At 67.0% G+C, this 45614-nt stretch carries 43 protein-coding genes and 1 pseudogene (1 of these 44 cut by a window edge); 27 read left to right on the top strand and 17 right to left on the bottom strand.

The window, feature by feature from the left end; genetic code table 11:
- Positions 1 to 125: 125 nt before the first annotated feature.
- The 6 genes from ACWF82_RS19695 to ACWF82_RS19670 all read right to left on the bottom strand — a co-directional run bounded on the left by ACWF82_RS19695 (position 126) and on the right by ACWF82_RS19670 (position 6498).
- The gene (locus ACWF82_RS19695; protein ID WP_452503040.1) at positions 126 to 1148 is read right to left on the bottom strand and encodes a prenyltransferase; all 1023 of its coding nucleotides are present in this window, start codon (positions 1146 to 1148) and stop codon (positions 126 to 128) included.
- Positions 1135 to 1866: a class I SAM-dependent methyltransferase gene (locus ACWF82_RS19690; RefSeq protein WP_452503038.1), complete on the bottom strand. Its 732-nt coding sequence runs from the start codon at positions 1864 to 1866 to the stop codon at positions 1135 to 1137. Before ACWF82_RS19690 ends, ACWF82_RS19695 begins: the two co-directional genes overlap by 14 nt.
- The gene (locus tag ACWF82_RS19685) at positions 1860 to 3137 is read right to left on the bottom strand and encodes a glycosyltransferase family 4 protein (RefSeq protein WP_452503036.1); all 1278 of its coding nucleotides are present in this window, start codon (positions 3135 to 3137) and stop codon (positions 1860 to 1862) included. The genes ACWF82_RS19690 and ACWF82_RS19685 overlap by 7 nt, the downstream gene beginning before the upstream one ends.
- A 22-nt stretch (positions 3138 to 3159) precedes the next feature.
- Positions 3160 to 4404 carry a cytochrome P450 gene (locus ACWF82_RS19680; protein WP_452503034.1) on the bottom strand — a complete coding sequence of 415 codons (1245 nt, stop codon included), beginning with the start codon at positions 4402 to 4404 and terminating at the stop codon, positions 3160 to 3162.
- 47 nt (positions 4405 to 4451) lie between these two features.
- Complete coding sequence (locus ACWF82_RS19675) at positions 4452 to 5804, bottom strand: cytochrome P450 (protein WP_452503033.1); 1353 nt, start codon at positions 5802 to 5804, stop codon at positions 4452 to 4454.
- Between the two features lie 64 nt (positions 5805 to 5868).
- Complete coding sequence (locus ACWF82_RS19670; RefSeq protein ID WP_452503031.1) at positions 5869 to 6498, bottom strand: TetR/AcrR family transcriptional regulator; 630 nt, start codon at positions 6496 to 6498, stop codon at positions 5869 to 5871.
- Positions 6499 to 6632: 134 nt separating this feature from the next.
- On the opposite strand from ACWF82_RS19670, the gene ACWF82_RS19665 reads away from it, so the two are divergent.
- The 19 genes from ACWF82_RS19665 to ACWF82_RS19575 all read left to right on the top strand — a co-directional run bounded on the left by ACWF82_RS19665 (position 6633) and on the right by ACWF82_RS19575 (position 26510).
- Complete coding sequence (locus ACWF82_RS19665) at positions 6633 to 8102, top strand: aldehyde dehydrogenase (RefSeq protein ID WP_452503029.1); 1470 nt, start codon at positions 6633 to 6635, stop codon at positions 8100 to 8102.
- 50 nt (positions 8103 to 8152) lie between these two features.
- Positions 8153 to 8902: an SDR family oxidoreductase gene (locus ACWF82_RS19660; protein ID WP_355280394.1), complete on the top strand. Its 750-nt coding sequence runs from the start codon at positions 8153 to 8155 to the stop codon at positions 8900 to 8902.
- Positions 8899 to 9786 carry an NAD(P)-dependent oxidoreductase gene (locus tag ACWF82_RS19655; protein ID WP_452503027.1) on the top strand — a complete coding sequence of 296 codons (888 nt, stop codon included), beginning with the start codon at positions 8899 to 8901 and terminating at the stop codon, positions 9784 to 9786. The genes ACWF82_RS19660 and ACWF82_RS19655 overlap by 4 nt, the downstream gene beginning before the upstream one ends.
- Entirely contained in the window at positions 9783 to 10169 is a 387-nt protein-coding gene (locus ACWF82_RS19650) for a carboxymuconolactone decarboxylase family protein (protein WP_452503025.1), read from the top strand. The genes ACWF82_RS19655 and ACWF82_RS19650 overlap by 4 nt, the downstream gene beginning before the upstream one ends.
- Positions 10166 to 11665, top strand: a complete 1500-nt coding sequence (locus ACWF82_RS19645; protein WP_452503023.1) for an FAD-dependent oxidoreductase — start codon at positions 10166 to 10168, stop codon at positions 11663 to 11665. The genes ACWF82_RS19650 and ACWF82_RS19645 overlap by 4 nt, the downstream gene beginning before the upstream one ends.
- The gene (locus ACWF82_RS19640) at positions 11650 to 12504 is read left to right on the top strand and encodes an LLM class F420-dependent oxidoreductase (protein ID WP_452503021.1); all 855 of its coding nucleotides are present in this window, start codon (positions 11650 to 11652) and stop codon (positions 12502 to 12504) included. Before ACWF82_RS19645 ends, ACWF82_RS19640 begins: the two co-directional genes overlap by 16 nt.
- 348 nt (positions 12505 to 12852) lie before the next feature.
- Positions 12853 to 13698, top strand: a complete 846-nt coding sequence (locus ACWF82_RS19635; RefSeq protein ID WP_452503053.1) for an MlaE family ABC transporter permease — start codon at positions 12853 to 12855, stop codon at positions 13696 to 13698.
- A complete protein-coding gene (locus ACWF82_RS19630; protein ID WP_452503019.1) occupies positions 13698 to 14561 on the top strand; it encodes an ABC transporter permease in 864 nt (287 codons plus the stop codon). The genes ACWF82_RS19635 and ACWF82_RS19630 overlap by 1 nt, the downstream gene beginning before the upstream one ends.
- A 4-nt stretch (positions 14562 to 14565) precedes the next feature.
- Positions 14566 to 15627: an MlaD family protein gene (locus ACWF82_RS19625; protein WP_452503017.1), complete on the top strand. Its 1062-nt coding sequence runs from the start codon at positions 14566 to 14568 to the stop codon at positions 15625 to 15627.
- Complete coding sequence (locus tag ACWF82_RS19620) at positions 15624 to 16622, top strand: MlaD family protein (RefSeq protein ID WP_452503016.1); 999 nt, start codon at positions 15624 to 15626, stop codon at positions 16620 to 16622. Before ACWF82_RS19625 ends, ACWF82_RS19620 begins: the two co-directional genes overlap by 4 nt.
- The gene (locus ACWF82_RS19615) at positions 16619 to 17626 is read left to right on the top strand and encodes an MlaD family protein (RefSeq protein ID WP_452503051.1); all 1008 of its coding nucleotides are present in this window, start codon (positions 16619 to 16621) and stop codon (positions 17624 to 17626) included. Before ACWF82_RS19620 ends, ACWF82_RS19615 begins: the two co-directional genes overlap by 4 nt.
- Complete coding sequence (locus ACWF82_RS19610) at positions 17626 to 18729, top strand: MlaD family protein (protein WP_452503014.1); 1104 nt, start codon at positions 17626 to 17628, stop codon at positions 18727 to 18729. The genes ACWF82_RS19615 and ACWF82_RS19610 overlap by 1 nt, the downstream gene beginning before the upstream one ends.
- Positions 18726 to 19814, top strand: a complete 1089-nt coding sequence (locus ACWF82_RS19605) for an MlaD family protein (RefSeq protein ID WP_452503012.1) — start codon at positions 18726 to 18728, stop codon at positions 19812 to 19814. Before ACWF82_RS19610 ends, ACWF82_RS19605 begins: the two co-directional genes overlap by 4 nt.
- On the top strand, positions 19811 to 20767 hold the full coding sequence (locus tag ACWF82_RS19600) for an MlaD family protein (protein ID WP_452503011.1): 957 nt from the start codon (positions 19811 to 19813) through the stop codon (positions 20765 to 20767). Before ACWF82_RS19605 ends, ACWF82_RS19600 begins: the two co-directional genes overlap by 4 nt.
- A gap of 43 nt (positions 20768 to 20810) precedes the next feature.
- Positions 20811 to 21446 carry a hypothetical protein gene (locus ACWF82_RS19595; RefSeq protein ID WP_452503009.1) on the top strand — a complete coding sequence of 212 codons (636 nt, stop codon included), beginning with the start codon at positions 20811 to 20813 and terminating at the stop codon, positions 21444 to 21446.
- Between the two features lie 253 nt (positions 21447 to 21699).
- On the top strand, positions 21700 to 23241 hold the full coding sequence (locus tag ACWF82_RS19590) for an aldehyde dehydrogenase family protein (protein WP_452503007.1): 1542 nt from the start codon (positions 21700 to 21702) through the stop codon (positions 23239 to 23241).
- Positions 23242 to 23285: 44 nt separating this feature from the next.
- The gene (locus ACWF82_RS19585) at positions 23286 to 23447 is read left to right on the top strand and encodes a hypothetical protein (protein WP_452503005.1); all 162 of its coding nucleotides are present in this window, start codon (positions 23286 to 23288) and stop codon (positions 23445 to 23447) included.
- Between the two features lie 1134 nt (positions 23448 to 24581).
- Positions 24582 to 25112 carry a hypothetical protein gene (locus ACWF82_RS19580; protein ID WP_452503003.1) on the top strand — a complete coding sequence of 177 codons (531 nt, stop codon included), beginning with the start codon at positions 24582 to 24584 and terminating at the stop codon, positions 25110 to 25112.
- Positions 25113 to 25406: 294 nt separating this feature from the next.
- Positions 25407 to 26510: a hypothetical protein gene (locus ACWF82_RS19575; protein ID WP_452503002.1), complete on the top strand. Its 1104-nt coding sequence runs from the start codon at positions 25407 to 25409 to the stop codon at positions 26508 to 26510.
- Between the two features lie 302 nt (positions 26511 to 26812).
- Here the strand turns inward: ACWF82_RS19575 and ACWF82_RS19570 are convergent, their stop codons facing one another.
- Both ACWF82_RS19570 and kdgD read right to left on the bottom strand, forming a co-directional pair.
- The gene (locus tag ACWF82_RS19570) at positions 26813 to 28414 is read right to left on the bottom strand and encodes an aldehyde dehydrogenase (NADP(+)) (protein WP_452503000.1); all 1602 of its coding nucleotides are present in this window, start codon (positions 28412 to 28414) and stop codon (positions 26813 to 26815) included.
- Positions 28414 to 29328, bottom strand: a complete 915-nt coding sequence (gene kdgD / locus ACWF82_RS19565) for a 5-dehydro-4-deoxyglucarate dehydratase (RefSeq protein WP_452502998.1) — start codon at positions 29326 to 29328, stop codon at positions 28414 to 28416. The genes ACWF82_RS19570 and kdgD overlap by 1 nt, the downstream gene beginning before the upstream one ends.
- 74 nt (positions 29329 to 29402) lie before the next feature.
- Between kdgD and ACWF82_RS19560 the strand changes: the two genes are divergently transcribed.
- From ACWF82_RS19560 to gudD, 3 genes are all read left to right on the top strand, one after another.
- Positions 29403 to 30287: a LysR substrate-binding domain-containing protein gene (locus tag ACWF82_RS19560; RefSeq protein WP_452502996.1), complete on the top strand. Its 885-nt coding sequence runs from the start codon at positions 29403 to 29405 to the stop codon at positions 30285 to 30287.
- A 176-nt stretch (positions 30288 to 30463) separates the two neighbouring features.
- Positions 30464 to 31894 carry an MFS transporter gene (locus ACWF82_RS19555; RefSeq protein ID WP_452502994.1) on the top strand — a complete coding sequence of 477 codons (1431 nt, stop codon included), beginning with the start codon at positions 30464 to 30466 and terminating at the stop codon, positions 31892 to 31894.
- On the top strand, positions 31891 to 33237 hold the full coding sequence (gudD, locus tag ACWF82_RS19550) for a glucarate dehydratase (protein WP_452502992.1): 1347 nt from the start codon (positions 31891 to 31893) through the stop codon (positions 33235 to 33237). Before ACWF82_RS19555 ends, gudD begins: the two co-directional genes overlap by 4 nt.
- Positions 33238 to 33322: 85 nt before the next feature.
- Here gudD and ACWF82_RS19545 read toward each other — a convergent pair whose 3' ends face one another.
- Both ACWF82_RS19545 and ACWF82_RS19540 read right to left on the bottom strand, forming a co-directional pair.
- Positions 33323 to 34204: an AraC family transcriptional regulator gene (locus tag ACWF82_RS19545; protein ID WP_452502990.1), complete on the bottom strand. Its 882-nt coding sequence runs from the start codon at positions 34202 to 34204 to the stop codon at positions 33323 to 33325.
- Between the two features lie 4 nt (positions 34205 to 34208).
- Entirely contained in the window at positions 34209 to 34580 is a 372-nt protein-coding gene (locus tag ACWF82_RS19540; protein ID WP_452502988.1) for a nuclear transport factor 2 family protein, read from the bottom strand.
- A 342-nt stretch (positions 34581 to 34922) separates the two neighbouring features.
- Here ACWF82_RS19540 and ACWF82_RS19535 point away from each other — a divergent pair, with 342 nt between their 5' ends.
- Positions 34923 to 35288 (top strand): VOC family protein, encoded by a 366-nt coding sequence (locus ACWF82_RS19535; protein ID WP_452502986.1) that lies wholly within the window; start codon positions 34923 to 34925, stop codon positions 35286 to 35288.
- Positions 35289 to 35826: 538 nt separating this feature from the next.
- Positions 35827 to 36855 (top strand): alpha/beta fold hydrolase, encoded by a 1029-nt coding sequence (locus tag ACWF82_RS19530; RefSeq protein ID WP_452502984.1) that lies wholly within the window; start codon positions 35827 to 35829, stop codon positions 36853 to 36855.
- 12 nt (positions 36856 to 36867) lie between these two features.
- On the opposite strand, the gene ACWF82_RS19525 is transcribed toward ACWF82_RS19530, so the two are convergent.
- From ACWF82_RS19525 to ACWF82_RS19515, 3 genes are all read right to left on the bottom strand, one after another.
- Positions 36868 to 38151, bottom strand: a complete 1284-nt coding sequence (locus ACWF82_RS19525) for a class I SAM-dependent methyltransferase (protein ID WP_452502983.1) — start codon at positions 38149 to 38151, stop codon at positions 36868 to 36870.
- 77 nt (positions 38152 to 38228) lie between these two features.
- Positions 38229 to 38780, bottom strand: a complete 552-nt coding sequence (locus tag ACWF82_RS19520) for a DUF2637 domain-containing protein (protein ID WP_452502981.1) — start codon at positions 38778 to 38780, stop codon at positions 38229 to 38231.
- A 196-nt stretch (positions 38781 to 38976) separates the two neighbouring features.
- A complete protein-coding gene (locus ACWF82_RS19515) occupies positions 38977 to 40446 on the bottom strand; it encodes a flavin-containing monooxygenase (protein ID WP_452502979.1) in 1470 nt (489 codons plus the stop codon).
- A gap of 171 nt (positions 40447 to 40617) precedes the next feature.
- Here ACWF82_RS19515 and ACWF82_RS19510 point away from each other — a divergent pair, with 171 nt between their 5' ends.
- A complete protein-coding gene (locus ACWF82_RS19510) occupies positions 40618 to 41856 on the top strand; it encodes a PucR family transcriptional regulator (RefSeq protein ID WP_452502977.1) in 1239 nt (412 codons plus the stop codon).
- A 79-nt stretch (positions 41857 to 41935) separates the two neighbouring features.
- Here ACWF82_RS19510 and ACWF82_RS19505 read toward each other — a convergent pair whose 3' ends face one another.
- The gene (locus tag ACWF82_RS19505; protein ID WP_452502975.1) at positions 41936 to 42649 is read right to left on the bottom strand and encodes a cutinase family protein; all 714 of its coding nucleotides are present in this window, start codon (positions 42647 to 42649) and stop codon (positions 41936 to 41938) included.
- 147 nt (positions 42650 to 42796) lie between these two features.
- On the opposite strand from ACWF82_RS19505, the gene ACWF82_RS19500 reads away from it, so the two are divergent.
- Together ACWF82_RS19500 and ACWF82_RS19495 are read left to right on the top strand one after the other, a co-directional pair.
- Entirely contained in the window at positions 42797 to 43072 is a 276-nt protein-coding gene (locus tag ACWF82_RS19500) for a hypothetical protein (RefSeq protein ID WP_452502973.1), read from the top strand.
- A 137-nt stretch (positions 43073 to 43209) separates the two neighbouring features.
- The gene (locus ACWF82_RS19495) at positions 43210 to 43776 is read left to right on the top strand and encodes a type 1 glutamine amidotransferase domain-containing protein (RefSeq protein ID WP_452502972.1); all 567 of its coding nucleotides are present in this window, start codon (positions 43210 to 43212) and stop codon (positions 43774 to 43776) included.
- Here ACWF82_RS19495 and ACWF82_RS19490 read toward each other — a convergent pair.
- The 3 genes and pseudogenes from ACWF82_RS19490 to ACWF82_RS19480 all read right to left on the bottom strand — a co-directional run.
- Complete coding sequence (locus ACWF82_RS19490; RefSeq protein WP_452502970.1) at positions 43773 to 44795, bottom strand: LLM class flavin-dependent oxidoreductase; 1023 nt, start codon at positions 44793 to 44795, stop codon at positions 43773 to 43775. The genes ACWF82_RS19495 and ACWF82_RS19490 overlap by 4 nt on opposite strands.
- A pseudogene (locus ACWF82_RS19485) lies at positions 44792 to 44935 on the bottom strand (DUF1684 domain-containing protein); the annotation flags it as partial. The gene ACWF82_RS19490 and the pseudogene ACWF82_RS19485, both read right to left, overlap by 4 nt.
- Positions 44936 to 45294: 359 nt before the next feature.
- Positions 45295 to 45614, bottom strand: the end of a protein-coding gene (locus ACWF82_RS19480; protein ID WP_452502968.1) for a DJ-1/PfpI family protein. It continues 424 nt past the right edge of the window; 320 of the gene's 744 nt are visible here — the last part of the coding sequence; its start codon lies beyond the right edge, outside the window — the gene reads right to left on this strand; its stop codon occupies positions 45295 to 45297.

Here is a 45614-nt window from a genome sequence, read left to right as displayed (position 1 = left end):
TTGTTCGGGTGGACACGGGCCCCGGCGGGTTGGGGGGGGCGGGGGGCGGGGTCGGCCGCCCCCGCGGGGCGGCGCGCGCCGGGGGGGCCGCGCTCGCCGCCCGGCGGTGGTGTGCCGACCCGGGTTCAGCAGGGGTGCGCGTCGCGGAAGATGCCGTTGCCCGGAGTGGTACGCGACAGGGCGTCCGCGGCCAGGATGACGGCCGCCGCGGTCCAGGTCGTGCGTTCTTCGGGCCAGCGCTTCCCGTCGGTGAAGACCAGGCCGGTCCAATAGGATCCGTCCGATTCCCGCAGGTGCTGGACAGCGGTGAACAGCGCGGCGGCGGCGTCGTTGCCGTTGGCGTCCAGTGCCAGGACCAGCTCACAGGTCTCGGCGCCGGTGACCCACGGGGCATCGGAGACGCAGCGGATGCCGAGATCGGGCACGACGAATTCGCCCCAGTGCCGCTCGATGCGCGCGTGTGCCGCCCGGCCGCGCAGCGCCCCAGCCAGGATCGGGTAGTACCAGTCCATGGAGTAGCGGCTCTTGTCCAGGAAGGCTTCCGGGTGATCGCGCAGCGCGCCGCCGAGCCCGCGGCGCGCGCTCGCCCAGTCGGGGCGGGGATCGCCGATGCGGTCGGCGAGCTCGAGCGCGCAGCCGAGGCTGTGGTAGATGCTGGAGCAGCCGGTGAGCAGGGCTTCGCCCGAGCTGCCGGATTCACCGGCCGACCAGTGGATTTCGCCGTGCGCACCCCGTGGCAGGTCGAGGATGAAATCGATGCCCGCGCGCACGGTCGGCCACAGGTCGGCGACGAAGCCGCGATCACCGGTGACGGTGAGGAAATGCAGCATCCCGGTGGCCAGGTAGGCGCAGAAGTTCGTATCGGCATCGGCGTTCTCGATCACGCCCTGGCGGATCTGCATGGGCCAGGAGCCGTCGTCGCGCTGGGTCTTGGCCGACCAGATGTAGGCATCGCGCGCTCGGTCCCACAGGCCGGCGACCGTGAGGCCCATGGCGGATTCGATGTGGTCCCATGGATCGGTGTGGCCGCCGGTGAACCACGGCAGCGCACCGTCGGGTTCCTGTGTGGCGGCGATGGATTCGCCGGTCCGGCGGATGTCCCGGGTGGTCAGGACTCCGGGGACCGCGGGAAGCTCAGGAAAGGCCATGGGCCACAGCCGGTTTCGTGAAGTACAGGGCCACGCTCTTGCCGATCAGTGGATTGAGCAGACTCTCGGCGGTCCGGGTCAGTGTGGGCGCGGACATCATGTCCCACACCAGGAGCCGGTGATAGGCGGCCACCACCGGGTGCTTGTCGTTGGCGACCCCGAACGTGCACTTGAGCCACCAGAAAGGGGAGTGCAGGGCGTGGGCGAAGTCCTGGCGCACGAACCGCACGCCGCGTGCGGTGATCTTGTCGCGCAACTCGTCGGCTTGGTAGATGCGCACGTGGCCGCCCTCGTTGGCGTGGTACTCATCCGACAGTGCCCAGCAGATCCGTTCGGGCAACCAGCGTGGCACGGTCACCGCCAGGGTGCCACCGGGTTTGACCACCCGGACCAGCTCGGCGATGGCCTGGCTGTCGTGCGGGATGTGTTCGAGGATCTCCGAGGCGATGACGACGTCGAATTCCCCGTCGCCGTAGGGCAGATCGAGGGCGTCGCCGCGCACCGTCTCGGCCTTCGCGTATTCCGGCGCCTCGCAGGCATCGGCCATCGCCTCGAACATGAGCTGCACGCCGGCCAGATCCTCGGAATTCTGGTCGAAGGCCACCACATCCGCGCCGCGGCGGTAGGCCTCGAAGGAATGCCTGCCTGCCCCGCAGCCGACGTCGATGACGCGTTTTCCCGGGCCGACGCCCAGCCGATCGAAGTCGACGGTCAGCATGTGCGCTCCTGGCTGTTCGAAGGGGAGGGATGAATCGATCGGGCCCGGGCCCGGTGACGTCGTTCGATCGCCTGTTCGTAGACCGCGACGGTCTGTGCGCCGACCGCGGCCCAGCTGTAGACGTCGAGGGCGCGGCGGCGGCCCGCGCGTTCCAGATGCTGTAGCCGACCCGGATCGCCGAGCAGCGCCCCGAGCCGGCTGGTCAGCGCGTCGACATCGCCGGGATCGACGAGTTCGGCGCAGTCGCCGACCACTTCGGGTAGTGCCCCGGCCCGGCTGGCGACGAGCGGGGTTCCGCTGGCCATGGCCTCGACGGCCGGCAGCGAGAACCCTTCGTAGAGGGAAGGGATACAGGCGATCTGCGCCGAGGCGAGCAGTTCGGCCAGCTGCTCGTCGCTCAGGCCGCTCACCGTGGTGACCACGTCGGCCAGGCCGAGCTCGGCGATGAGCTTCTCGGTCGGTCCGTTCGGCTCCAGTTTCGCCACGAGGCGCAGTTCCACGTCCCGTGTATGGCGCAGTCGCGCCAGCGCTTTCAGCAGATGGGCGATACCTTTGAGCGGCTTGTCGGCGCTGGCCACCGCGACGATCCGCCCGGGTATCCGGCCGGTGGCGCGAGGCCGGAACAGCTCGGTGTCCACCCCGAGGGGAACCGTGTGCAGCTGCCGCGGCGACACGCCGAAGTCCGCGGCGATGTCGTCCGCCGAGGACCTGGAGACCGTGATCAGATCGGGAATCGCACGGGCGACGCGTTGCTGCATCCCGAGGAATCCGTACCAGCGCCGCACCAGCGGCTTGCGTCGCCACGGTGCCGCGGCCAGGTCCACCGCCCGGTCCCTGGTGATGGGATGGTGGATCGTCGCCACCAGCGGCACCAGTTCGGCGATGTCGAGCAGGCCGTCACCGAGGCACTGGTTGTCGTGCACGATGTCGAACTCGTGGGCGCGCGAGCGCAGCAGCCGCGCGGCGCGCCTGCTGAACGTGCGCGGCTCGGGGAACCCGGCCGTCCACATGGTGGCGAGTTCGAGCAGGTCGATCCGGTCGCGGATCTCGCGCGGGTGCGGAGTGCGGAACGGATCGTCGTCACGGTACAGATCCAGGCTGGGCACCTCGGTGAGCCGCACGCGCGGATCGAGGTGTTCCGGATAGGGCTGGCCGGAGAAGACTTCGACCTGATGGCCGAGCTCGGCCAGGCCCTGGCTCAGGTACCGGACGTAGACCCCTTGGCCGCCGCAGTGGGTTTTGCTGCGGTAGGACAGCAGGGCTATGCGCATGTTCTCGCCTGTCGTTCGGGTGCTACTCGTAGCGCACGTGCCAATGCTTGATGCCGTTGATCCAGCCGTTGCGCAGCCGCTCCGGTGCCGATACCTGTGCCAGGTTCGGCATCGCGTCGGCGATGGCATTGAACATCAGATCGATCTCGAGCCGGGCCAGATTCGCACCGACACAGTAGTGCGCGCCCGTGCCGCCGAAGGCCAGATGGGGGTTGGGATCGCGCAGGATGTCGAATCGGAACGGATCATCGAAGGCCTCCTCGTCGAAATTGGCCGAGCTGTAGAACAAGCCGACGCGCTGGCCCCCGCGGATGAGCTGCCCGCCGAGTTCGGTGTCGGCGGTGGCGGTGCGCTGGAAGACGGTCACCGGGGTCGCCCACCGGATGATCTCGTCGGCCGCTGTGCGCGGGCGCTGTTGCTTGAAAAGCTCCCACTGGTCGGGGTTGTCGACGAAGGCCTTCATGCCGTGCGTGATGGCGTTGCGGGTGGTTTCGTTGCCTGCCACGGCGAGCAGGATCACGAAGAAGCCGAACTCGTCGGAGCCGAGGGCTTCACCGTCGAGATCGGCGTGCACGAGCCGGCTGACGATATCGTCGAGCGGATCGGCGCGACGCTGCTCGGCCATGTTCCAGGCGTAGCCGAGCAGCTCGACCGAGGCGTTGTCACTGACGGTGGTCGTGGCGGTGTCGCCGTATTCCGGATCGTCGTAGTTGAGCATCTGGTTGGACCAGTCGAACAGCTTGCGGCGGTCTTCCTGGGGGACGCCGATCAATTCGGCGATGGCCTGCAGTGGTAGCTCGCACGCGACTTGTTCGACGAAGTCGCCGGTGCCCGCCACCTTGGCCGAGGCCACGATGGCCTGCGCTCGCGCGGCAAGGGCGGCGCGCAACCCTTCCACCGCGCGCGGACTGAAGCCCTTGGAAATGATGCGGCGGATCTTCGTGTGCTTCGGCGGATCCATGTTGAGCAGCAGCGCGCTGGTGAGTTCGATCTGGTCGACCGTGATCTGGCCGGGCAGGCGGATGACCGAGCCCTTGGCCTGGGAGGAGAACAGCTCCGGTTTCCGGGAGATCTCTTTGATGTGTTCGTGTTTGGAGACCACCCAGTAGCCGCCGTCTTTGAAGCCGCCGGACTTGTCGTCGGGCTGGTGGTTCCACCACACCGGAGCGTTGCGGCGCAGCTCGGCGAATTCCCGGACAGGGTTTCGGGTTTCCCACAGTGCCGGATCGGTGAAGTCGAATCCGGTGGGGATGGACGGCGCTGGCACAGCTTCCTCCTGAAAGGCCGACGGCGTGGTGGACCGGGGTGCGCGGGTCACCGCTGCCTGCGGCGGTAGCGGACGCGGCAGGGCTGTTGCAGCTGGACCACCATCTTGGAATGGTCGTTGCGGTAGGTGTCCGACGGCTGGGCCAGCTCGAACTCCCAGTCCCGCAGCAGGATCGAGAAGATCGCCTTGAGCTGCATGAGCGCGAACGGTGCGCCGACACAGCGATGACGTCCGGCGCCGAAGGGGATCCACGTCCAGCGATTGACGATGTCCTCCTGCCGCGGATCGAGGTAGCGGCCCGGATCGAAGGTGTCGGGGTTCGGGAAGTCCTCGGGGATCCGGTTGGAGATCGCCGGCGTGGCGGCCACCATGTCGCCCGGCGCGATCCGCTGACCACACACCTCGAACTCGTCGCGGGCGATGCGCATCAGCACGATCAGTGGGGGATGCAGGCGTAGTGCCTCTTTGAGGGCCGATTCCAGATTCGGGATCTGGCGCAGCGCATGATGGCTGACCTCCGAGCCGTCGGCGTACAGCTCGTCGAGCTCGGTGACGACGGTCGTCAGTGTCTGCGGGTTGCGCAGCAGTTCGATGATCGTCCAGGCCGCGGTGCCCGAGGTGGTGTGATGGCCGGCGAACATCATGGAGATGAAGATGCCGGTGATCTCGCTGGCGGAGAACCTCGCGATGCCGTTCTCGTCCTTCACCGAGATGAGGACGTCGAGCATGTCCCGGTCGTCCTTGCCGGTGGGCGGGTTCGCCTCGCGCTGGTCCATGATCGCCTGCACGAGCTCGACGAGCTTGACCCTGGCCTCGTCGCGGCGGCGGAAGCTGTCGATCGGCGCGTAGGGATCGACGTAGGCCAGGGCGTCGGTGCCCTGTTCCAGTTCGTGGTACAGGTGCGCGAAGCGGCCGTCGAGCTGGTTGCGGAACTTCACCCCGATCAGGCAGGACGAGGAGGTGTAGATGGTCAGCTCGGCGAAGAACTCGAGCAGGTCGATCTCGCCCTCGTCGTCCCACTGGGCGAGCATGGCGTCCACTTCGCGGGCGATGGTGACGGCGTGCCCGCGCATGTGATCCGCGCGCAGCGCCTGATTGTGCAGCATCTCCTTGCGGCGCTCGGGCGGCGCGTCGAAGACGACGCCTTCGCCGAAGATCGGCTTCATGAAGGGGTAGGCCGCACCCTGATCGAGGTCCTCGTCGCTGGCGCGGAAGAAGAACTCGTTGGCCTCGGCGCCGGAGAGCAGGATGACGTCTCGCCCGGCGAGCTCGAATGTTCCGACATCGCCGCATTCGGCGCGCACCCGCTGCATCAGTGCGATGGGATCGGTGCGGAACTCCTCGAGGTGCCCGTGCTCGTCCTCGCCTCCGGACACTCGCTGCGGCTTGATCAGCGTCATTGACAATCCTTCCCGAGAGACGTGTCCATACAGGTGATGGACATGTGTCTGGACGGTACTATGATTACGCTGGTTCGACAAGGCCCGCCGGTGACGTTCGGTGCGTGCCCGGCTCGGCGAGCAGGCGCCGCGCGGAGGCCTCCAGCAGTTCGGCGACCTCGAGGTAGGACAGCAGTCCCATGCCTGCTTGCAGCAGGGCGCCCGAGTAGAGCAGTTCGAGCATCGAGACGCGCTCGGTGTCCTTGGCGTCGACGCCGAGCGCGGCGGCGAGCCTGCCGCGGATCTCCCAGCCGATGCGAACCCGCAGGTGTCCCACGTCGGGGTCGTCGCCGAGCAGGGCGTTCCCGACGGCGCTGGCCAGGGATGGTTCGTCGGCCACCAGCATCGACACCTGGCGAAGGACGGTGACGACACGGGCGGTCGGATCCGGATCGCTGGACTCCACGGCGGGGCTGGCGATCAGGCGCCGCCAGAATACCTCCGAGATGAGGTGCTCCTTGGAGGAGAAATAGGTGTAGGCGGTGGCGGTGCCGACGCCGGCGGCGGCGGCGATCAGCCGGACCGTCGTCCCGGAATAGCCCTCGCGGGCCAGGACCTCGACCGTCGCGGTGGTCAGGCGGTCGACGGTGTCGGCCTGCTTTTCGGTGAGCCGCCGCCGAGTTGCTTCAATACCGGTAGATACGAGTTCGGACATGTGTCTGGACGGTATCATCAATGATAGTTCAGTGCAATTACCGGCCGGGTGTCGCCATCTCATCGCGGCCTTGCGCCCGGCAGTCGATGTGAACTATGGTCCGAACACCTGTCCAGACATGTATCGGAGATTTTATGAACGGCCTCGTTCCTCCCGACGGCACGCCGCTGCTGATCGGCGGAAAGCTCGTCCCCGGCGGGGCTGGGGTGTTCGCGACGATCAATCCCGCGACCGAAGAAGTCCTCGGGCACGCCGCCAATGCCTCCGCCGAGGACATGGACGCCGCCATCGGTGCCGCGCGGACCGCCTTCGACGAGACCGAGTGGTCCCGCGATCCCGCGCTGCGCGCGCACTGCCTGCGTCAGCTGCGCGATGTCCTGCGCGACAACATCGAGGAACTGCGCGCGATCACCGTCGCCGAGGTGGGCGCGCCGGTCATGCTCACCAGCGGCCCGCAGCTGGAAGGTCCCATCGCGGACCTGTCGTTCGCCGCCGACCTCGCCGAGAACTACGAGTGGCAGACCGATCTCGGAGTCGCCGAGCAGATGGGGATTTCGAGCAGGCGGGTGATCCGGCGGGAAGCGGTCGGCGTGGTCGGGGCCATCACGCCGTGGAACTTCCCGCATCAGATCAACCTGGCGAAGATCGGGCCGGCGCTGGCCGCCGGAAACACGGTGGTGCTCAAGCCGGCTCCCGACACTCCGTGGTGCGCGGCGGTCCTTGGTCCGCTCATCGCCGAGCACACCGACTTCCCCGCCGGCGTGCTCAACATCGTCACCTCCGACGATCACACCCTGGGTGCCCGGCTGGTCGAGGATCCGCGGGTGGACATGATCACCTTCACCGGATCGACCCAGACCGGCCGATCGGTGATGGCTGGCGCATCGGCCACCCTCAAACGGACCTTCCTCGAACTGGGTGGAAAATCGGCCGCCATCGTGCTCGACGACGCCGATATCGCCACGGCGGCGAGCTACACCGCGTTCTCGGTCGCCGTGCACGCAGGCCAGGGCTGCGCGCTGACCACCCGTTTGCTGGTGCCCCGCGCCGCCTACGACGCGGCCGTGGACGCCGCGGCCAAGGCGCTGTCGGGCCTGCGGGCCGGTGATCCGACGAGTCAGGGAACCGTGTGCGGGCCGGTGATCTCGGCGCGGCAGCGCGACCGGGTGGAGCACTATCTCGACATCGCGCGCGCCGAAGGGGGGCGCGTCGTGGTGGGCGGCGGCAGGCCTGCGGACAAAGACCACGGCTTCTTCATCGAGCCGACGCTCGTCGCCGGTCTCGACAACACCGCCACCGTCGCCAGGGAGGAAATCTTCGGCCCGGTGCTCGTCGTCATCGCGCACGACGGTGACGCCGACGCGATCCGGCTGGCCAACGATTCACCCTATGGCCTGTCCGGTGCGGTGTGGGGTACCGATCCCGAGCGCATCGAGCGGGTGGTCGCGGGTGTGCGCACCGGGACGCTGAGCGTGAACGGCGGGCTCTGGTACCACCCCGACGCGCCCTTCGGTGGCTACAAGCAATCCGGCATCGGACGGGAGATGGGCGTCGCGGGTTTCGAGGAATACCTCGAAACCAAAGTGGTCGCCACCCCCGCCTGACTTCCACCCCCGAATTCACTGTCACCCCAGCATGAGGAGCTGAACACACCATGGCACGTTTCACTGGCCGGACCGCGATCGTCACCGGCGCGGCCCAGGGCATCGGCGCGGAATACGCCGCAGCGCTCGGCGCGGAGGGCGCCAACGTTGTCGTCGCCGATCTCAATGTCGAGCGCGGCGAGGAGGTCGCCAAGCAGATCAGCGCCGACGGCGGCACCGCGGTCTTCCACCGGGTCGATGTGTCCGACCCCGAATCCGCCACCGCGCTCGCGGAATTCACCGTCGGTGAGTTCGGGGCCATCAACCACCTGGTCAACAACGCCGCCATCTACGGCGAGATGAAGCTGGACCTGCTGCTCACCGTCCCGTGGGACTACTACAAGAAGTTCATGGGCGTGAACCTCGACGGCGCGCTCAATGTGACCCGCGCGGTCTGGCAGCCGATGACCGCGGCCGGTGGCGGGTCCATCGTCAACCAGTCCTCGACGGCCGCCTGGCTGTACTCGGGGTTCTACGGCCTGGCCAAGGTCGGGATCAACGGTCTCACCCAGCAGTTGGCGACCGAACTCGGCGGTTCCAAGATCCGGGTCAACGCCATCGCGCCCGGCCCGATCGACACCGAGGCCACCCAGACCGTCACACCAGGAAACATGGTCAAGGACATGGTCTCGCGCATCCCGATCAAGCGGATGGGCACCCCGCAGGATCTCGTCGGCGCGTGCCTGTATCTGCTGTCCGACGACGCGAGCTGGGTCACCGGCCAGATCCTCAATGTCGACGGCGGGCAGATCATCCGATGACGACCGAATCCGGCCATCTCCCGGTGGGATTCATCGGGCTGGGCAATATGGGCGCCCCGATGGCGAAGCGGCTGCTGGACTGGCCGGGCGGGCTCACGGCCTGCGATGTGCGTCCCGAGGCGACGCTGCCGTTCACCGAGCAGGGCGCGGGCTCGGCCGCCGACCCCGCCGCGCTGGCGGCGGTGGCGCGGGTGATCTGTGTGACCGTCCTCGACGACGCGCAGGTCATCGATGTCGTCACGGGTCCGGCCGGCCTGCTGAGCACCGCCGTGGCGGGCACCGTCATCGCCGTGCATTCGACGATCAGCGACCAGACCGCGGAGCGGCTCGCCGCGGTCTGCGCCGAGCGCGGGGTGGAATTCGTCGACGCGCCGGTCAGCGGCGGTGCGGGTGCGGCCAAGCGCGGCAGCCTGGCCGTCATGGTCGGGGGCAGCACTGCCGCGGTGGACAGCATCCGGGCACCGTTCGGCTGCTTCTCGGACCTGATCGTGCATGCCGGACCGGTCGGCTCGGGCACGCGTATGAAACTGGCCCGCAACCTGCTGCACTTCGTCGCGTTCACCGCCGCCACCGAGGCCCAGCGGCTGGCCGAGGGTGCCGGATTGAACATCGCCGACCTGGGCAAGGTGGTGCGCCATTCGGACGCGATCACCGGCGGGCCCGGCTCGATCATGCTGCGCGAGACCACCCGCGCGGTCGACCCCGACGACTTCTGGTTCCCCATCCTCGGCCACGTCCGCGACCTCGGCGAGAAGGATCTCGCGCTGGCGGTGGAACTGGGCGAGCGACTCGACGTGCCACTACCGCTGGCCCAGCTGGCCGCCACGCGGTTGGCCGACGGGCTCGGCGTCGGAAAACAGCTGCTAGGCAAGGAGACCGCATGACCACCGATGGACAGCCGGACAGCGACAGCCGCAGGCAACGGGGGCTGGCGAAGATGAGCGAGGTGTACGGCTGGGATTTCGCCGACGGCCCCGGTGACCTCTTCGCCATCACCGCCGACCACCTGTTCGCCGAGATCTGGTCGCGGCCGGGACTGACGATCCGTGACCGGCGGCTGCTGCTGCTCGGGGCGCTCAGTGCCCAAGGGCTTTTCGATGTCGCCGAGATCCAGCTGGGCGCGGCACTGCGCAACGACGAACTCGACGAAGCGCAGTTGCGCGAGATCGCGGTGTTCCTGAGCCATTACATCGGCTGGGCGCCGGGCATGAAGCTCGACAACGCCGTCGGCACCGTGGTGTCCCAGCACCGCCGCAAGCAGTCATGAGCGGCGCACAGCCCCATCGGGCAGCCGAGATCTCCGAGTGGGACGTCCAGGCCGACGTCGTCATCGCCGGCTACGGGATCGCCGGTGTCTGCGCGGCGATCGAAGCGGCGCGCGCCGGTGCCGATGTCCTGATCCTGGAACGCACCGGCGGCTGGGGTGGGGCCGCGGCCTTGGCAGGCGGCTTCGTCTACCTCGGCGGCGGCACCCCGTTGCAGCAGGCGCTCGGCTTCGACGACGACGCGGCGAACATGGAGAAATTCCTGCTGGCCGCCGTCGGGCCGAGTGCCGATCCGGTCAAGATCGCCGACTACTGCGCGGGCAGCGTCGACCACTATCACTGGCTCGTCGACTGCGGAGTCCGGTTCAAGGAGGAGTTCTGGGGCGAGCCGGGCTGGGAACCGCCGCACGACGAGGGCCTGATGTACTCAGGCGGCGAGAACGCCGCACCGTTCAATACGATCGCCACGCCCGCGCCGCGTGGTCATGTTCCGCAGATGCAGAACAAGCGAACGGGGGAGAAGGGCGGCGGCTACATGCTGATGAAGCCGCTGGTCGAGACCGCCGAAAAGCTCGGCGTTCGAGTGGAATTCGACACCAGGATCCAGCGGCTCATCGTCGATGAGGGCGGCCGGGTGGTCGGCGTGCTCGCCCGCCGGTACGGCAAGGACCTCGCCGTCGCCGCGCGCACCGGGGCCGTCCTCGCCACCGGCAGTTTCGCCTACAACCAGGAGATGGTGGCCGAATACGCCCCGCGCTTGCTCGGCCGCCCGGCCGCCGCGATCGAGGAGCACGACGGCATCGGCATCCAGCTCGCGCAGGAGCTCGGCGCGCAGGTGGAGGCCATGGACGCCACCGAGGTCGCCTTCTTCGGTGATCCGCAGATGCTGGCCCGCGGTGTGGTCGTCAACGGCCGGGGACAGCGATACATCGCCGAGGACACCTACCCAGGTCGCATCGGCCAGGCCACCTTGATCGAGCAGGACAACCAGGCCTTCCTGATCATCGACGAACAAGCCCATGAAGCGGCCCTCGCCACCGTGACGGCCACGCCGTTCTTCCGTCAGCAACCCACCTGGGTCGCGGAGTCGATCGCCGAACTCGAAAGCGAGATCGGATTGCCCGTCGGCTCGCTGCAGGAGTCGGTGTCCTACTACAACGAGCACGCCGCGCAGGGGGCGGACCCGTTGCTGGGCAAGAAGCCCGAATGGCTGAAGCCGATCGGTTCCCCGGTGGCCGCCTTCGACATGCGCGGGTTCACCGCCGGTTTCCCGCTCGGCGGACTGCGGACCGACCTCGACGCACGCGTGCTCGACATCGCGGGCGCCCCGATCCCCGGCCTCTACGCCGCGGGCCGGTGCACCGCGGGCATCTGCACCGGTGGCTATGCCAGTGGCGCGTCGCTGGGTGACGGCAGCTTCTACGGGCGTCGAGCCGGCCGCTCGGCCGCGCGCGAGCAGACAACGAAAGAGGCAGAGCATCAATGCGATTCGGACTAGTACTGTTCACCAGCGACCGTGGCATCACGCCGGCGGCCGCCGCCAAGGCCGCCGAGGAACGCGGCTTCCGGTCGTTCTTCGTGCCGGAACACACCCACATACCGGTCAAACGCGAAGCCGCGCACCCCTCGACCGGCGACGCCTCCCTGCCCGACGACCGCTACACCCGCACCCTGGACCCGTGGGTGTCGCTGTCCATGGCGGCGGCGGTAACCGAGCACATCGAACTGTCCACCGCCGTCGCTCTTCCGGTCGAGCACGACCCGATCACCCTGGCCAAGACGCTGGCCACGCTCGACCATCTCTCCGGTGGGCGCGTCACCCTCGGTGCCGGATTCGGTTGGAACACCGACGAACTCACCGATCACGGGGTGCCGCCGAACAAGCGCCGCACCGTGCTGCGCGAGTACGTCGAGGCCATGCGGGAACTGTGGACTCACGAGGAAGCGAGCTATCAGGGTGAGTATGTGAGCTTCGGTCCCAGCTGGGCCTGGCCCAAGCCGGTGCAGCCCCACATTCCGGTGCTGATCGGCGCGGCGGGCACCGAGAAGACCTTCCGGTGGATCGCGCGCACCGGCGACGGCTGGATCACCACGCCGACCGAAACCGACATCTCGGCCAGGCTCGCGATGCTGCACAAGATCTGGGCCGAAGCCGGTCGGGCCGATCGTCCCCGCGTGGTCGCGCTGGATTTCAAACCGGATCCCGCCAAGCTCGCGCGGTGGGCCGCCGAGGGCGTCACCGATGTCCTCTACGGCGTGCCGGACCGGTCCGCCGACGAGGTACTGGCCTACCTGGACCGGCTCAGCGCCAAATTGGACGCGGTCGAGCTTCCCTAGCCCCGACGACGAGAGGGCGCGAGACGAGTCTCGCGCCCTCTCGTCGTTGTCGGGAGCTGCTCGGCATTCGGGCCGGCCGACGCGATTGATCAGCGGGTTCCGGTGAACCGACAGTAATCTGCTCACCAATCTGGATTCATGTCTGGAATGTGGTCCACATCATATGATAGTGTCGCGACATGGCACACAGGAGCGGCAGGATGGGGTGGCGCGCGGCACTGCCGGCAGCCGCAATCTCGAAGTAGAACAGCGACGACATAACCTTATGACAAAGCGCAATGCTGCCTTTTCTCGCGCTCGCGCGGTCACCGAATCATTCGACTCCAGAATGCGTGTCGCGCCATGACGATGAACACCGAAATCGACGAGATATCGATACCGACGCCGGCGGCTGTGGTTCGCAAGAATTTCGCCGACACCGTTTTATCGAGCGTGGCGACGCTGGGGCGGGCGCTGCGAATGGGCGCGCAGGCCGTCGCTGTCGGGGTCTCCGATATCTTTCGATTGCGCGTTCAGGTCGACGAAACCCTGCGGCAAGCGTGGTTTCTCATCAAAGTCACCGCGGTGCCAAGCATTCTGATGGCGATTCCGTTCGGTGTCATCGTCTCCGCGCAGGTCGGCAATATCGTGTCCCAGCTCGGCGCCGATTCGATGATCGGCGCGGCCGGTGGGCTCGGCGTCATCAAGCAGGGGGCACCGATGGCAACGGCGATGCTGCTCGGCGGTGCAGGCGCCGCTGCCATCGCGGCCGATCTGGGTGCCCGCACTGTCCGCGAAGAGGTCGACGCGCTGCGTGTGATGGGTGTCGATCCGGTGCAGCGCCTTGTCGTTCCGCGGATCGCCGCGATGATGCTCGTCGCTCCGCTGCTCAACATCCTGATCATTTTCGTCGGCATCGCCTCGGGCTTCGTGGCCGCGGTGACCGCCATGGATGTGACACCGGGTAGCTACTGGCAGTCCTTCGGCTCCTTCACCACCCCGGTCGATGTCTGGGTCTCGCTGATCAAGGCGACCCTGTTCGGCTTCCTGGTGGTCGTCATCGCCTGTCAGCGGGGGCTGGAGGCCACAGGAGGGCCGCGTGGCGTCGCGGACGGGGTCAACGCCGCCGTGGTGATGTCCATCGCGGCCGTCGTCGTCCTCAATACCGCGATCACCCAGGTGGTTACGATGTTCCTGCCGGTCAGGATGGCGTGATGGCGGCAGCGCCCTACCGCCCGCCGGTGCTTCGGTGGACGGGATGGCTGCAGCGCCGGTTCCCGCCGCTGCGGCCGGTCGATTCGCTCGGATTCGTTCTCGGGTTCTGCTGGCAGGTGATCTCGACGGTGCCCTACACGCTGGTGCGCTACCGTCGCCAGACCATCGCCGTCATCACCGATATGACCTGGGGCCGTGGCTCGATCATCGTCGGCGGTGGGGTTGTGCCGTTGATGTTGCTGATGGGTGCGGCGATGGGTGCCTCGATCGGCATCGAGGCGTTCAGCGCGCTGAACCTGTTGTCGCTCGGGCAACTCAGCGGACTCATCTCGGCGTTCGGCGTGACCCGCGAATTGGCGCCGATCGCGGCGGGGGTCGGGTTCGCCGCGCAGGCCGGGTGCCGTATGACCGCCGAAATCGGTTCGATGCGAATCTCGGAGGAAATCGATGCCCTGGAATCACTGGGAATTCGTTCCGTGCCTTTCGTGGTGACGACCCGGGTGATCGCCGGCATTATCGCGGTCGCGCCGGCTTTCGTCGTCGCCTTGATCCTGAGCTATTCTTCCTGCGCGTTCATCGTGACGGTTGTGCATGGCACACCCTCGGGCACATATGACCACTATTTCGATCAGTTCATCCTCACCTGGGATGTCGTCGCCGCGACGATCAAAGTGATGATCTTCGCGATCGCTGTGGTCTTGATCCACTGTTACCAGGGGTATTTCGCGACGGGTGGTCCCGAAGGTGTCGGCATCGGATCGGGCCGGGCCATCCGGGCGAGTCTGGTGTCGATCATCGCCCTGGACATGCTCGCGACAATTCTGCTGTGGGGATTCCAATCTCCCATTACGTTTACGGGGTGACGGCATGCCTGTCTATGGACTGCCTGGATCGGAAGTCGGGCCGCTCAAAGCTCGGTTGTTGGGGGTGTGCGCGGTCGCGCTCGCGCTGATAGCCGCCGGGGTGTGGCGGGTGTTGCCCGATGCGGAATCGGCCGAGGACATCGACGTCGTCCTGATCGTCGGTTATGTCGGTGACGGAATCGGGCCGGGAACCGATGTCCGGCTCGACGGAGTCCGGGTCGGGTCGGTCAGCGGGATCGATTTCGCCGGGCAGGGTCGACGGCAGATCGAGCTGAACCTGGTCCGATCCCAATTGTTCGGTCTGACCAGCGCGCTGTCGATCGACTACGTCCCGGGCAATCTGTTCGGCATCAGCGCACTCGAGGTGCACCCGGACGCCGGCGGTGTGATCCTGGCGGACGGGTCGACGGTCGACCTCACCGAGGGCCGGGCCGATCGAGTCCGCGACGCCACGCTCGCCTCGCTGCTGAGCTACACCGGCGAGCTGACCGAGGACGTGCTGACGCCCCGGCTCACCGAACTACTGCACACGGTGGCTCGTGACCTGGGCGCGTTCACTCCGCTCATGCAGGCGATCGGCACGACGGTGCGTTCCTACACCGAGACCGCGCAGCTACCACCGTCGGTGCTGTTCGACCGCTACGGCGCGGCGCTGGCCGGCGTGCCGCCGATGCTGAGCGGCGGCCTGACCGTGCTGCACGCCAGCTACCGGAACGGCTACCTGGCCGAGCAAGAGCATCTCGACAAGTTCGGCTACATGTGGCCGAGCATCCAGAACGAACTGCTGCCCGCCGTCACCGCCCTGTTCGGCACCGCGCGACCCTACTTCGGCGGATTGCTGCCTATCGTGACCATGCTGCTCGACCGTGTCTCGGGATCGGTCAGCGATCCGGCGGGTTCGGCCACGCAGCTGAGCGAACTGATGGATCGGCTCGACCGCGCGTTCCGGGACGGTCCGGACGGGCCGGTGCTCGACGCCCGCGTCGAACTCGACCTCGTGCCCGGGCTGGCGGGGCCGCTGTCGGCGCTGGTCGGTCAACTGCCCGCGGGGGGAGGCCCGCGATGACAACCCGTGCGCTGCTGATCAGGGTCGTGGTCACGGCGGTGTCGATGCTGATAGTCCTGTCGGGAATTTTCACGGTGATCACACGTCCGGTCGAGGGTGACACCGACACCCACACCGCGATGTTCACCGACGCCAACGGCCTGCGGCCGGGTGACGACGTGCGCCTCTACGGCGTCCAGGTCGGCAAGGTCGTCGCTGTCGATCTCGACGGTGGCCTGGCCCGGGTGCGGTTCACCATCGGGTCCGATCGCCCGCTGTTCGTCAATTCCAAGGTCGCGGTCCGCTATCAGAATCTCACCGGGTTCCGCTATCTGGACGTCGAGCAGCCCGCGCAGCCCGGCGAACAACGCGGCGCGGGATCGACTTTCGGTGTCGATCAGACGGTGCCCGCCTTCGACATCACGACCTTGTTCAAAGGTCTGCAGCCGGTGCTTCGCGAACTCTCACCCGAGGATCTGAACCAGTTCACGACCAGCCTGCTCGCCGTCGTCGAGGGCAACGGCACGGGTATCGGCCCCGCGCTCGGCGCGATCGAGAACCTGAGCCGGTACGCGTCCGACCAGCAGGCGGTGCTGTCGGTCCTGGTGGACAACCTGGCCGAGGTCTCCGACCACATCGGCGGCGATTCGGGAAACGCGATGAAACTGCTGGGCAGCCTGACGGATCTGTTCGCCGTGATCGCCGCCAAGCTGCCCGGACTTGTCGATTTCTCCCAGCAGATCCCCCCGGTGATCCAGCCGCTGCGCAGCATGCTGACCGTGCTCGGCCTCACCGGGCAGCAGGATCGAGATCTCGACGCACTGTTGAAGCAGTCGTTTCCGGACCCGTACGACGCGGTCGCGGTGTTCGAGCGGATGCCCGGGTTGATCGAGTCGATCGCCGCGGCGGTGCCGGCGTCCGGTCCGCAGGCGGTCTGCGCTCGTGGCGCCGCTCAGGCTCCCGAGCCACTCCATATCCTGCTCGCCGGCCAAAGGATCGTCCTGTGCAACTCATGAACCCGCGCGCGCGGATCTCGGTGCGGCGCACCGGAGTAGCCACCGCACCGAGGAACACCGATCTGCGCTGGGGCCTCGGGGGACTGTGCGCGGTGATCGTGCTGGTCGCGGCCATCGGTGTCGTTTATCTGACCGGGACCACGCGGGAAAGGACCTACCGCGCGGAACTGACCCAGGCCGGGACGATCCGGACCGGCGACGATGTCCGGATCGCGGGCATCCCGGTGGGGAAGGTGACATCGCTGACGCTGCTGCCGGATCGGGTGCGGATGGAGTTCACCGCCGACCGTGACGCGTTCCTCGGCGATCAGACCGTGCTCGACATCCGCATGCTGACCGTAGTCGGCGGCTACTACCTTGCCGTCGAGCCCGCCGGGACCAAGCCTCTCGGAGCAGGCGTCATCCCGCCGGAACGGGTCATCGTCCCCTACAACCTCACTCAGGCATTCCAGGACGCTGTCGAGCCGGTCCGCGCGATCGACGGTGCGATGCTGCGCCAGAACCTCGCCCAGCTGTCGACATCGCTGAACAAGAGCCCGGAATCCATCCGGGCCGTGGTGGGCGCCGCGTCGGACCTGGTGGGGCTGATGGAAAAGCAGAACTCCGAGGTCTCGCGCACGTTGTCGCTGGCCGATGAGTACCTCACGGCGATGCGGGAGAACTCCGCTGTGCTGGCGAAGCTGCTGACCACCTTGGGCACGATGGTGAACATCATCGCCAACCACAAGGTCGTGGTCGCGCAGGCACTCAACGACCTGGCGGTGGTGCTGTCGGATGTCGCGCCCCTGGGGCGGGCCTGGGACAACGGCGTGAAGGAGCGGGCTCAACCGCTCGCCGATGCGATCCCCCCGCTGACGCAGCTCGAGGCCCGGCTGGGCGAACTGCTCGAGGCACTGCGCACCATGCACCGGCAATTGCTGCCGCTCATGCCCCCCGGCGGTGGGATCACCGTCGACCAGTCCGCCGCGGCCATCTGTGTGCCCGTACCCGGAGGGACCTGCTGATGTTGCGACGATTCCTGGGCTCCCGGGCGGTGATGTCGGTGGCGATGATCGTCGCTCTCGTCGTCGCCGGTGCGGCGGTGCTGGCGATCGGCAAACCGGCCCCGGCGACGCGCTACTACTGCGCCGACATGCCCGACGGCATCGGCCTGTATCAGGGCAGCTCCGTCACGGTGCTGGGCGTACCGGTCGGCGAGGTGACCGATGTCGAACTCGTCGGCACCATCGCGCGCGTGCGATTCACGGTGCGGGCCGATCGCAGACTGCCGGAGGACGTCGGCGCCGTCACCGTCAGCGACACCTTGATCGCGGACCGGAAACTGGCGCTGATCGGCGACGAGCCGGCGCACGGCGGCTGGAAGCCTGACCGGTGCATCACCAGAACGCTGACCCCGAAGAGCATGTCGGAAACCTTCGACGCCTTGGCCCAGCTCACCGACCAGCTCAACGCCGTCGACGACCCGGCGCAGCGCGACGCGCTCGGGTCCGGCATCGCGGCGCTGGACCGCGCGACCGACGGCTCCGGCGAGCAGATCAACGCGCTCATCAGGAGCGCGAGCGCGGCGCTGGCCGCCCCCGACGCCGCCATCGGGCACCTCGGGGCGTTGCTGGACGCGGTGGCCGAACTGACCCAGCGGGCCCGCGGCGGCTGGCCGCAGGTGCGCGAGACCGTCAGCGGACTGCCGCGGACTTTCAACGACATCAATGTCATCGCGTTCCCGCCGATCATCGACCTTGTTGCCGCGCTGAGCCAGGTGCTACCCCAGATCAACGATGTGATCATGATGTTCGGTTCGCCCGCGCTGCGCGCGCTGGATTCGGCCGCGAGCCTGACCGACCTGCTGAAGGCGGGCGTCGGATCACTGACCGAGCTCATCGGAATGATCCCGGCGATCGCGACCGGGTTCGCCACGGCCCTCGATCCGGCCACCGGGCGGCCCACTCTCGGCTACGCCGCACCGAAACTCGTCCTGGCGTCACCGGATTCGGGCCAGGTCTGTGCCGCGGTCCAAGCGATCACCGGGCAGGGTTGCCTGACCGCGGACAACGGCGCGCTCACCCTGCCCCCGCTGCCGGTCCTGCTGGCGGGGGTGAGCGCGCGATGACCCTGCTCACCGCCCGATGTCGCCGCATGGGCACGACAGTGGCACTCACCGTGGCACTCGCGGTGACCGGCTGCGGATTTCAGCCGGCCGAGATCACGGTGCCGGGTGCCGGCGTCGACGGCCCCACCTACGACCTGCACATAGAATTCGCCGACGTCCTCAATCTTCCGCCGGGAGCGAAGGTCTTCGCCGACGGTGTCCGGGTGGGTCAGCTGACCGGCCTGCGGCTCGTCGACCCGGTCGCGACCGCGCCGACCGAACAGGGCAGGCGCGGGTATGTCGTCGCCGACGTCGCGGTCCGCTCGTCGGTACAGCTGCCCGCGGCGACGACCGCCGCGCTGCGGCAGGAGACACCACTGGGCGACGTGCACATCGCGTTGCGCGTACCGGTGGACGCGACGGCGGCCCCGATGCCGCCGGGCGCCACGATTCCCCTCGCACAGAGCATCCCCTCGGTGCCGATCGAGGACATCTTCGCGGGGCTGGCCACCTTCGTCGGCAGCGGGGCGGTGACCGATATCCAGACCATCGTCACCCAGATGAACGCGATCATGCCCGATGATCCGCGCGAGACCGCGCGCATCGCCGAGGTACTCGGCGCCGACCTGGTCGATCTCGGCGACAATCTGAGCTCCGTGGGTGCCGTGCTCGACGGGCTCGCGGCGACCGGCCATGGCCTGCGCGACGACGTCCCGGTGTTCGACGACCTGCTGACGCCGTACGGCGTCGCGCACACCGTCGATTCCATCAACGCCCAGATCGGCGTCATTTTCGTCCTGACCGCTCTCGGCCCGGTCGCGCCCAGCCTGAGCTGGCTCGGGCCGGTTGTGCAATCCCTCGATGGCACCACCCGGGCGATCGTGCCCATGATCTTCGGCAGCCGCCCGCTCGACGCCGGCTCGCCATCGACGATGAAACAGGTCGTCGACCTGATCCAGAACAAGATCATTCCCTTTGCCGATCGGGGCCCGAAAGTGAACGTTGTCGGTGTGACGGTGGGCCCGCGGCAGCCCGCGGCGATGTCGTCGGAAGATCAGACCGCGCGCATTGTCGACACTCTGCGCATGATCGGGGTGCTGCGATGAATATCCGTGCGGCAGTGTCGCTCTCGTCGATTGTCGCGGTCCTGATATTCGGCGTCGGGTACATGGCGTTCGGCGTGCTGCACGTCGATCCCCGGCGCGGCTTCGTCACCGTCGAGATGCACCTGGACGACTCGGGCGGCTTGGGCGCCCACGCCCCGGTGCTGGTGGCCGGGGTGCAGGTCGGCCGCACCGAGACGGTGACCAAGCAGACCGGCGGTGTCCTCGTGCGACTGCGGATCGAGGACCGGTACCGGATCCCGGTGGCCAGCGAGGTGCGGATCGAACAGCTCTCGGCGCTGGGTGAGCCCTATGTGCAGTTCTCGCCGGTGCGCGATGCCGCGCCGTACCTCGAGGACGGACAGGTGGTGCCCACCGAGCGGATCCGGATGCCGATGACCATCACCGCGTTGTCGGCGAAACTGGTGCGGCTGCTCGAACAGATCGATCCCGCGGTGATCGGGAATCTGGTCGGCACCTTCGACCGCGCGCTGAGCGGAACCGATTCGGCCGTGCACACTCTGCAACGATCGACGTCGCTGTTGGCCGCGACGCTGCTCAGCCGCACCCAGACCGTCCGGCAATTGTTCGACGACATTCAGGCGCTCGGGGGCGACATCGAATGGCTGGGGCCGTCGCTGGCCGCGGCAGGCCCCGAGTTCGCGGCCTTCGGTACCACGCTGAACCGGATTGTCGAGTCGGGCGCGGCACTCGCGGAAAGCCGCCCGGTCACCGACTATTTCACCGGCGACGGGCTGGTGCCGTTCCTGTGGAACGTGACCACCCTCATCGAGCAGGTCGGGCCGACCGCCGCCCAGTTGGGCCCGGTGCTGGAACCGGTCGTCACCGACGCGATGAACCGGACTCCGGCACTGGACATCAGCGCATTGATCAATCAGGCGCTGCATGGCGTCGATGCCGACGGCACCCTGCGTTTTCGGCTGGGTGTCAAGTAGCCGATCCACCTCGTAGCCCACCGATTCGGCGGAAGGACAGCACATGACAACGCGGACAGACGAGGTCGGCGACACCGCGACAGTGGACGTCGACGACACATCCACCGCTCAGGCGTCCGTGGCGACACGCGGATCTCGACTGCCCCGGGTGGGCGAGCGGACGGTGTCGTTGTCGTTGACCACGCTCGTGGCCGCGTTCGCGATCGTGGCACTGCTCGTATCGACCGTGGTTTTCGCGATGCTCTACCGATCGGCCGACGCCGACCTGGCCGCACGGGATGCGAAGTCCGCTGACGACCGGCATGCCGAACAGGTCGCGTCGAATTACGCGGTGGGTGCCTCGACGATCGACTATCGCGACACCCGAGCATGGCTGAACCGCCTGAAAGCGGGCACCACCCCCGAACTGGCGGCGAAGTTCGAGGCCACCTCCCCACAGCTGGAGCAGATTCTGCTGCCGTTGCAGTGGACGTCCACGGCGACGCCGCTGTCGGCGCAGGTGATCTCCGAGGCAGGCGGAATCTACAAGGTGAACGCCTATCTCACGGTGACCTCGACGAGCGCGCAAACCCCGGCCGGTGCCCAGACCACCGTGACCTACTCCCTGACGCTGGATCGCAACGCGGAGTGGAAGATCACCGATGTCGGTGGTCTGCAGAACGCCTTGCCGACCAGATAGGACCGCGCCCCTCGAATCACGTGTCGTCGCCGGGCCGACGACATGTGGTTCGCCGCCGACGTCCTCGACCCCGACCCGGTGGTCACTGTCCCCGGTGTGGTCACCCGTTGGGCGGGCGCGAATCCCTCTGTCTCAGAGCGCTTTCAGTTCCTCGGTGACCTCGCTGACAGCATGGAACTGGACAACACTCTAGACATTAGTATGGAATGGTGGCCAGGATAGAGGGTGAGTCGCGGCGTTCCAAGGAGAATTGATGGCCATAACCCAACCGCTGCCCGAGACGTCGGACGGACGGCGCCGGATCGCACTGGAGAGTCCGATCGATCGGCATCGGGTCGGGGAACTGGTGGTGAGCACCCCGGAAGACGTCGAGCGGGCGGTGGCCCGCGCCCGTGCCGCCCAGCCTGTTTGGGCGGCGTTGCCGGTGCGGGAAAGGGCGAGGATCGTGCGCGGCGCGCTCGACGTCCTCGTTCGCCGCCGCGAGGAGATCATCGATACAGTCCACGCGGAGACCGGCAAGCCGCGCATCGAGGCGCTGACGATGGAGCTGGTTCCGTCCTGCGACTTCATCAATTACTGGAGCGCGCACGCGGCGCGCGCTCTGAACCCGGAGCGTCGCGGTTTGCACGGATATATCCGGCCGTTCCGGAAACTGTTCGTGCACTACCAGCCGCTCGGTGTGGTGGGTGTGATCACGCCATGGAACGCGCCGTTCGTCTTGTCGTTGAATCCGGTCGTCCAGGCGTTGCTCGCGGGCAACGCCGTGATTCTCAAACCGTCTGAAGTCGCGCCGTATTCGGGTGCGTGGGTTGTTCGACTACTGCGGGAAGCCGGTGTTCCGGAGGACGTGGTCCAGGTCCTGCACGGTGACGGACAGACAGGTGCCGCGCTCGTCGATTCGGACGTCGACAAGATCTGCTTCACCGGAAGCGTCGCGACGGGGCGCAAGGTCGGCGCGGCGTGCGGGGCGGCGCTGAAACCCTGTGCGCTGGAACTGGGCGGCAAGGACGCCATGATCGTCTGCGCGGATGCCGACCTCGAGCGCGCGGCGGCCGGGGCCGTGTACTTGTCGCTGTTCAACTGCGGTCAGGTGTGCCTCAGTGTGGAACGCGTCTACGTGGTGGACAGCGTTGCCGACGAATTCATCCGGCGGGTGCGGGAGCAGGTTGAGCAGGTACGCTTCCGTCGTGACCAGGCCGCCGATGTCGGTCCTTTGATCTGGGACCGCCAGCTGGACGTGGTGAAGCGGCATATCGAGGACGCGCGCCGACGTGGGGCGTCGATCCTTGTCGGCGGCGACCAGGTAGGGGGAGATGGCCTGCATTTCGAACCGACGGTCGTTGTCGGCCTGACGCATGAGATGGAGCTGATGACCGAGGAGACCTTCGGTCCGGTCGTGGCGATAATGCGGGTGCCTGACGAGGATGCGGCGATCGAGCTCGCCAACGACAGCCGCTACGGCCTGAGCGGGTCGATATTCACTCAGGACGGTGCCAAAGCACGCCGGATCGCGGCAAGGCTCGACACCGGATCCGTCGTCCACAACGACGCCGCGGTGATCTACGGCGTGCCGGAGGCGCCGTTCGGCGGGCGCAAGAGCAGCGGGCTCGGACACATCAACAACGGCGCGGAGGGCTTGCGTGGCTATACGCATCCCCAACCTGTCCTGGTCGCTCGCGGTGGAGCGAAACGGGAAGCGATCTGGTACCCGTATTCTCCGGCGACCGAGCGACAGCTCGCAGCGTTGGTTCGATTCGGCTTCGGAAGTCGTCTCGGCAGATGGCTGCTCTCGTAACCCGAGGCCAGGCTGGGTGTTCGTAGGCCGTAGTGCGCAAGGGTTTGACCGACCAGGTCATCGCTATCGTTGGTGAGTCCGGCGCGATAGCCCGGCTGTGGCGCGTGCAGATCTGTCTTCTCTTCGTCGATGGCGGCCACACCGATACCGCTGCGGCGCGCGACGCGGACAAGAACAACGCCCCGTCGGAGATTGTGGTTGCCTGATCGGTATCGACGGCATCTGTTTCCGTTGCAGCGGAGCAGTTTTCAAGAGTATCGACCGAATCGGGTATTACGCTGCCTGACTTCGTACTACGCCCGGGCAGCAGTAGTGCTCTGGAAACCCTCGACCTGACGACCTGGTGGTTACCAGGTCGTCAGCCTTGATCCCGTGTTGCTGGTGCGAGGGCAGTGGAGACCGCTCTTTCCGGAGTGTCGGCGCGGACGGATTCAAATATCGGAGCGCCATCTTCGCTGATGATCCTTCATCCGCCGATCGACACAACCGGGACATCGCCGCTCCGGTTGGCAAGAGCGAGCTCCGGCAGCGTGCCCCACGAACCAGGAGTCTCAAATGCGGGAGGATTCGTCGTCGGCGTTCGACCCGACATCGACCGCGCCAAGACCGGAGAGTCGCTGACTGCGGTGCTATTCACCAGCTCCGTGTCCACCATTCGGTGTCCCGCAGTGCTCGACAGGATCCCGGTCGGCTCGGATGCATGGGGTGCACAAAAGTCAACTAAAGGGTGCGTGCGGGTGAGCCCTAGGGGTGATGCTTCCCGTGAGTCGATTAGCCAAGAATTGCAGGTACTACACAAACAGTTCTTCGAACCGAACGTCACCGCAAATGAGTTTCGATTTGTTGGTGATCAAGGACTTTCGAATGCTACGCACACACGGGAGATGATTGTTATGCCCCAGCAGCACGACTGGCGTTGGTGCCGTAAATGTCAGGGGTTATTCTTCGGAGGGAGGCCGAACTCGAGGTGTCCGGCAGGAGGCGCGCACGAGCGTACAGGTAGCAGCAACTACAGCCTTACCTTCGACCTGCCCGCGACCACCGGATGGCAGAACAATTGGCGGTGGTGCCACAGGTGCCAGGGGTTGTTCTTCGGAGGGAGCCCGAATCCGCGGTGCCCAGCAGGCGGTGCGCACGTAGCCGCTGGTAGTAGCAACTACAGCCTTGCCTTCGACCTGCCCGCGACCACCGGATGGCAGAGCGACTGGCGGTGGTGCCATAAGTGCCAGGGGTTGTTCTTCGGAGGAAGGCCTAATTCGACGTGTCCAGCAGGCGGCGCGCACGAACGTAGCGGTAGCAGCAACTACAGCCTTCGTCAGGCGAGCGTGATCGTGGATAGGATGGCGCTTCCGAATGCTACCGCCGAGTGGGGATCTGAGGATGTCTACCTGCTGACCTTTCGCGGGAGCGTTCCCGCTGACGGTGGCATCAATTCTGAAACGCAGTTCACAGTCCGAGGTCCAGGAGACTACTGGAATAATTTCACCAATGGAGACACTCGTAATCGTGATATCGCGATCGCCGCTTACGAGCCTGAGTCGTTGTATATTGTATCGCTAATTGAGGAAGACGCGGATCGAGACGTCGATGGCGATACGGAAAGCGCTTACAGGTCCGTCCTCGACGCGGCGTGGACGGCTGCACTCGCCCGTACCGTCGGGCAGTCGAATAGCCATCGGGTCGAAGTTCTCGCCAGCGCAATAACCGAGGCATTTCACGGTCTGAATGGCAAATTTATGGACGTTCCCTTTGGCGACGACGATTGGCTCGGACGACCACAGCGGCTGGTTCTGCCTCCGAACAGTCTTCAGGCGGTGATGAACTTCAAAGGTGACGGGGGAAGGTATCAAGCGACCTTCAAGGTGGAATGATGCGTCATCTATCTGATGACGTTCCGCGGCCACATTCCGCCAGAGATCGGAGCGCCCACGGCGCATGATCCTGCCGATGGCCGACCTCTCGACCGTAGTGGAGATGTGGCCGGTACCGGACCGTCGTCAAGGTGGCCTCACCGCCGTGAGTCGGCGCCGTATTGCTCCGTAACGGCGCCGACCACACGCCGCGGAATCAAACCAGTCGCCCACGAACGGAACGTCGCCGACCAAGCACAGAGGCGCCGACGCACCTACACAACCCACTCGAATGCACCTTCCGGAGGCCGATCAATGTTGACCGAATGGCAAGAGCAGTGGTGGCTGAGTGACGAAGAACGACGCGCGGCGATGATGGCATTGCCCACGCTGGAGGTTCGCCATCACGCGGTGATCGCTCCCGCTGCACCCGACGATGTGCGAATGGCCGTCTCGGTCGGACCTGCGGGTGAGGTCATCGCATTGTGGTGTTCGGCTGCGGAGCGGCGTGCACTCATCCCGACGGCAATGGAGCGTCGGACCCCAACCGCCCGACTTGCATACAGGGCGACTCGGCCGGTCACTGTCCGAGTCGCCGTGTATACGCCGCAGCCGACCATCACTCGCATCCCGGGCATGCAACTGGCGCCCCACAAAGTGCAAAGGCTGCCCCAAGGTGGGACTCTCGTGGTCGGCGCCACATTGGCGTCGTTGGCACAGGTGGACTACTTTCCCCTCACCGTCGCCGCCGTCTACGACAACGCTGGATCGGTGGTGGCCGAAGGGGTACTCGGTCACGGGATCGCGCATATCTACACGAGTACTGACGGATATATCTGGGTGGGTTACTCCGACGAAGGAATCTTCTTCAGCTGTCTTCCCGATGGTTCACCCAATCCTGGTGCATGCGGACTGGCTCGGTTCACTCCAGACCTACAGCTCGACTGGCGATTCGGGGACACAACGTCGCTCTCGACGAACGTGCCGAGCATCTACGACTGCTACGCGCTGAACATCGACGGCAACACGACCTGGACGTGCTATTACGACGATTTTTCCATCGTCCGCATCGAGGACGGGGTACTCACCCGTTGGCGCAACGACGTCTTCGGGGCCGAAGCTCTCGCGGTCGATGGTGATCGCATCGCCCTGTATGGGGGATATGGTCCCGTCGATGGGCGGCTGGTCGTCGGCACTCTCAGCGGCGGGCGGATGCACGCCACCGGCGAATACCGGCTGACGCTACCGACCGGGCAGCCGTTGGCCGCCCGCACACGTGTCATCGGTCGAGGTCCCGACCTGCACATCATCACCGAGACCGACTGGTATCGCCTCAGCCTCGACGACATCGCCACCGGATGGCCATCGGCGAAACTGTACCGATCTCACCCGCCGTCGAGGCGAAGAACCGCAGCTTAACCAACAGCGGCCGCAACCATGTTCAGCCCGCGATGTAAGGCATTGCCGTCGGCGCGAGACTGCAGATCATTGCGCTCGCCGTTGTCCATCGGTGAGCTGCAAGTACAAAGAGACCTGTGCAGTGGCCATGTCCCCCATCATCGGTCGTTCGACGCCACCGGTGCCTGGCGACACGACCCCCACACCATGCGGTCGACTGGGGGACGTGGTCATACCGGTGACCGTGGGCCAGTGTCAGTGGTAGGGGCTGAGTCTGGGTGCTCGTGTTCGGGTCTGATCTCTGTTCGATGCCGGCGGCTATGTCAATTGTCGGTCAGGATGCCGTCTATCCGCCGCGGGATCCCTAGCAGGTTCGCGTCACGGATCTCCTCGGGGAGTAGCTCGTCAGGAATGTTCTGATAGGACACCGGACGCAGGAAGCGTTCGATGGCGAGGCTGCCGACGGAGGTGGTTGCGGGTGCACTGGTGGCGGGGTAGGGGCCGCCGTGCACGACGGCGTGGCCGACTTCGACCCCGGTCGGCCAGCCGTTGAACAACACCCGGCCCGCGAGCAGTTCGAGTGCGGGCAAGAGGGCGGCAGCCAGATCGCGGTCACCTGCCGCCGCGTGCACGGTGGCCGTGAGCTGCCCGTCGAGTTCGGTGACGAGTTCGGCGAAGTCCTCGGGATGTTCCACTCGCACGATGATCGAGGCGGGACCGAAGATCTCCTCCCGCAGGGCGGGTCGGGCGCGGAACTGCTCCGCGGTGGTAACGAACAGGTGAGGGACTCCCGAGCAGGCAGACGCGACCGGGGTGCCGGCCGCTACGGGCCGGACTTCGCGGGTACCGGCGAGCCGACGAACACCCTCGGTGAAGGCGGTGGCGATGCCGGAGTTGAGCATCGGCGCGCCGCTGGTCTGGGCGATGGCGGCGCTGGCGGCGTCGATGAACGCATCCGCGCCCGCGCCGTCGGCTACGAAGACCAGCCCCGGGCTGGTGCACAGCTGGCCGACGCCGGTGGTGAGTGAGGCGACGAATTCCGCGCCGAGCCTTGCGCCGTCGGCGGCCAAAGCCTCAGGAAGCACGAAAACCGGGTTCACGCTGGACATTTCGGCGAACACGGGAATCGGCACAGGGCGTGCGGCAGCGGTTGCCGTGAGGGCGAGCCCGGCCTGACGGGAACCGGTAAATCCGACGGCACGGATGTGCGGGTCTCGCACGAGCGACATGCCGGTGTCGCGGCCGCCGTGCAGGAGGGAGAAAGTGCCCTCGGGCAGGCCGTTGGCGCGCACGACGGCGCGGATCGCGCGGCCGACCAGCTCGGAGGTGCCGGGATGGGACGGATGAGCCTTGACCACCACCGGGGCGCCCGCGGCCAGCGCGGCGGCGGTGTCCCCGCCCGCCACGGAGAAGGCCAGCGGAAAGTTGCTCGCCGCGAAGACCGCGACCGGCCCGAGCGGGATACGCCGCTGTCGCAGATCAGGTTTCGGGAGTGGGGTGCGCTGTGGATCCGGCCGGTCCAGGCGTGCCCCGGCCCAGCTGCCCTCGCGGACCACGTCGGCGAACAGGCGCAACTGTCCGGTAGTCCGGGCGATCTCGCCGCGCACCCGTGGCTCGGGCAGCCCGCTCTCGGCGATCACGCGTTCGACCAGCGTGTCGCCGAGCCGCTCGATCTGCTCGGCGACCGAAGTCAGGAAGTTCGCGCGCAGCTCGGGGCCGGTGTGCCGGTAGGTGTCGAAGGCGGACCAGGCCAGTTCGGCGGCCCGGGCGACAGTCGCGCCTGCGGCTTCCAGGTATTCCGGATCGAGGTGCCGACCGGTGGTGGGGTCGACGGCCCGGAATGGCGCTGTGGTGCCGGGAATATCGGTGTCGCCGACCAGATTGGCGCCGGTGATTTCTTCGGTGACGGTGGCGGCGACGGTCATCAGCTCACCCGCTTCACGAGTTCGGCCAGTTCGGCCAGTTCGACGTCGTCGAGGTCGACCAGCGGGCTGCGGACCGGTCCGGCGGGACGGCCGATCACCTTCATGCCCGCTTTGATGATGCTCACCGCGTAGCCCGGCTCGCGGTTGCGCAGATCGCAGTAGGGGATGACGAATTCTTCGAGGTGGTTCAGGACGAACGGCGCGTCGCCCCGGCGGACCGCGTTATAGAAGTTCAGCGCGAATTCGGGCACGAAATTGAAGATGGCCGAGGAATAGGTGGTCACGCCCAGTGCCAGGTACGGCAGGGCGAACATCTCGGCGGTGGGTAGTCCGCCCACGTACATGAGACGGTCGCCGAGGCCCGCGTAGATGCGGGTCATCTGCTCGATGTTGCCGATTCCGTCCTTGAATCCGATGAGGTTCGGGCACAGGTCGGCCAGTTCGGCGACAGCCGCGGCGGAGTATGCGGCATTGGCGCGCGAGTAGATGATCACGCCGAGGTCCGTGGCCGCGCACACCTGACGAACGTGTTCGACCAGTCCGCGCTGGCCTGCCTCGGTGAGGTAAGGCGGCAGCAGCAGGATGCCGTGTGCCCCGGCGCGCTCGGCGGCACGGGCCATCTCGACCGCGGTGGCTGTGCCGTAGCCGACGGGCGCGATGACCGGCAGCCCAGCCGGTGCCTCGCGCACCGCGGCGGTGACCACCTGTTCCACCTCCGCGGGAGTGAGGGAGAAGAACTCGCCGGTGCCGCCCGCGGCGAAGAGTCCGGCGGCCGCGTGCTGTCCGAGCCAGGCGATGTGTTCGCGGTAGGCGGTCTCGTCGAAGGACCCGTCGGCACGCAGATGGGTGACCGGGAACGACAGCAGGCCAGAACCCAGCTTGGTGGCGATCTCGGTAGGTGAGGTAGTGGTCATGACTTCACCCTAGGAACGACATATGATTCACGTCCAACACTCTTTTCCTATCTATCAATACAAGGTAGGTATCATTGTTCACGTTCGCCCAGCTCACCCATTTCGTGGCGGTCGCCGAGGAACTCCATTTCGGTCGGGCCGCCGAACGACTGCGGATGACGCAGCCGCCGCTCAGCCGGCAGATCCAGCTCCTGGAGAAGGGGCTGGGCGCCGAACTGTTCGACCGCTCCAACCGCAGTGTGAAGCTGACAGTGGCCGGCCGGGCCTTCCTCGTCGACGCGCGCCGCATGTTGCAGCAGGCCGAGCGCGCTTCCCTCGCGGTGCGACGGGTCTCGGCGGGCACCGGTGGCGTAGTGCGGATCGGCTTCACCGGCGCGAGTGTGCACTCCGGACTTCCGCGGGTGCTGGCACGCGCACGTGCGGCGCTGCCTGATGTCGACCTGGAGTTACGTGAGCTGGTGACGATGGAGCAGGTCGAGGCCCTCTCGGAAGGGGCGCTCGACCTCGGCATGATCCGCCCGCCGCTGACCCGGCCGGACCTGAGCACCAGGGGGTTCGTGCGCGAAGGGCTGATCGTGGCACTGCCCGAGGATCATCCGCTGGCCGGTGACGGAGAACCGGTCCCGGTCACCGCACTGGACGGGGTGGCGATGGTCATGCACGCCCCGGTCGAGGCACGCTACTTCCACGAGCTGGTCACCGCTGTCCTGCACCGGGCCGCGGTGGTACCGGTGGTCACCCAGTACATGACCCAGGTGCACAGCATCCTGGCGCTGGTCGATCTCGGCTGGGGCGCGGCCCTGGTGCCGGAGTCCGCGGCCCGGATGCGGTTCGACCACGTGGTCTACCGGCCGCTGGCCGTGGTCGACGCCGAGGTGGAGCTCGACCTCGCGTGGCGGGGCGGCAACGACAATCCGGCATTGCTGCGGTTGCTGGCAGAATTGAACCGCGACGCGTAAACCAGCCAACTCGACGATACCTTTTCTGGATCATTCCATGCGTAATCGGTGTTGGACGGGAATCGGGGCGGTTGCCTACATTCGTTGTGTGAGGCGAGTCACCTCGCCCGATAGGCTTCCTTCCCCCACACGGCACCGCGGCCACGCGGTGGTGGTCTGACCGAAAGGAGTGAACGATGTCGTTCACTCGGCAGCCGGCAGTGGAACTCGAATCCGCTGTGTCGAAGTTCTTTCGACGCGTCGTGCCGCTGTTCATCATCATGCTGATCTGCAATCAGCTCAACCGCTCGAACATCGGATACGCCCGCGAATACCTCGAAGCCGATGTCGGTATCGGCGCCGCCGCCTATGGATTCGGTGCCGGCGTCTTCTTTATCGCCTACGCGATGTTCGAGCTGCCGAGCAATGTGATGATGGAGCGATTCGGCGCGCGGATATGGCTCACCAGGATCATGATCAGCTGGGGCCTGGTGTCGGCCGCGATGATGTTCGTGCAGAACGCCACGATGTTCTACGTGCTGCGATTCCTGCTCGGTGTCGCCGAAGCCGGCTTCTTCCCGGCTGTCATCTTCTACCTCGCCAAATGGCTGCCGAACAGCCACCGGGGCCGGGCGACCGCACTTTTCGTGGCGGGATCTTCGGTGGCAGCGGCCATTTCGGGTCCGATCTCGGGGCCGCTCCTGTCGCTCGACGGCGTGCTCGGTTGGCACGGCTGGCAATGGCTGTTCGGTCTGGAAGGATTGCTGTCGGTCGTCATCGGCATAGTCGCCTTCAGATTCCTCGATTCCCACATTGCGGACGCGAAATGGTTGACCGCCGGTGAGAAGCAGGCACTCGCCGAGACGATTGCCGCGGAGGAAACCGACAAGGCGATCAATTCCGGTGTCGCGCACCGCGCATCGCGGTGGCGGATGCTGGCCGAGCCCAAACTTCTGCTGTTCTGCTGGATCTATTTCGCCATTCAGCTCTCGATCTACGCCAACACATTCTGGCTCCCGTCGATCGTGCGCCGTATCGAAGGCACCAACGACATCACCGTCGGTTTGCTGTCGTCCCTGCCGTGGATCTGCGCGGTCGTGGCCATGTACGTCACCTCGCGTGTCGGCGACCGCACCGGCAATCGCAAACCCCTGCTCGTCGCCGCTCTGCTCACCGCCGCCGTCGGCACGTTTCTGGCGGCTGTCGCTTCCCCGTGGATCGCGCTGGCCTTCCTGTGCGTGGCCGCGATGGGTTTCAAGAGCGCGAGCCCGCTGTTCTGGACGATCCCGCAGGCCGGACTGCATCCCCTGGTGCTCGCGCCCGCCATCGCCATCATCAACTCGATCGGCAACCTCGGTGGATTCGTCGCACCCTACGGTTTCGGCCTGGTGAAGTCCGCGACCGGCGATGTCACCTGGGGCCTGTACGCGCTGGCCGCGGCTTCCCTGGTGGCCGCCGTGTCGGTGCTGCTGATCCGCAAGCAGGCGCCGAGGACTACCGGGGATCCGGATCCGGTGGACCCCGTCGATCTCGAGCCTTCCGATTCCACCCGTCCCAGCCCGGTACTCGTCTCTCCGGCATCCCGTGCAACCCTCGCCGCCCCCGTCATCGTGGAGAACCGCTCATGAACCACTCGCCCCGCACCCCCCGCGTCACCGGTATGCGCGTCGTGCCGATCGCCGGGCACGACAGCATGCTGCTCAATCTCAGCGGTGCCCACGCGCCCTACTTCACCCGGAACCTGGTGATCCTCACCGATTCCGAAGGCCGGACCGGTGTGGGCGAGGTGCCCGGCGGTGAACGCATCAGAACCACCCTGGTCGATGCCGGCGACCTGGTGGTCGGCCGCAGCATCGGCGACCACCACGCGATCCTCGGCGACATCCGCCGTGCCTTCGCCGCTCGCGACGCGGGTGGCCGCGGCAACCAGACCTTCGACCTGCGAGTCACCGTGCACGCGGTGACCGCCGTCGAATCCGCCCTGCTGGATCTGCTCGGGCAGCATCTCGAGGTGCCGGTAGCCGCACTGCTCGGCGACGGCGTGCAGCGCGCCACCGTCCCCACCCTGGGGTATCTGTTCTTCGTCGGCGACCGCACCCGCACCGACCTGCCGTACCGCTCGGCCGCCGATGAACCCGCCGATGCCGACGACTGGACCCGGCTACGCCACGAACAAGCCCTCACTCCGGAGGCGGTCGTCGACCTGGCCCGTGCGGCCCGCGCCCGCTACGGCTTCCGGGACTTCAAACTCAAAGGCGGCGTGCTGCCCGGTCCGGAGGAAGCGGTCGCGGTCCGGGCACTGGCCGAGGAGTTCCCCGACGCCAAGATCACCCTCGACCCCAACGGCGGCTGGCTGCTCAGGGAGGCCGTCGCACTATGCCGCGACCTCACCGATGTACTCGCCTACGCCGAGGATCCGGTCGGCCCCGAAGGCACATTCTCCGGCCGGGAGGTGATGGCCGAATTCAAACGCGCGACCGGCCTGCCTACCGCGACCAACATGATCGCCACCGACTGGCGCGAACTCGGCCATACCGTCCGTGCGGGCGCGGTCGACATCCCACTGGCCGACCCGCACTTCTGGACGATGGCCGGGTCGGTGCGTGTTGCCCAGCTCTGCGACGCCTGGGGCCTGACCTGGGGTTCACACTCCAACAACCATTTCGACGTTTCGCTGGCCATGTTCACCCATGTGGCCGCCGCCGCCCCCGGCGACATCACCGCCATCGACACGCACTGGATCTGGCAGGACGGCCAGCGGATCACCCGCGAGCCGTTCCGCATCGTCGACGGCGAGATCGCGGTGCCACAGCGACCAGGCCTCGGTGTCGAACTCGACGAGGAACGGGTGGCCGCCGCCCACGAGCTGTACCAGCGCGCCGGCCTGGGCGATCGAGACGACGCCGCCACCATGCAGTACCTCATTCCCGGCTGGCACTTCGACAGCAAACGCCCGTGCCTGGCCCGCTGAACGCCCGAGGCCGATTCGCATCGTCGGGGCGCATGCCACAGCGCCCGGCGGGTTCGAGCGGGCATCGCCACAATGGTCGGCTTGGTTATGGTCCTGAGCTGATGGGGATGGCGTAGCTCATGACCGAGTCGAGGCGGTCGGACTCATATTTCTCGCCGTAGATCTCCAGGTCCGGGCCATAGGTGTGGCGGCGGTCGTCGGAGCCGGTCAACCACGTGGAGTAGATGTAGTTCACAGTGAGGTTCAGGCTGGTGGCGGGGCCCCGGTGGGTGAAATGTGCGTAGGTGGCGGCGGGCACGTCGAAGCGGAACATGTGTTCGGGCACCGTGTCGACTCTCGAGACCTCGATGGCGGCGTCGTACACGAGGTGGTCGCTGTCAGGGTTCTCCGCGCGGATGACGCCGTAGCAAATGTGGCCGGTGCGGTGCTCTACCTCGTCCAGTCGTGCGAGGAAGGCGTCCCACAGGGGCGGGAGCTGGTCGGCGATGTTGTTCTTCTCGCTGTCGACGCTGAAGAACCGGGTGCGCATCCCGACCAGGATCATCGGCTGCTGTTCGATGATCTCCGGCTCCATGGTGAGGTTGGTGGTGATATGGCGGAGGTATTCGGCGTCGAACTCGGCCTTGTGGAGGAAGAGGTTGCGTCGGCCCAGCTTGCGGAACTCGTAGGGGGTCATGTCGAACGCTTTGCGGAAGGCCCGGGTGAAGGTCTCCTGGGACTCGAAGCCGGCCAGGATGGCGATGTCGATGATCCGCATGTCGGTGCAGGCCAGCCGCTCCAGCGACCGGGCCAGGCGGCGGGAGCGGATGTAGGTTTTCAGCGTCTCGCCGGTTACCGCCGAGAAGATCCGCTGGAAGTGCCAGCGGCTCACCCCCGCCGCTTCGGCCACCTCGGCCAGCGGCAGCTCGAAGTCCAGATTGGTCTCGATGTGGTCGACCCCGAGCTGGAGCTGGTCGAGGTAGTTCACCGGATCACTGGTCGGGGGTGTCGAAGAAGCCGGTCATGGCGACCAGCCTGCCATCCTCGCCGAACTGCCCATGGCTGATCCCATCGCCCAGCACTGTCCCATCGCCGGCGAGCATGTCCCAATGCGCCAGGCAGGCTCGGTGATGGACCTGCAAGCGCCGGGTGACGAAATGGCCGCCCGGAACTTGCCGGTGGAAATCGATCATGTACGCGATCAGCTCGTCCCAACCCCGCGTCCGGGAGATCGGGTCGGTGTAGACGCAGTCGGGAGCCAGCGACTCGGCGAAGATCGCCTTCTTCTCGGCCTCGGTCGCTGCCTTCCACGACGCGACGTAGGTCTCCCACGTCTCACGCTCGTCGATCTGGTGCTCGGTCATGTCGTTGCCTTTCGCTCGGTGACCGACGCTGACCCGTCGGCGCCCACCATCCTGCGACGAGACGCCACCCCAACTCTTGACATTCTGTGCGGACTCGGCCTCAATTCTGTCTCCCAATCACTGGAGCCCTTCGATGAGGGCGCCGGTCAACCGACAGGAACTGTTCGAGCGCGCGGGCGCACCAGACATCTTGCGGCACAGCCGGTTACGGCGCCCCGGACGATCTATCGCGGGGTGAGGCGCAGTCTGGGTTGCGAAGATGAGTCAGGACGGGTTCCGAACGCGGAACGCTAAGCCAAGCAGTACGCTTGTCCTGCAAGATATGTCAGGAGGAGGGGACCTGTGATCCATCACGTTCAAATCGCTTGTCCGCCCGGGGCCGAAGACCGTATGCGGGCGTTCTACACCGAAGTTCTCGGGTGGATGGAACTCCCCAAACCTCCCATGCTCGCCGCTCGTGGCGGATGCTGGTTCGCGGTCCCGGGCACCGGTGGCCCGGACGGCGAACTCCACGTCGGCATCGAGGATCCCTTTCACCCCGCGCGGAAAGCCCACCCCGCCTTCGTCGTCGATGTAGACGCAGTCGCGGCCGCGGTCATGGCCGCCGGCTACGAAATCCACTGGGCTGATCCAGCCGAGATCCCTGGTCGTCGTCGTTTCCATATGGCCGATCCGGTTGGCAACCGCCTCGAATTCCTGGCGGGCTGATCGACCTGCTACCGCGTGCTTGTAGGCGCTGCGCGTCGCAGGAATACGGTAGATGGGGCGCCGAGCTGCCGAAGCCGGTCGCGCCGACGCCATGATCGAACTCGGCAAACTGGTGGCGCGTCGCTACGGTTATCCGGCTATGCGCTGCCGACAGGCGCGTTGACGGCAGCGCGGCGGGCAGTATTCGCCAGGGCTGAAGGCAGCCGTATAGATCGTGTCAGTGTGTCCGGCCAGCACGAGGGAGGGCGATCCCCGAAACATCAGCGGTGCAGTGATTGCTGCTGCCGCTACCGGTAGGGCGGACGCCACAACCGCGAAGAGACCACGTCGACTCAGGCCAGGCGCTCGGGCTGAGACGGATACCGGCGTTTCTGCGGATTCCGGCTTGCCGACAACCGAACCTGCGATGGACGCGGATACAGGATGGGATACCGCTGTGGTGGCCCCGGTTTGCCGAATCAGCAAGATGTCTTGCAATGCCTCGCAGCGTCGGCCAAAACTGGCGGGGCCGAAAATCCCTACCCCCCAGGAAGACACGATGACTATCGCAGCTCAACCGTCGACAGGCCGACTGCATCGATACGCCCGCGCGGTGGCCGTCACCGCGATCGCCGCGATGCTCACGGTCGGCTCCGCGGCGTGCGGCATGACGACCGCGGCGGAGGTTCCCTCCTATGCGGTCGCGACGCACGGCGATCCGGAGTTCGGCAAGACCTTCCGGCACGAGTTCGCCGATGTCGACGGTGTGCGTATGCATTACGTGACCGGAGGGAGCGGGTCGCCGGTGGTGCTCATCCACGGATGGCCGCAGACCTGGTACGGCTGGTGGCAGATCATGCCCGCGCTCGCCGAGCAGCACACCGTCTACGCCGTCGACCTTCCCGGGCTGGGGGACAGCAGCGGCTCACCGAGCGGGTACAGCAAGGCCACCCTGGCGCGCTACGTCCATACTCTTGTCGCGGACCGGCTCGGGGTGCGCGATGCGCAGATCGTCGGGCACGACTTCGGCGCCGCGGTGGCCTTCCACTACGCCAGCCAGTTTCCCGCTGACACCGCTCGGCTCGGATACCTCGACCTTCCGCTCCCCGGGCCCGCGGTAGACGCCGCTACCTACCGCTCGATGAGCTGGCACATCGCCTTCCATTCCCAGCGAGAGGTCCCCGAGGCGGTGGTCGGCGACGATGTCCGTGGCTACCTGGCTTTGTTCTATCCCCAGGTCGCTTTCGGCGGAACGGCTTTCGGTGGCACCTCGCGGCGTTCCCCATTCACTGATGCCGAAATCGACGAGTACGCAAGGACTTACAGTCGGCCCGAGAAACTGGCCGGTGGTTTCGAGCTGTACCGTGCCCTGGAACAAGATGTCCGCGACTCGGTGGCGGCGGCGCCGACAAGTGTCCCGACGCTGCTCATGACCGCGCAGGGACAGCTCGACCCGGTCCGGGCGAGCGCGGCGGCCCGATTGACCAATATCGTGCACGCGGTGGACGTTCCGAACGCAGGTCATTGGCTCGTCGAAGAGAACCCGCGGTTCGTCACCGCGGAGCTGTTGAGATTCCTTCGCGGGTGAGCGCGCCGGCGCCTAGCCCCAGTCGCGCCGTGTCGCAGGCATGTCGGCGTTCCCTGTTGATTCCGGCACAACGCCGAGCACCTGGTGGATCCCGAGACCGCCGCCCTCGAAACCCAGCGCGGAGGCGGCCATATAGAGCCGCCAGACTCGAGCTCGCCCTTCGCCGGCGAGTGAAACCGCTTGTTCCCCAGCGTTTTCCAGATTCGCGAGCCAATGGCGAAGGGTGCGCGCGTAGTGCTCGCGCAGGGCTTCGACGTCACGAACTTCGAATCCGGCGCGTTCCATGGCAAGAACGACTTCACCCACGTCGACGAGTTCGCCGTCCGGGAAGACATAGCGCCCGATGAAGGAACGATTCTGCATGACGGAGCCGCCCGGCGAGGAGATCGCGTGGTTGAGCAGCCGCCCGCGCGGGCGCAGCAGTGCGCGCAGCGTGTCGAAGTATTCGGCGGCGTTGCTGGAGCCGACGTGTTCGAACATGCCGATCGAGGAGATCGCGTCGAACTCTTCGCCGCGCAGGTCCCGATAGTCGGCGAGCCTGATCTCGACGCTGCCGGCCAGACCCGCGTCGGCGACTCGCCGGCGGGCGAGCTCGACCTGGGCACTGCTGATGGTGACGCCGACGACCTGTGCCCCGTAGGTCGACGCCGCGTGCATCGCCATGGAACCCCAGCCGCATCCCACGTCGAGCAAGCGCATACCCGTCTGCTCGGCCAAGCCCAGCTTGCGGCAGACCAGGTCGTGCTTGGCGTGCTGGGCGTCCTCGAGCGAACCGTCGTCGTCCGGCACGAACCGCGCGCAGGAGTAGGTCATGCTCGGGCCGAGCACCAGCCGGTAGAAGTCGTTGCCGACGTCGTAGTGATGACTGATCGCCGCCGCGTCGCGACGTTTGGTGTGCAACGGTCCGCGCCGCGGTCGCGCCTCCTCCGGCGGTATGTCCGGGCGGCGGCCGAGCGCCCCGAGTCGCCGGGCCGCGCCGACGGCCCGCCAGGCCGCGCCGAGACCGAGGCGGGCGTCGTTCGGCGCGGTCGACTGGAGCGCTCGAAGCATCGCGAAGATGTCGCCGTCGAGATCCACCGTGCCGGAGACGAAGGCACGCGCCACGCCGAGTTCGCCGGGCGCCCAGACCAGGTGGCGCAGCGCGTCCTCGGATCGAACGCGCATCGTGCCGGGGCTCGCACCGTCGGGCTGGATCGTGCTGCCGTCCCAGAATTCGAACCCCACCGCGGGGTGGGGTCCCAAGGTGGCCCGCAGCAGAGGTTCGATCGCGGCAGCGACCGTGGTCTGGTTACCCATGCGACCACTATGGCCCGCGTCGCGCCGCCGCTAGGGCAACGACGCAGTAACCGAGCTCGCGCCGGTGAGTTCGCCCCTTATGTCCGGGTCTTCGGTGTCGTCGGAGTTCGTGCCTCGCTGCGGTGCTGGTCCCACCATGCGGCGCCGTCGTGGGGGGCGGGGTTCGGGTCTTTCGGCGGCAACGGTGCGGTGGGGATGCCGAGGACCCTCAGTCGCCAGTCGTCCTCGGGGATCGCGGCGACGATGCGGACGGGTACGACCGCCGTGAGCAGCAGGTAGTTGCCCACGCAGATCATCAGGCAGATCGGGGGAACGGAGACAACGGTCGCGATCCCGAGGGTGCCCATCTCGATCGGATCGCGGGAGATGGCCAGCACGTTGCCGAAGATGCTGGCCAGCACGGCGGCGACGAGCAGCAACTCGTAGACCCGCACCATGGACGTGGCCTTCTCGTCGCGGATACCGACCAACGTGATGAAGGTGCAGGCGACCAGCGCGACGGTGAGTCCGACCACGACCGGCCACAGCCAGGTCAGGTGCTCAGGAATTCCCGCCGCCCGCGCGAGGGTGGAGGTGAAGGTGAACGACGCGATCGCCGCGGCGACAACCAATAGGGACCCTAAGCCCACGAGCAGCTTCGGTACCGTGAACGGAACAGGGCGGGGGAAAGGGTCCGTGTGGTCCATCAGGCTCCATCCTACGGGCTACGGCCACCAAACATGCAGGCACTCAACAGCGTACGGCCACGCGCGCAGTAGACACCGCACAAACTTCGCCACGAGGGCGGTGCTCCGGCGCCGCGTGCCGACCTCGAGGTATCCGCGCTCACGCGGACACCGATGCGGAGGGCAGGGCGGCGACCGCGCGTTCGAAGTGCAGTTCGGGATCGAGAATGCTTGCCTCCCGCAGGATCCGCACGTCGTCGTGGTAGTTCATCGATGTCCGCCACGGCATCCGGTCGCCCTGCTTGGGCAGCTGGTCGACGACGCGCTGGATGTAGCCCGCGGCGAAGTCGAGGAACGGCCGGGTGGGCATGGTCTTGTCGGTCACCTCGGCGTGTGCGATCTGGTAGCCGTTGTCGTCCATGTGGGCGAGGAGACGGCAGAAGTGCTCACACAGCAGGCCGATCTTCAACGTCCACGAGGAGTTGGTGTAGCCGATGGCGTAGGCCAGGTTCGGGATTCCCGAGAGCATCAAGCCCTTGTAGGCCACCGTGTCGGGCAGTTCGATCGCCCGGCCGTCGACGGTGACGGGGACGTCGCCGAACGCTTGGACGTTGAGACCTGTTGCGGTGATGATGATGTCGGCTTCGAGTGCATGTCCGGATTGCAGCAGGATGCCGTTCTCGGTGAAGGTGTCGATGCGGTCGGTGACCACCGATGCTCTGCCGTTCCGGATGGCCTTGAACAGGTCACCGTCGGGGACGGTGCACAGGCGCTGCGCCCAGGGGTTGTAGGGCGGGTTGAAGTGTTCGTCGACCGGATAGCCCTCGGGCAGCTGCTTGGCGTTGGACCACCGGATGAACCGGCGCATCCGGTCCGGGTACTTCTCCGAGAGGCTCCAGACGAGCTTCTGCTGGGCGATGTTCTTGCGCCGGGTCATGGCGTAGCCGCGTTCGTCGCCGAGGATCTTCTTCAGCGCGTTGGCGATCGGGTCCTTCCTCGGCACCGGCAGGATATAGGTGGGGGTGCGCTGCAGCATCGTCACGTGCGCAGCGGTATCCGCCATCGCCGGAATCAAGGTGACCGCGGTGGCGCCACTGCCGATCACCACGACGCGCTTTCCGGTGTAGTCGAGGTCCGCGGGCCAGTGCTGCGGGTGGACGATGGTGCCCTGGAAGCGGTCGCGGCCGGTGAACTCGGGGGTGAATCCCTCGTCGTAGTTGTAGTAACCGGCGGCGGAGAAGATCCAGTCGGCGGTCAGTTCGACGAGTTCGCCGGTGTCGGTGCGTTCGGCCCGCAGCGTCCAGCGCGCCTCCTCGGACGACCAGGAACCGCCGATGACCTTGTGGTGGTAACGGATTGTCTCGTCGAGTCCGTTCTCGGTGGCGGTTTCGCGCAGGTAGGACAGGATCCGTTCCCCGTCGGCGATCGATTGCTCGTCGCGCCACGGCTTGAACTCGTAGCCGAAGGTGTGCAGGTCCGAGTCGGAGCGGATGCCAGGGTACCGGAACAGATCCCAGGTGCCGCCGAGGTCGCCGCGAGCCTCGAGGATGGTGAAGCTCTTGTGCGGCAGCAGCTTTCGGAGGTACCGGCCTGCGCCGATGCCGGAGATGCCCGCGCCGATGATCGCCACGTCGACATGATCGGTGGTCGATGCGCCGGTCCCCGGCTGCGCTGAGGTCTGCGTGGTTATAGCGACTCCTTCGTCGGACTCCGCCGTCCACAGCGGTGCGGAGGCTGCGTTCCAGAGTCGGACACCGCGGCAGCCTTGCGCTACGTCATATCGACGCGTGATGCTGAGATCGTGGTTCACAATGACGCACGCGATGCGGGCTGGCCGGAGCCGGGGCCGGAACTCGTCGCTTTGATCCGGCGGGCAGCCGAGATCTCGCTGAATCCGCCGGCGGCATGGCTCGACGACCTGCACGAGGCGTCGCTGGCGGGGGAGCGCATGCAGCGCATCGCCGGGGATCCGGTGCTCGCCGACGCGGTCCGCCGTGCGAATCTGGCCAATATCACGCACTGGGCCTGGTCCAATGTGCAGAGTCCCGGCCGCAGGGTGCCGCCGACCCTCGGCCCCGAGGTGCTGGCCTCGGCCAGGGATCTGGTGCGCCGCGGCCTCGACGAGACCTCGCTCGAGGCCTACCGCACGACCTACAGCGTGGTGTGGAACCGGTGCATGGAGGTGTGCTTCTCGCTGACCGACGATCCCCGGCAGCTACGGGAGCTGCTCGAACTCGCCTCGCTGTCGATCTCGACATTCATCGAGGACACGATCGCGGCCGTCACCGAACGGATGAAGGCCGAAAGCGCCGACCTGGTTCGCGGTACCCATGCCGAACGTCGCGCCACGGTGTCGCTGCTGCTCGAAGGAGCGCCCATCCGGCTCACCCAGGCGGAGAGCAAGCTGGGCTACCGGTTGACCGGGCCGCACACCGCCGCCGTCCTCTGGGCGAAGTCTCCTACCGCAGGCGACCAGCTAGAGGCGGCCGCGGAACTGCTCGTCCGGGTCAGCGGCGCCGGGCACCGGCTCACGGTCGTGGCCGGTGCCACGGCACTGTGGCTGTGGCTCCCCACCGGCACGGCCCCGGAGCTGGACCCGGTGGTCCGTGGGCTCGATGCCGCTCCGGACGTGCAGATCGCGATCGGGCGACCGGGTGCCGACCTCGATGGATTCCGCCGCAGCCATCTCGACGCGCTCGAGACGCAGCGCATGCTGGCCCGCCTCACCTCGGTGCGCCGGGTCGCTCGCCATCAGGACGTGCAGCTGGTGGCGTTGCTGACCGCCGACCCCATCCGGGCTGACGAATTCGTCGCCGACACCCTCGGCGCGCTGGCCGGCGCCGAGGCGGAGGTGATCGAAACGCTCACGGCCTACCTCGAGGAGCAGTGCAGTACCGTGCGGACCGCCGAACGCCTCTACACCCACCGCAGCACCGTTGTGCGCCGCCTGGCTCGCGCCGATGACCTGCTGCCAATGCCCCTCGCGAGCAATATGATCGCGGTCGGCGCAGCCCTCGATGTCCTGCGGTGGACACGCTGACCGGATCGTCCCTGGACCCGCGGTTGCGGCACCACCGGTGTGGTGCATCGGCGCGGGTCCGCTCTCGGCGTTTCGGCGGTTATGAGCCGAGCTGTTCGCCGACGAACGCCGCGGCCCGGTCACGGTCGCCGTTGACGAAGTAGGCGAAATGGCCGTAGCTCAAGGCGTTTGCGAACCCGGCGGCCGGATCACCGCCCTGGCAGACGCGGTCGCCGGCATTGCAGTAGCTGCGCAGGCGATCGGCGAATTCGGCGAGTGCCCCTGTGCGGAGTGGACCGGTGCCGGACAGAGCGGGGTCGAAATTGCCGCGGTTGTAGGGTTCGGCGCCGTTGAACAGCGGGCTGCCGAAGACGGCGATGGCGTCGATCCGCGCGGCCGCCTGGTCCGTCAGCGCGGTTCGCGCGTTGAGGGTGTTGCCGATGACGCGGGCGCCCTGCGAGTAGCCGAGCAGGACGAGCTGCTGGTCCGGGCAGGTCGCGGCGGTTTCGTTCAGTAGCGCGGTCAGGTTCTCGACGCCGCGGACGGCGCTGTCAGGGGCCATCGAGGCCGGATATTCGAGTTCGGTCACCGTGGTGCGGCGGCCGGATTCGTCGCCGATCCGCCTTCCCAGCGGAGTGAGGAGCTGGCTGCCCGACTGCGGTTCGAGGGTGCCCCGGACGGTGACGACCCGGATCTCCGCGCAGCCGGTGGGGGTGGCAGATGGCTCGGCGGCCGCAGCCGGGAAAGTGGTCAGCGCCAATGCCGCTGCGGCTGTTGCGGTCGAAGACAGCAGGATTCGAGATCGTCCACGCATCCGTTCACTGTATGGGCCGGATGGGCGATAGACCAGGTTTCCGTAGGTTCGCACGGATCGACCACGGCGGGACAGACAGTAAAATTAGGGTATTTCAGATTGGCGTCACTCGGCTAGTGTCGGCGAACACATTCACAGGAGGTCGTCATGAATCCACTACTCACCAAAGCCCTTGCCGCCATAGCTATTTCGAGCGCCCTGGTCGGTACAGGCCTGGGTCCGGCGCAAGCCGCTCCGGCCGCGCCTGTCCCCGTCGCTCCGATTGCGGGTTCCGGATCCGCGTCGGGATCCGCCGAGATGCTGCTGGCCTGGCCGCTCGGCTTCGTGCTTTTCGGCGCCTGCTTCGCCGATGGCGACAGCCCGACGCACAATCCCCTGTGCCAAGCGCTTCTTGACCTGACCGCGGGCAGCACCGGCCGCTGACCCGCTCAACGCTCGCCGCTTCGCGCCGTCGTCCCCGCACCTGCGAGGCCGACGGCGGTTGCGTGTTTAGGACCCGGAATCCGCGGTACCGCCACCAGAAGACAATCACCGACGCCTCGAACCGGAAGGAACGAACGATGACCGGACAGACGCTCACGGGAAAGCGGGTCGCCATTCTCGCGACCGACGGGGTGGAACAGGTCGAGCTGGTCCGGCCCCGCGCGGCGGTCGAGGAGGCGGGCGCGACAACCACACTGCTTTCGCTGGAATCCGGCAGCATCCAGGCCATGAACCACGACGTCGAGAAGGGCGACACCTTCGCCGTCGAAGGGCGCGTCGCCGATCAGAGCCCCGACGATTTCGACGCCCTGATCCTGCCCGGCGGCACCACCAATCCCGACAAACTCCGCCAGGATCCCGCGGCGGTGCGCTTCGTCAAGGACTTCGCCGCCACCGGCAAACCGATCGGGGTGATCTGCCACGGACCGTGGACCCTCGTCGAAGCCGACGCGGTCCGCGGCCGCACACTCACCTCCTACCCGAGCGTGCGCACCGACATCCGCAACGCCGGTGGCACCGTTGTCGACGAGGAAATCGTCGTCGACAACGGCCTGGTCTCCAGCCGCAACCCCGGTGATCTCCCCGCGTTCTGCGCCAAGATCGTCGAGGAGTTCGCCGAGGGCAGGCATCTCGCCGCGACCTAGCCGAGCGCGGGTTTCCACCCCAGTTCGGGAGCGATCAGCTCCACCGTGTCGTGCAGGATCTGCTCGTAGTCCGCGCGGTGGAACTCGTAGGGCAGCTCCAGGCGCAGTTCGCTGGTCTGCGCGAGGACGGGATCGGCCCGCAGCTGTTCGAGGATCTGCTCGGCGGTCCCGACGACATCGGGGGCGTAGAGCACCCGCCGCTCGCCCTGCGGGCCGAGGGTGCGTTCGTGGCGGCTCGCGGCATAGGCGCGGTACCGCTCGCGGGTCGCGCGGTCGGCGCTGTCGAACGGAACGATCACCCGGCCGACCGCGACGCGCGCCGGTCGCGAGGGCTCGATGCGCGTGCGGTAGTCGCTGATCAGCCCCAGCTGCGCGGTCGTGAATTCGTCACTGCGATCACCGAAGACGATGTTGCCGCTGAGCAGATTCAGCCCGCTCTCCGCGGCCCAGTGAACCGACCGGGTACTCCCGCCGCCGTACCAGACGCGGTCGGCCAGGCCGGGGCTGTGCGGCTGGAGCCGAGGACGCTGGGTATTGCCCGGCGAGTGGATGACGGTCTCGGCATCGCCGAGGTAGGGGCCGCGCAGGTTCTCGACCAGCCGGGACACCCGGCCGTAGGACAGGTCGAAGCTACGCCAGTCGCCGTCGAAGACCAGATCACCGATCAGGTCGGCATGCGGTGGCGTCCCCGCGCTGAAACCCGGCTGCAAGCGGCCCTTCGACAGCACATCGGCCAGCGACAGGTCCTCGGCCAGCCGGAACGGGCTCTCGTAACCGATCGGGATGACCGCCGTGCCCAGCTCCACCCGGCTCGTGCGCTGGGCGGCCGCGGCCAAGAAGACCGCCGCCGAACCCACCCCGTGCTCGAGATGCCGCTGCCGGACCCACGCGCCGTCGAACCCGAGACGCTCGCCGAACTCGAACAGCTGCAACGTGTCCTCGAGACCGCTGTACGGATCGTCGTCGAGGTAGTTGCCCGGGGTCAGGAACGCCAGCGTGCCGATCTGCGGAGCGCTCATCCCTGGCGCTCGTCGGGGATCTGCTCTCCCGCTTCGACGGCGATCGGGAGCCGGTTCTCGGCCGGTGGCAGCGGGCGGGTCGCCGGATCGGTGTAGGCGCACGGCAGATTCCCCGCACGGTTGACGTCGAGCACCACCGTTGCGTCGCCCGTCGACCAGGTACCGGGCGCATCGCCGAAGCGCTCCGGGGTCTCGGTGAGCCGGTGCAGACTCGTGATGGCGAGGAACCCATGCCGGTCGGACAGCTGCGCCTCTTGCCGCCGATGCCATTCCTGCCAGTCGGCGGTGAACGTGTCGACTTCGGTGGCCGGCGTTACCTGTGTTGCCATGTCATCGATACAATCCGACGGCTCGGCCGACGAACAGGATTCCGCTCAGCCCGACCGCAATTCGGCTCCGGCACAGTGGTTCGGCGCTTCGAGGTATTCCTCCACCATTCTGCTCAGCGGATGGGGAGGCACTCCGTGTATCGCATCGTTGTCGACCGGCGCACGGGTTGTCACGCCGAGGTTGCTCGCCCGTCGTACTCGGGGCCGCTTTTCGAACGAGCACGGTGGATCGCCGCGCTCCACAGCAACTGCACCGCCGGGAGCACCTGACGCAGCTGGATGGACTCCTTGGTCAGCTGGGCCGTCGCTCTCGCCTTGGTGGCCGCCGACGCCTTGGACGCATGACCGGAGTCGAACGGCGGCTGCGGATCGTATTCGATCAGCAGTTGCACTGCCTTGGCCGGCGCCTCCCCGCGGATCTGGCCGAAAAGCCATATCGCCAGGTCGATTCCGGCCGATACGCCCGCTGCCGTCGCGATCTTGCCCTCGT

Source organism: Nocardia sp. NPDC055053 (assembly GCF_053608285.1).
Note: the sequence above shows the minus strand (reverse complement) of the source record. Positions and strands in the feature narration are given on the sequence as shown.

What these genes read in the sequence shown, in the direction of transcription:
- ACWF82_RS19695 (WP_452503040.1), bottom strand. Translation starts at nt 1,148, where the DNA reads ATGGCCTTTCCTGAGCTTCCCGCGGTCCCCGGAGTCCTGACCACCCGG.
- ACWF82_RS19690 (WP_452503038.1), bottom strand. Translation starts at nt 1,866, where the DNA reads ATGCTGACCGTCGACTTCGATCGGCTGGGCGTCGGCCCGGGAAAACGC.
- ACWF82_RS19685 (WP_452503036.1), bottom strand. Translation starts at nt 3,137, where the DNA reads ATGCGCATAGCCCTGCTGTCCTACCGCAGCAAAACCCACTGCGGCGGC.
- ACWF82_RS19675 (WP_452503033.1), bottom strand. Translation starts at nt 5,804, where the DNA reads ATGACGCTGATCAAGCCGCAGCGAGTGTCCGGAGGCGAGGACGAGCAC.
- ACWF82_RS19670 (WP_452503031.1), bottom strand. Translation starts at nt 6,498, where the DNA reads ATGTCCGAACTCGTATCTACCGGTATTGAAGCAACTCGGCGGCGGCTC.
- ACWF82_RS19665 (WP_452503029.1), top strand. Translation starts at nt 6,633, where the DNA reads ATGAACGGCCTCGTTCCTCCCGACGGCACGCCGCTGCTGATCGGCGGA.
- ACWF82_RS19660 (WP_355280394.1), top strand. Translation starts at nt 8,153, where the DNA reads ATGGCACGTTTCACTGGCCGGACCGCGATCGTCACCGGCGCGGCCCAG.
- ACWF82_RS19655 (WP_452503027.1), top strand. Translation starts at nt 8,899, where the DNA reads ATGACGACCGAATCCGGCCATCTCCCGGTGGGATTCATCGGGCTGGGC.
- ACWF82_RS19650 (WP_452503025.1), top strand. Translation starts at nt 9,783, where the DNA reads ATGACCACCGATGGACAGCCGGACAGCGACAGCCGCAGGCAACGGGGG.
- ACWF82_RS19645 (WP_452503023.1), top strand. Translation starts at nt 10,166, where the DNA reads ATGAGCGGCGCACAGCCCCATCGGGCAGCCGAGATCTCCGAGTGGGAC.
- ACWF82_RS19640 (WP_452503021.1), top strand. Translation starts at nt 11,650, where the DNA reads ATGCGATTCGGACTAGTACTGTTCACCAGCGACCGTGGCATCACGCCG.
- ACWF82_RS19635 (WP_452503053.1), top strand. Translation starts at nt 12,853, where the DNA reads ATGAACACCGAAATCGACGAGATATCGATACCGACGCCGGCGGCTGTG.
- ACWF82_RS19630 (WP_452503019.1), top strand. Translation starts at nt 13,698, where the DNA reads ATGGCGGCAGCGCCCTACCGCCCGCCGGTGCTTCGGTGGACGGGATGG.
- ACWF82_RS19625 (WP_452503017.1), top strand. Translation starts at nt 14,566, where the DNA reads ATGCCTGTCTATGGACTGCCTGGATCGGAAGTCGGGCCGCTCAAAGCT.
- ACWF82_RS19620 (WP_452503016.1), top strand. Translation starts at nt 15,624, where the DNA reads ATGACAACCCGTGCGCTGCTGATCAGGGTCGTGGTCACGGCGGTGTCG.
- ACWF82_RS19615 (WP_452503051.1), top strand. Translation starts at nt 16,619, where the DNA reads ATGAACCCGCGCGCGCGGATCTCGGTGCGGCGCACCGGAGTAGCCACC.
- ACWF82_RS19610 (WP_452503014.1), top strand. Translation starts at nt 17,626, where the DNA reads ATGTTGCGACGATTCCTGGGCTCCCGGGCGGTGATGTCGGTGGCGATG.
- ACWF82_RS19605 (WP_452503012.1), top strand. Translation starts at nt 18,726, where the DNA reads ATGACCCTGCTCACCGCCCGATGTCGCCGCATGGGCACGACAGTGGCA.
- ACWF82_RS19600 (WP_452503011.1), top strand. Translation starts at nt 19,811, where the DNA reads ATGAATATCCGTGCGGCAGTGTCGCTCTCGTCGATTGTCGCGGTCCTG.
- ACWF82_RS19595 (WP_452503009.1), top strand. Translation starts at nt 20,811, where the DNA reads ATGACAACGCGGACAGACGAGGTCGGCGACACCGCGACAGTGGACGTC.
- ACWF82_RS19590 (WP_452503007.1), top strand. Translation starts at nt 21,700, where the DNA reads ATGGCCATAACCCAACCGCTGCCCGAGACGTCGGACGGACGGCGCCGG.
- ACWF82_RS19580 (WP_452503003.1), top strand. Translation starts at nt 24,582, where the DNA reads ATGGCGCTTCCGAATGCTACCGCCGAGTGGGGATCTGAGGATGTCTAC.
- ACWF82_RS19575 (WP_452503002.1), top strand. Translation starts at nt 25,407, where the DNA reads ATGTTGACCGAATGGCAAGAGCAGTGGTGGCTGAGTGACGAAGAACGA.
- ACWF82_RS19570 (WP_452503000.1), bottom strand. Translation starts at nt 28,414, where the DNA reads ATGACCGTCGCCGCCACCGTCACCGAAGAAATCACCGGCGCCAATCTG.
- kdgD (WP_452502998.1), bottom strand. Translation starts at nt 29,328, where the DNA reads ATGACCACTACCTCACCTACCGAGATCGCCACCAAGCTGGGTTCTGGC.
- ACWF82_RS19555 (WP_452502994.1), top strand. Translation starts at nt 30,464, where the DNA reads ATGTCGTTCACTCGGCAGCCGGCAGTGGAACTCGAATCCGCTGTGTCG.
- gudD (WP_452502992.1), top strand. Translation starts at nt 31,891, where the DNA reads ATGAACCACTCGCCCCGCACCCCCCGCGTCACCGGTATGCGCGTCGTG.
- ACWF82_RS19540 (WP_452502988.1), bottom strand. Translation starts at nt 34,580, where the DNA reads ATGACCGAGCACCAGATCGACGAGCGTGAGACGTGGGAGACCTACGTC.
- ACWF82_RS19530 (WP_452502984.1), top strand. Translation starts at nt 35,827, where the DNA reads ATGACTATCGCAGCTCAACCGTCGACAGGCCGACTGCATCGATACGCC.
- ACWF82_RS19525 (WP_452502983.1), bottom strand. Translation starts at nt 38,151, where the DNA reads ATGGGTAACCAGACCACGGTCGCTGCCGCGATCGAACCTCTGCTGCGG.
- ACWF82_RS19505 (WP_452502975.1), bottom strand. Translation starts at nt 42,649, where the DNA reads ATGCGTGGACGATCTCGAATCCTGCTGTCTTCGACCGCAACAGCCGCA.
- ACWF82_RS19500 (WP_452502973.1), top strand. Translation starts at nt 42,797, where the DNA reads ATGAATCCACTACTCACCAAAGCCCTTGCCGCCATAGCTATTTCGAGC.
- ACWF82_RS19495 (WP_452502972.1), top strand. Translation starts at nt 43,210, where the DNA reads ATGACCGGACAGACGCTCACGGGAAAGCGGGTCGCCATTCTCGCGACC.
- ACWF82_RS19490 (WP_452502970.1), bottom strand. Translation starts at nt 44,795, where the DNA reads ATGAGCGCTCCGCAGATCGGCACGCTGGCGTTCCTGACCCCGGGCAAC.